The organism is Priestia sp. GS2 (genome assembly GCF_036409025.1).
Classification (GTDB): domain Bacteria; phylum Bacillota; class Bacilli; order Bacillales; family Bacillaceae_H; genus Priestia; species Priestia aryabhattai_A.
Genome location: NZ_JAZGJX010000001.1, coordinates 12,501 through 70,171, shown reverse-complemented (window position 1 = coordinate 70,171; position 57,671 = coordinate 12,501). Strand labels below are relative to the sequence as shown.

The window sequence follows — 57,671 nt, the reverse complement described above, 5'->3', positions numbered from 1 at the left end:
AAATTAGCGTTGCAGGCTTGTCTCCAACAAATGAGCCATCACAAAAGCAGCTACAGTCTATTATTAAAGAAGCAAATGAGCATAACATTAAGTACTTTATTTTCGATCAAAACTTAGAGCCTAAAGTATCTAAGCTTGTTCAAAAAGAAGTAGGTGCAGAAGCTCTTACCCTTCACAACCTGGAGTCTGCTACAAAAGATGATGTAGCGAACAAAGAAGATTACTTCTCAATTATGGATAAAAACATTGAAACGCTAAAAAAAGCTCTAAACTAACTACAAACAAAAATAACTAGCCAACTGGCTAGTTATTTTTGTTTCATATTATATTTTTGCATGAAGCGCTCTGCACGTCCACCTTTATCAGCAAATTTCTGTCTGCCCGTATAAAAAGGGTGCGTATCAGAACTTACCTCTACTTTAATCAATGGGTATGTTTGACCATCTTCCCATTCAACAGTCTCTGACGTATTCATCGTAGAACCTGATAGAAACTTAAATCCGCTATTGGTATCCATAAACACTACTTTTCTGTATTCTGGATGAATATTTGGTTTCATATTATAATCCTCTCCTTTAATGAGATATATATCTATTATATCGTAATGATTCTTATTTTCAAGTATTCTGTTTCGAAAATTTATTAATGAATAAATCGTGGTAAAAAGTGGACAATAAGGCTTATCAATACTTGATTGGAAAGGTTGTATTTCAATGGAACATTTAGTAACTGCTCGTTCGATGTTTGGTATGACCATGGGAGTTCATATTATTTTTGCCACGCTAGGCGTAGGAATTCCCTTAATGATTTTATTAGCAGAACTTCTCTATCAGCGCACGAAAGACAAAGATTATGAGCTAATGGCAAAGCGTTGGACAAAAGGTGCCGCGATTTTATTAGGCGTTGCTATCCCAACTGGAACCATCGCTGGAGTACAGTTAGCTTTATTGTGGCCTGGTTTTATGGAGGTTGTAGGGAAAGTTATGTCATTACCTTTTCAAATTGAAATCTATGCATTTTTTATTGAAGCACTATTTTTGTCTATCTATGTGTATGCAGCTGATCGAATTTCGCGAACAATGCGAATTGTAAGCCTTATCCTTGTAGCCATTGGAGCTGTGGCGTCAGCTGTGTTAATTACAAACGTCCACGCTTTTGAAGGAACTCCGGCTGGATTTCGTATTGTAAATGGTGAAATTACAGATGTTGACCCATGGGGAGCTTTCTTTAACCCAAGCTTTATTACAACAGCTGGACATGTTGCTGTTTCTGCTTATGCAACTGGGGCATTTGTCATTGCATCCATCGCTGCATTTAAAATGCTTCGCTCTCGAAAAGAGCCTCGGCTTTATCGCTTCCATCAAAAAGCTTTAATGATGGGACTAATTGTTGGAGGTATATTTTCATTTTTAACAGCGCTAAACGGGCATGAATCTGCGCAGCTTCTTTATGAATATCAGCCAGAAAAGCTCGCAGGAGCAGAAGGTTTATTTGAAACAACTGACTACGCACCGCTTACTATCGGTGGATTTACAGATCGCGAAACTCAAACGGTCAAATGGGGCATTGAGATTCCATGGGCACTAAGCTTTTTAGCAGATGATCGCTTTGATACGGTTGTTGCAGGCCTCAATGATTTTCCAGAAGAATATTGGCCTCCTCTTTTCATCCATACTCTTTTTAACGGTATGGTAGGAATCGGCTCGCTGCTTATTTTACTATCTATTCTAGGAATTGCTTGGTATAAGTTTATGAAAAAACGTGGTTTTCCAAAGTGGTTAATGTGGGCATTCGTTATTTCTGGTCCTTTGGCTATTCTATCAGTAGAATTCGGGTGGATTTTTGCATGTACAGGTCGACAGCCTTGGGTGATTTATCGAATTATGAAGACTTCTGAATCCGTTACTACCTCTGCTAATTTAGAATTTTTATTTGCTCTATTTTTAATTGTATACGCTATACTCGTTGTTGCTGTTTCACTTGTTCTTATTTATTACTTCAAGCGTAATCCCTTGGAAAAAGAGCTTGCAGATATGAACTAAAAGGATGTGGAATTGATATGGGTGATTCACTACTTGCCATCACAGTCATTTGGGGATTTATTTTTATTTATGCTGTTATGGGAACAATGGACTTTGGAGCGGGATTCTGGTCAATGATTTATATTAATCGTGAAAAAACAAATGCTACAAATATCGCTAACCGCTACCTCTCTCCAACTTGGGAAGTAACTAATGTATTCATCGTTGCAATTGTAGTTGGTTTATTTAGCTTCTTTCCTGGCGCTACGTTTACGCTTGGAACGGTTCTATTAATTCCGGGAAGTATTATTCTATTGCTTTTGGCACTTAGAAGTGGTTTCCTTGTATTTTCACATTATACCAAGGGCGCTCGTCATCAAAAGGCTCTTGTTTATATTTCTGGCATATCAGGCGTATTGATTCCAGCATTTTTAATTGCTGTTTTACCAATTAGCCAAGGCGGTTACATCGATACCATTGATGGAGTTGAAAAACTAAACTTAATCAAAGTATTTACTAGTCCAAACGTATATGCTTTTATCGGGTTTGCTGTCAGCTCTTCGTTATTTCTATCATCTTTACTTTTAGCTGATTACTCCAAGTCGTCAGATGAAATGGAAGCATATGAAGTATATAGAAGAGATGCACTTATCACAGGTCCCATTTCACTTGTTATGGCTATTCTCATTATGGTGACACTGCGTATGGAAGCTACCTGGCTTTATAATAATATGATGGAATACAGGCCTATTTTATTTGTTTCATTGTTTTTATTTTTAGTCGCTGGAGGCGCGCTTTTACTTCCATCCTCAAAGGGAAAAGGAATGCCAAGATTAGCGGTTGTTGCAATCGTTCTTCAATATTTTTTAGCAAGCTATGTATATGGAAGAGGTCATTTACCATATGTTATTTATCCAAATGTAACAATTGAAACTGGATTTACTCATCCTGATGCTTTTCGCTCGTTATTTATAACATATATCGTAGGATTTGCTATTTTATTCCCCGGATTCTATTATTTCTGGCGCTTGTTTATGAAAGACAATCGAAAGTATGTTGGAAAGAAGCCATATTAAAAAAGAAGTAAAGAACGGTTCACCTGTTCTTTACTTCTTTTTTATCTCTTTAACAATACTGCACGCATAAGCTTTACACTTTTCTACATCTTCTCCATATGGAGCAAGCTCTACTTTTAACCCCGCCGTCATTAACGAGCCACCTTGACTCTGCACTTTCTCTTCCAATAAATCTACGGCTCCGCAAAAGATATCATAGGACATATCACCTGAACCGAATACCGCTACCTTCTTTTGAGAAAAATCAATATCATCCATTTCGTCATAGAAATCTAAAAACTCATCAGGTAACTCACCATCTCCCCATGTATATGATCCTAAAATGATATGATCAAAATTTCTTATATCTTCTGGTGTTAAGTCAAATACTTCGAGACGATGTACAGCTAACTTCTCTTCTATTAATACTTCTTCAATCACATCTGCTATTGCTTCTGTGTTGCCAGACATACTTGCATAGGCTAATAATACTTCTTTCACTTTTAAAAAAACCTACCTTTTTATATCAACATTGTTAATTTCTCAGCTTGAATATCTGAACCTGTACTGCATTCGAATCGAAGTGGACAGTTTCTACACTCTTCTATTGAAGCAGTTTTTTGAAAGAACTTTGGTTCTTCCAGTATATCTTTCATCATTTTTAACTTTCTAATTGATTGCGAATAATCTTCAGGTTCAATATGAACAGTTTCTCTCCGCCCTGTTAGCAGCGAATAAAAATGAATAGCTTTTGGTACTCTATTGAATGCATGCTTTGTAAAAACAACGATAAAAGCTGTCATCATTTCTTTTACTTCTAATTGATCATCAAGTAGAAACTTTGTGACTTCATAAGAGGAGCCTGACCAATACGCAGCATCAATCAGCAAGGATATATTTGTTTCTAACTCCGGAACGTATACCCCATATTTCTCATAAACAAATAATGGAGTATCATCTTGCCACTCACTCATAAGAAAAGCTAATAAGTAGTCACTGACAGATGCTAACACTTCATAATAATGAATTTGTGATTGAAAAAGGTCCGGTGAAAGCTTAGACCAGTACTTTTCAATCAATTTTAAAATTAGATAGGAAGACCTTTCATAAGGAGCTTTCAGATAATATTCTTTGACAACCTTATGAACGGTTACCCCTACGAAATCTCGCCAATCAGCCAATTGTTGTTTACGATCTCTTAGCTGTCTCTGATAAAATTTATAAGGACATTGAATAAATTCTTCAATATGATGACTGGCCAAGGTTTTAATTTGAACTTTTAACTGCATTCTGTCACCACGCTTTATACACTCACATGTTGTTTTCTTCTTATGATACTTGTTCAATCACTTTGCGAATCGCGCTCCATGAATGCTTAACAAAATAAATTGGCTTTTGCTGTTTCTTCGCTTTCTCTTTAATCACCTTCGCCATGTTGTGGTTAATAAAATCTGTAATCACAAGTACAAAACCAATATGATCTGGGATTTCTCGCTTCACCATATTACTCTTTCTTCCATCAAGATGAATAATTTCGTTAAATCCTTCGCCTGCTAACCGATCTGTAATATGCTTTAAACGATCTCCTCCAACAACCATAACTGATGACATTTCTTTCTCCTCCTGTACGATAAAATTAGGTTTATTTAAAATCTTAACGATGATTTAATCTTGTTTGCTATATACATAGAATAATTGAGAATGATTCTCTTTGTCAATTGTTAATTGATAAAAATTCTCAATTAATTTTCCAATCTCTCGATTATAACAATAATGAAAATTGACCATACTACATATATCACGCGTATAAAGGAGGGGATTACATGTCACAAAACATTCTTTGTGAAGTGAATAACTGTCATTATTGGAAGCAAGGCAACCACTGTGGAGCAGACGAAATTTACGTAGTCAGCCATGCTGGTAAAAAGGCTTCTAATAGCCGTGAAACAGACTGTAAAACATTTAAACCTGAAGATATTTAAATTGGTTATCCTAAGACAAACTTTGTTCTCTTACTAATTAATAAAAAAAGGACAACCACGTGGGTTGTCCTTTTTCATATCAACGAAAGTGAAGGTAATATATGAATACAAATCAACTTGTTCATTTTTTTAAAACGGAAGCTGTTAAAGCCAATAAACAAACGTTCCCTATTTATGTGCAATCATTTGCTCATTTATGGCAACATGAATGTGGAACACTGGAAAACATTCCACCTGAAATTGATCTACTTATTACCACTCGTGCTCTTGAGCTAGGTCTTGTTTCGACACAGGTAGCTGACTAAAACTGGTTTAGAATTTTAGTCAGCTGTTTTATTTTACAAATCATCAAACCCATTTACATCTGATGCTTTTGTATATTGTCTTGATTTTTGTTCAAAGAAGTCTGTCTTACCAAGGTCAACTTCCTGATACGCAACAATCCAACGTAGTGGATTCTCAATTGGTGCATCAGGAAACGCTACGCGCCCAAAGCCCATTTGATTACAGCGTTTATTCGCCATATACTCGATGTATTGACGAATATCTTTCATCGTAATTCCATCAAACTTCTCACCGATGACTGACTCAGCCCATTCAATTTCAAGCTGAGCAGCTTGTCTAAATGTTGAAGTAACAAACTCTTCAAGCTCAGCCGTACGCTGTTCAGGATTTTCATTTAAGACTTCTTTAAAGATTTTTTCAAATAATCCTACATGAAGCTGCTCATCACGGTTAATATAGTTAATCATTGTAGATGTGGCAACCATTTTTTGATTACGTGCTAAGTTGTAGAAAAATGCAAAGCCACTATAGAAAAACAGGCCTTCTAAAATAACATCATATACAATGGACTTTAAAAAGTTTTCAACCGTTGCATCTTCGGCAAATGCTTTATAACCATTTGTTACAAAGTCATTGCGTGCACGAAGTTTTTCATCCGTACGCCAATATTCAAATACTTCATCTTGCTTAGCTTTTGGCACTAAGCTCGATAATACATATGAATAAGAGTGATTATGAACAACTTCCTGCTGAGCTAAAATAATCATCAGCGCATTGATTGAAGAATCTGTAACATAATCAGCCACTTTACTCGCATAATCTGACTGAATGCTGTCTAATAAAGCCAACAGACCAATAATCTTTAAAAAGCTCTCCTGCTCATCCGCTGTAAGCTGCGGAAACTGCTTGATGTCCTGTCCCATATTAATTTCAAACGGCGTCCAGAAATTAGCTAACATGCGTTTATACTTTGGAAACGCCCACGAAAATCGGACATCATCCCAATTTAAAATGTTTGAGGTTTCACCATTAATAATCCCCGTTGAGCGGTTCGGGGCATTTTCATTCATAATCTCACGTTTCTTTAGACTGTTCGTCAACAAAATCGGCTCCTTTCTTAGCTATGGCAGCTTTCACACTCATCAATTACTTCGCTAGACGTAGAGCGAACATAATACGTTGTTTTTAACTTTTCTTTCCATGCAGTCATGTGCAAATCTAGTAAGTCTTTTGCACGAATATCATTTTGAACATAAATGTTAAACGAGATAGATTGGTCAATATGACGCTGACGCTTTGCGTTTTGCTTAATGCTCCAATGTTGGTCAATTAAATAAACAGACTTATAATACCAATTGGTTTCCGGTGACAAATCCGGAGCTGTAACCGGAATTTTATAGTTTTTCTTCTCTTCTGAATAGAACTTACGGAAGATCGGGTCAATACTCGCAGTAGATCCAGCAATAATAGAAGTAGATGAATTTGGAGCCACAGCCATTAAATATCCGTTTCGAATTCCTTTTTCTTTTACAAGCGCCTGTAGGTCATTCCACTGACTACTGTTGTAACCACGTGTTGTAAAATAAGCTCCTGTTTCCCAATCAGACCCTTCAAATAGAGGGTACGCTCCTTTTTCTTCTGCAAGCTCCATGCTTGATTGAATCGTTAGGTAAGCAATTTTTTCATACAGCTCATCGCAATATTGAACCGCTTCTTCTGTTTCCCAAGCAATCTTTTGTAGAGCTAATAGATGGTTCCACCCAAACGTACCCAAGCCGATAGCACGATAGCGCTGGTTTGTTAGTTTTGCCTGTAAAACTGGTAGATTATTCAGTTCAATTACGTTATCTAACATGCGAACTTGAATAGGTACAAGGCGTTCAAGCACATTTTCCGTTACTGCACGCGCTAAGTTAATAGACGATAAATTACAAACTACAAAGTCACCTGGTTGTTTTGTAATAACAATTTTTCCGTCTTCGGTAACTTCTTCAACTACTGTTGTCATGCTTTGATTTTGCGTAATTTCTGTACATAAATTACTGCAATAAATCATGCCTTCATGACGGTTTTGGTTAGCGCGGTTTACTGTATCACGATAGAACATATATGGTGTTCCTGTTTCTAATTGTGAAATCATAATTCGTTTAAAAATTTCAATCGCAGGCACTTTTTCTCTTGATAGAGCTTCATTTTCAATGCATTCACGATAACGATTTCTAAAGGAGCCGCTGCCTTCTTCTTCATCATAGAAGTCTTCTAGTGAATACCCCATTACCGTACGAACTTCATGCGGATCGAACAAATACCAGTCTTCACGTTTTTCAACGGCTTCCATAAATAAATCAGGCAGGCAAACGCCAGTAAATAAGTCATGTGTACGCTGACGCTCGTCTCCATTGTTTAAACGTGCATCTAAGAAAGAAAAAATATCCTTGTGCCACACGTCTAAATATACAGCAATCGCCCCTTGGCGTTGGCCTAGTTGATCAACACTAACAGCTGTGTTATTAAGCTGTTTCATCCAAGGAATTGTTCCTGATGATACACCTTTAAACCCTTTTATATCGCTGCCTCGGCTACGGATATGACCCAGATACACGCCAATCCCACCACCGTTTTTACTCAATGTTGCTAAGTCCGTATTGCTATCATAGATACCTCGTAAACTATCATCGACCGTATCAATGAAACAGCTTGATAGCTGTCCATAGCTTTTCCCTGCGTTTGCTAATGTCGGTGTTGCTACTGTCATATAAAGATTAGAAAGTGCCCAGTATGACTCTTTTACCAACGCTAAGCGATTTTCTTTCTTTTCATTTGCCATCAGCGTCATAGCAATAATTAAAAAGCGTTCCTGTGGTAGCTCATATACACGCTTATCATGTGATGTTGCTAAGTATCGGTCAGCTAATGTTAACAGACCAATATACGTAAATAAGCTATCTTTTGTATAATCAATGGCTAAGCCTAGCTCATTGATTTCCTCCACAGAGTATGTATCCAGAAGCTGTTTATTATAAATCCCGATGTCTGTAAGTTCTTTAATTAGTTGGTAAAATAATCCATATCTTTCACCTTGATCATATTTTCTATTAACTGCAGCTTTGCGATATAGCTCTTGTAAGTAGATATGAGCTGCTACATATGTCCAATCCGGCTCATCCATAGAAATTCGCTCAAGTGCTGCTAAAATAAACACGTTTGCTATTTTTTCATCCGTCATATTCTCTTTCGCAGCAACTGTTTCCACTACCTTTTCCTCATACCCTGAAAAATCAAGTTGTGGAAATTTTTCACCAAGTAATTTCATATCATAATTTACTTTTTCAAGTTTATTTAAATCTGTTGTATTAATCATAAGAATAAGTTCCTCCTTTTTCTCCAGCATAAAAAAATCGCTCACCTGACGCAGTGAGCGAATAGAACGAAGATAAAAGAAGACGAAATGTCTTTTCTCAATCCTCGCTCTATCCTCTCACCTCCCGAAGAAGATAAAACGTCATAAAAAAGGCAGGTCTCCTGACTTATGCTTCGCTTTACTCTAAGGCCTTCCCATGATTGTTATTCACAGTGGCTATTCCTTATTTCATCAGCATTCACAGTTGCGGGGACAGTTTTGGATTTGCACCAAATTCCCTTTTAAGTCTTTTATCAGACACCTTTTTTACTGGAAAACACAAAATATAGTATATGAAGTTTTAATTAAAAACAAGATGTTGTGTTATAAACACATTATAAGGGACAACTTACAGAACTACAATATTTTTTTCAAAATAAATTTCCGCTCATTTTCCCTTCCCTTACTTGACATACCCTTCTACGCCTTTATTTAATAAGGTTTCTTGCATACATATAAAAAAGAAATTTTTAAAAGTTTTGTTATGTATTAGCAACTAGCTATTATAAACAGCTTCATTTTTCATCAAACTATTCCATCATAACATGTTTTTTCGGATTGGTTATACTATTTGATTTGTGAAATTTAATCAAACTTTTTTTCACCTGATAGATAGCTTTTATATAAACGATAAGAAAGCAGGCTCTTCAGAAGAAATCCCAATAAAAAAATCCACTTTTAAAGTGGATTTATATCACTCATATATTTTTTGATAGGTGGAAACTTTATTTAAAAACACTCTATCAATCTGATAGCCAATACCAGGTTCTTTTGGCACATGAATTAACCCGTTATTTACTTCTACTTCTGGGAGAATGACATCCTTGTTCCAATAACGTGCAGAAGCTGAAATATCCCCAGGGATGGTGAAGTGTTCTAATGAAGCAAGTGCAATATTATGAGCTCTTGATATACCGGATTCAAGCATTCCTCCGACCCATAGTCGCACATTACTTTTCTGGCACAAATCATGAATCCGCTTTGCTTCTGTTAAACCACCTACTCGTCCAACTTTTACGTTAATAACTTGACAACTTCCTAACTCAATTGCTTTTCTAGCATCATCGTAAGACACAATACTTTCATCTAAACAAATGGGTGTACGCAGATGCTTTTGCAAATGGCGGTGATCAATAATATCACTAGAATTTAAAGGCTGTTCAATCATCATGAGATCAAACTCGTCTAGCTTTTGAAGCAACTTCAAATCATCTAAGGAGTAAGCAGAGTTTGCATCTACCATCAGTGGAAGTTTGGGATAATGCTTTCTAATTTGCTTAATAAGATCGTAATCCGTTCCGGGCTTAATCTTCACTTTAAAACGTTTATATCCAGCTTTCAAATGTTGATCTATTCTATGAATCATTCGATGAATATTATCCAGCCCAACTACTACGCCTGCTTCTACAGCTTCTTTTGTGCCCCCAAGAGCTTGAGATAGCGACTGATTGTTCTTCTTAGCAAATAAATCCCAAACCGCGCAATCTACCGCTGCTTTACTCATATGGTTTCGCTTAATAGGATTAAATAGTTCCTGCAAATCTAAAGGCGTGCTTAATCGCTTACCAATTAAAGCAGGGAGCAAAAAATCATTGAGCATATGAAAGCACGTTTTAATAGTTTCTTCTGTATACCAAGGGGTCGAAAATGCTACCACTTCTCCCCACCCTACTTCACCATTTATATCTTCTACTTCTAAAAGCAGTAGCTCTCGATTTGTCACAGTTCCATAACTAGTTGAAAACGGTGATAACAGGTTCAATTCAATAGCATGAATAGTTGCTTTATGAATCTGAATCATAGCTGGTGCCCCTGTTCTATAAGTTTAGGTAATTTTCGTCTAACAATTTTATTGGACGCTGTCCTTGGCAGTTCATCTACAATAAAATAATACTTTGGTATTTTATAATTAGCTAACATTGCCTGACAATGTATATGCAACTCTTCTTTTTTTATTGGCGATGTGACTACTAAAAAAGCTGCTGGAACTTGTCCCCACTGTTTATCAGGCACTCCTGTAACACCGACTTCCACAATAAGTGGATGCTTTAATAAAGTGCTCTCAATTTCCGCTGGATAGATGTTTTCTCCACCTGAAATAATTAAATCTGATCTTCTATCTAGTACGTATAAAAACCCATCTTCATCAAGCTTACCAATATCTCCTGTATATAACCAACCATCTTTTATCGCTTTGGCTGTTTCTTCTGGCTTATTGAGGTACCCAGGCGTTACGTTAGGGCCTTTCACAACGATTTCACCTTCTAGACCATTCGTTACTTCTTTACCGCTAGCATTTACAATTTTAAGCTGGCAAGGCATCAGGGGCTTTCCTGCAGATCCAAGTTTTTGGATGCTGTCTTCTGGAGCTAACGTTACACACTGAGAAGAAGTTTCTGTCATCCCATATGTTTGGTAAACAGGAATTCCTTTCTCCATACAGTCATCCAAGAGACCTCTTGGCACAGGACCTCCTCCTGTTAACATGCAACGAAATGATTCCGGATATTTTCTTTCACCTAGCTCCTTTAACATCTGGGTTAGCATTGATGTTACGACCGACATAATGGTTACACCTTTTGTTTCGATAGCAGCGTTTGCTTCTATAGCTTCAAACCTTGAGTGTAGTACAATTCTCATGCCGTAAATAACACTTCTCATTAAAATAGAAAAGCCGCTAATGTGAAATAAAGGCACCGCAACGAGCCAGCAGTCATTTGCCTGGAGTCCAAGATTTAGTGATGATCCAGTAGCACTCCACCAATGATTCCCATAAGACTGCATAACTCCTTTTGGATTACCTGTCGTACCTGACGTATACATAATTGTATATGTATCGTTTAAGTCATACTGAGATTGAAGCACAATTTCTTGTTCATATCGCTGGGTAAGTTCTTGCAGTTGAATTAGTTCTGTTCCTGAAATTAGTATAGTTTCTTCATAACTCTCATCGACAACAAGAAAACTTGCTTTTGCATCACTACATTGATATTGAATCTCTTGCTGCTTTAAGCGCGTATTGAGTAATAGAGCTTTTGCTCCTATGTAAGCTAAAGCATGAATCAATTCAATATACTCTATTCGATTTCTCATATAGATAGCAACTGTATGCCCTTTTTTTATACCATAGCTCGCTAATTGAAAAGCTCGCTTCACTACTCGTTTATGCAGCTGAAAAAATGTAATTGATTCCGATTCTAAGTCAATGGCAATTCGGTTAGGTGTGACTTTTGCTCGTTGACTTAACCAATTAGGTAAAAAATTCATGCTTCTATTCTCCTTTCCATAGAAAAAACAGCTTGATGAGTGTCATCAAGCTGTTTTGAGCATTATGGGAAACGTGGGAACTGTTTGAAGTCTGGGTTACGCTTTTCTTTGAATGCGTCACGACCCTCTTTTGCTTCATCAGTTGTGTAATATAAAAGCGTAGCGTCTCCAGCAAATTGCTGTATACCAGCTAATCCATCTGTATCAGCATTAAATGCAGCTTTTAAGAAACGTAGAGCTGTTGGGCTCTTTTCTAACATTTCTTCACACCACTTAATTGTTTCTGCTTCTAACTCTTCTAATGGTACAACAGTGTTAACAAGTCCCATTTCAAGTGCTTCTTGTGCGTTGTATTGACGGCATAGATACCAAATTTCACGCGCTTTTTTATGACCAACAATACGCGCTAAATAGCCTGAACCATAGCCAGCATCAAAGCTTCCAACTTTTGGACCTGTTTGGCCAAAAATTGCATTATCCGCTGCAATTGTTAAGTCACATACGATATGTAAAACGTGACCTCCACCAATTGCGTATCCTGAAACCATCGCAACAACTGGCTTTGGAATAACGCGAATTAAACGCTGTAAGTCTAATACGTTTAAGCGAGGAATTTCGTCTTCACCTACATAACCACCATGTCCGCGTACTTTTTGGTCTCCACCAGAACAAAATGCTTTGTCTCCAGCACCTGCTAGTACAATTACACCAACGCTTGAATCATCACGCGCATATGCAAAAGCATCAATTAATTCCATTACCGTTTTTGGACGGAAAGCATTTCTTACTTCTGGACGGTTAATTGTAATTTTTGCAATTCCATTATATGTTTCATACAAAATATCTTCATAATTACGTTGAGATACCCATTCAACTGTCATCTTTCTTCCTCCTCATGTTCTGATAAAAACTCACTTACTATTTTACCAAAAATTCTTGGTTGTTCCACATGAATTGCATGGCCGGCATTTAAAACAACTTTATGCCTACAAAATTTGAGCTGATTAGACATCTTTTTTGCAATTTCACAAAATTTCCGATCCTGCTCACCTGTGATTAAAAGGACTGGAAAAAGCAAATCATTTAACCTTTCCCAATAAGATTCTTGCACTCCTGTTCCCATACCTAATAGGCTATTTCCCAAACCACGTTCTGATTGAGCTAACCTTTCTTGTCGAACTAGCGCTTGATCCTGTACAGACATTCGTTTTTGAGTTTCAAACATAGGAATGTTTTCCCAATAATCAACAAACTTAACAATACCTTGGTTCTTAATAAACACAGCTAATTTTTCATCTGCAGCTTGCCTTGCAATTTTTTCTGCCTCTGTCTTTAGACCAGGTGACCCACTTTCCATAATAAGTGCTTTTACTCGCTCCGGAAAGTGACAGGATAACGCCAGTGCTAGACGTGCTCCCATTGAATAACCCAGGACAACGGCTTTTTCAATATGGAGTTGGTCAAACAACCCTACAATGACGTTCATCATCTGTTCCATTGTATATAGAGAAACTGTTTTCGGAGAATCCGTTTTCCCGTGACCAATAATGTCGATTGTAATAACCTGATAATAACGTGCCCAAGACTTTGCAAATGTACTCCAAGTTTGAGAAGAGCCTGTAAAACCATGCAATAATAACAGAGGCATTCCCTTCCCTTGCACTTCAACATGGTACGAAACACCTTCATATTTATAATGCATCTCTTATTCCTCAAACTTAGACAAATTTATTACCTGTGAAACGTTATTCCAGATTTCACGGTGCATTTCGACATTTTCTGTACGAACTGTTGGTACCTCAACAATATGCAGTCCGCCCTCTTTAAACGAAGCTTTTAGTGCATCATGAAATTCACCTGCTGTATAAGCTCTACTAAATGTACCAGCATATAAATTTGCAGCATGCTCAAACTGCAAGCCTGTTGGTGTACCGAATAAAAACTCAAAATGCTTCTCTTCTTTTGACTGAGGTAGGAATGAAAAAATCCCTCCACCATCATTGTTAATGAGCACGACTGTTAAATTGAGATTATGCATTTTAGCAGCAAGCAAGCCGTTTAAATCATGATAAAAAGATAAGTCACCAATTAAAAGTACAGTATGCTCATATTCAGTGCTAACGCCTAAAGCTGATGAAACTACACCATCAATACCATTGGCACCTCGATTTGCAAATAAGTGAAGCTTTTTATCTGTTGCAAAGAAAAACGAATCTACATCTCTTATCGGCATTGAGTTACCGATAAACAAAGCCGAATTAGCTGGTAAAAGCTTTGACAGTTCCTCTACAATGCTACCTTCAAACCACTTATCTTGTAAGCTGGCTTTTAATGAATCCTTAACTTGCTTATTTAATTCAATCCACTTTTCGCTCCATGAATTAGAAGATTTTTTACTCCCTATATACTTAGGTAATTCACGAGCAAATAGTCCTTCGTTGCACTGAATCATATGTGTGGAGCGAAGAGTAGGATCTCGCCATCCGTTGCTTTCATCTACTACAAAAACAGCTTTTAGTTCATAAGCTTTTAAAAATAAAGTTAACCCCTTTGATACAGGCATGGCACCAAAACGAATGACAACTTCTGGCTTCAATAGTGGTTGAATTCCTTCTTTTTTCAAAAATGAATCATAAGTATCGATGATAAGATCTTTATCGTGATTACCACTTCTCATCTGGGAGAGTGGATCTGCAATAATTGGAAATTGAAGATAATCTGATAACTCTACAATAGCCTGTTTATCCTCACTATTTAGCTGGTCTCCACATATGATTAAACCTTTTGTTTCGTCTTTTATGAACTGACCAATATGCTCAAAAGCTTGGCTAGAAAGCATTGATTTTCCTTCATCAAACGATACATAAGAGTTTTCACGTTCATGTAAGCTCCATAAATTTTCCAAAGAAAGATTTGGAACAATTGGCTCACGAAGCGGCATGTTAATGTGAACAGGTCCTTTTGGACCACTAGCTGACAGGCTGACAGCTCTTCCAGCCAAAGTTCGAATGTAACGAATTGGCTCTTCTGTTGCTTTTGGTAAAGCAGTATCTACAAACCACTTCGCGTAGTGACTAAACAAGTATTGTTGATTAATTGCTTGTGGAGCCCCTACCTCACGCAGTTCATGTGGACGATCTGCAGTAATAACAAGTAGAGGAACCCTTGAATAATATGCTTCAACAACCGCCGGAAAATAGTTCGCAGCAGCTGTTCCAGACGTACAAACAAGCGCAACAGGCTGATTTTTTGCTTTTGCCATACCTAAAGCAAAAAAACCAGCCGAGCGCTCATCAATATTTAAATGAACTTTTATCTTCTCATGCTCAGACATTAACATAGCAATTGGTGTTGAACGAGAGCCGGGGCTTACCACAACGTGATTCACACCTAATTTGGCTAATTCGTCTACAAAAGCTGCTACATAAGCAGTTAGCTGATTAGTATGGTCCACTTGCTATACCCCCTAAAGCTGATAGCATTGGATTAAATTTAATCGTTGTTTCTTCATATTCACTCTCAGGAGTCGAATCCGCTACAATTCCACAACCTGCAAACAGCATCGCCTGTTGTCGTTCAATTACACCTGAACGAATTCCAACAATAAACTCTCCGTTACCATTAATATCAACCCAACCAATTGGAGCTGCATACCATCCTCGGTCGAATGGTTCTAACTTTCGAATAATGGACAAAGATTCATTTTGTGGATATCCTCCTAAAGCAGGTGTTGGGTGGAGCTCTTTTAACAGCGAAAACAATGTTACATCTTTCTTCGTTTTGCCTCGAACAGGTGTATAGAGATGTTGAATATGCTTCGTTTTATACAGTGTTGGTTGCATAGGTATTTCTACTTCCATACAATAGGCTTCCATTGCTTCTTTTATCATATGAACAACCACATCATGTTCAATTAAATTTTTTTGATCATTTAAAAGCTCATTACCTAAAAGCTCATCTTCTTTTCTTGTTTTTCCTCGCTTAATAGAACCCGCTAAGCAAGTCGAAAAAACATAGTCTCCCTCTTTTTGCACCAAACGCTCTGGAGACGCCCCAACAAAATGTTGATTTTCATTCTCAAAAATGAAGGTATAGCTTGTAGGTTGTTCTCTCAACAAACGCTGAATAACGTACTCTGTCGAAATTGCTTCGGTAAATGTTGCTTTTAACTGTCGAGCTAGTACCACTTTCTCAATTTTTCCTTGTTGGATTAACGAAGTAGCATTTTGAACATTTTTTTTAAACCTTTGTACATTAATTTCTTCTTTTGTTAATAGTAAAGGCGATGAATAGCTACTACCGTCATATTCTTGGTTCCCTAACAATCCTTCAAGCTCTTCAATACGATTAAGATGAGCTTGTATATTGTCTTCACCACTTACTTTAATGTTTATACTTAGATATCCATTCCCTTCCGTCTCTGTATAAAGAACAGAGGGAATTACAAATTTACTATTGGAAAAATCGTTCCAATGGTTGTCCTTTTTTTGATAAGGATCAAATGAGAATCCTCCAAAAAGCAGAGGACCTGTACCATTTGGAAACTCTACGTCATTTGTATACAAAATATCTCTTTTAAAGCGCTTCCATTGTTTTTCTGTATCAAAAAAACGCTCAGACCCTTCTTTGGAAGACAGCGTATAAGCTCTTCCTAACCCAACGAACGTATACTGCTGGTTCGGATCTCTCCAAAAGAAACGTTCTTTACAAAACTGTCTATAGCCGTTTGCATAAAAAATAAGGGGGTCAATAGGTCTTACTTTTTTGACTACGCTGACAAGTTTTGTGTTACTTTCATTTTTGGCACATTCAATTGCCTCTGATAAATGATCATGTATTAACTGTTCAGTTATTGCAATCACACTACGTCCCCCCGTTTATAATGTCGTAAGTCTTTAACCAATTTATTATAAACTTTCGCTGTAAAAAAATCTAGTTTGACAACTGAATTCCCTTGATAAGATTGTATCATATCTCAACAAAAGTTACCGATTTTGTGCTCTTTGTTTCCAAGTTACATTATATAACTTAAAAAAATATTTACTTTCCTTCAGCAATGAAAGTATTTATCGACTAGTTTTTCCATAACTAAGGGAAGAAGTCGTTACACATTTCATCATAAATACCAATCATTTCACATGTGAAACACGATAGAACTTAATTTTTTTAAATCATTTAACACATAATAATGTGGAATTGAGTAATTCAAGGGAAAAGGGAGAGAAGTCTTATGATTTCCAATAAGCAACTAAATCAATTAAGGGAAGCATTATTAACTGAACAAGAAAGCCTAATGCATCAGTTAAAAGACAATAATGATTTTGGGTTAAGATCCCAAAGTTTACATGATTCAACCGGAGAATTATCAAGTTATGATAATCACCCTGGAGATATGGCCAGTGAAATTTACGAACGTGAAAAAGATATTGCATTATATGAACATACACGCGAAGAGCTAAAGGAAATTAAGGCTGCTTTAAATGCTATGGAAAAAAGCTCATATGGAAAATGTAAAACTTGTGGAAAAGATATTAGCTTTGAACGTCTCCAAGCAGTTCCTACCACCTTGTACTGTAAAGAGCATAGTCCGTCGCAAGAAACATCACGACAACGACCCGTCGAAGAATTAAACCTTCGTCATCCATTTGGACAATACGATTTGGATACTTCCGGAGCAACTGAATATGACGCGGAAGATTCTTGGCAAGACGTCGAAAGATATGGAACGTCTGAATCACCATCTGACTTCGAAGGAGATATCTCTTCTTATAACGACACATACATTGAACATGATGAAAACGTTGGATATGTAGAAGACTATGAGAACTTCGTAGGTACTGATTTATATGGAAAAGAAATTGTTGTATACCCGTCCAAACAGCATGAAGAATATGAGCAGACCTTAGATGAAGAAGGTATTATGACAACTTTTGGTGACCTACCATCTCATGAAAAAGAGCATTATACAGAATACCAGGAGTAGCGTAATACGGCTGTTATTCTGTATAAAAATATATGTATAAAGAAATTCCGATAATTTCTTTAGTGATAATAGATAAAAAAGGAGCCTAGAGGCTCCTTTTTTAATATGACAATATTTGTTTTGATGAATTAATTTCCCAAATCTCTTTTGCATACTCTGATATTGTGCGATCGCTAGAGAAATAACCTGATTGAGCAATATTTAACGCGCTCATTTCAAACCATTTCTCTTTGTCACAGTATGCTTGATTTACTTTTTCTTGTGCTTGAACATAGGAAGCGAAGTCTCTCAGTACGTAGTACTCATCATTTTGCATTAACAACGAATCGTAAATTGGTTCAAATAAATCGTAAGTATTCTTAAAAAAGCCGTTTATAAGCTGCTCTAACACTTTTTTTATTCGCTGATCATGATGATAATAATCAAATGAGCGATACCCACCGTTTTGTTGATAGTGTAAAACTTCCTCAGATGATAAACCAAAGATAAACATATTGTTTTCTCCAACAGCTTCCGCAATCTCTACGTTTGCTCCATCCATTGTTCCAATAGTTAAAGCACCGTTCATCATGAATTTCATATTCCCAGTGCCTGATGCTTCTTTACTGGCAGTTGAGATTTGTTCGCTAACATCGGCTGCTGTAAAAACATCTTCAGCCAAAGAAACGCGGTAGTTTTCAAGGAAAACAACTTTTAAAAACGGCGATGTGATTGGATCACTGTTTACTACATCAGCCACTGAGTTAATTAACTTAATAACCTTCTTAGCATAGTAATATCCTGGCGAAGCCTTTGCTCCAAAGATAAAAGTTCTAGGTATAATTTTAAAGTTAGAGTCTTCTTTTAAACGATTGTATAGATACATAATATGAAGTACATTTAGCAACTGTCGCTTATAAGCATGTAACCTTTTCACTTGCACATCAAAGATTGACTCTGGATTTATTTCAATACCAGTTTGCTTTTTGATAACTTCGCTTAAAATATCTTTCCGCTGTTGCTTTACTTGTTTTAATTGGTCTTTAAAATTGTTATCTTGAGCATAAGGCTCCAACTGTTTTAATGCGTAAGGATTTTTCACCCAGTCATCACCGATAGTTTCATTGAGAAGCATTGATAATTCTGGATTCGCCTTTAACAGCCATCGTCTATGAGTAATACCGTTTGTTTTATTAATAAACTTCTGTGGATAGAAATCAAAGAAGTTTTTCATTTCTCGCTTTTTTAAAATGTCGGTGTGTATTTTTGCCACGCCGTTTACTTTATGACTTCCTACAATCGCTAAATGAGCCATCTTCACCATATCATGCGCGATAATGGCCATATCCTCAATTCTTTTCCATTGGTAAGGATATTTTTTCCACAACTCTTCACAAAAGCGCTGATTAATTTCTTCCACAATCATATAAATACGAGGGAGAAGCGGTTTAAACAAGTGAATTGGCCATTTTTCTAAAGCTTCAGATAACGTCGTATGGTTGGTGTATGAAATGGTCTGTGTAGTAATATGCCACGCATCATCCCAACTAAGATTTTCCTCATCCAAGAGAATGCGCATCAATTCTGGAATAGCTAATACAGGATGGGTGTCATTGATATGAATCGCTACCTTTTCATGTAGATTGGCAAGCGTCCCGTACACAATACGATGGGAACGAATAATACTTTGCAAACTAGCGGATACGAGAAAATATTGCTGCTTCAATCTTAAAATTTTACCATCTTCATGGGTGTCATCTGGATACAAAAATTCGGATACTGCTTCTGTTTCTCTCTTATACTGCATTACGTCTTTATGTACTGGAAATGAAGCAGGTTCTGCGTTCCAAAGTCGAAGCGTATTCACCGTAGTCGTATCATAGCCTACTACCGGAATGTCATACGGCACAGCTAAAATAGACTCTCCATTAATATGTCGAAATGCTAGTTTGCCATTATCATTGTAATATTCAACTTCTCCCCAGAAGTTTACTTCAATAGATTGATCAACTTTTCTCACTTCCCAAGAGTTACCGTGACGAAGCCACTGTTCAGGCAATTCTACTTGAAAACCATCCACAATTTTCTGATCGAATAACCCATGTTTATATCGAATTCCACATCCATGCCCTGGTAAATTTAAAGAAGCTAAAGAATCTAAAAAACAAGCAGCTAAACGGCCTAACCCACCATTTCCTAACCCAGCATCTGCCTCAATTTCCTCAATCTCTTCTAGTGAAATATTTAAATCTTTTAACCCTTCTTCAACTACTTCTTTTATTCCAAGGTTAAGTAAATTTTGTCCTAATAGCCTGCCTAATAAAAATTCAATCGAGAGATAATACACTTGTTTTGAATGATTTGACCTCTGAGCCTCATTAGTAGCAATCCAATCACTACTAATATACTCTCTGACCATATTTCCTAACGTATGGTATTGATCTTGTACCGTCGATTCTTTGAAGCTTTTCCCATAAGTCATTTCTAACTTTTTTAAAAATACTTTTTGAAAGCTTTCTTTATTAGAGAACAAGCTTATCACCCTTTCAAGATGAAATAGATGTTAAGTTCGCATATAGTTGATTATATTTAAATGCCGACTGCGCCCAGCTATAATCTTGACTCATAGCATCTCGCATTAATTTCTCCCATACGTCCTTATCATTGTAAAAGGAAATTGCCCTTTCAATTGTGTAAAGCATATCGTGAGCGTTATAATTTGCAAAAGTAAATCCATTTCCTTCGTGAGTAGACTCATTATACGAAAGGACCGTATCATTTAGCCCACCTGTTTCCCTGACGATTGGGATTGCACCGTAGCGCAACGCAATCAATTGACCTAATCCGCATGGCTCAAACTTTGAAGGCATTAAAAATAAATCTGATCCCGCATACACTTTATGGGCTAGGGCTTCATTGAAACCAATGATTGCTTTTACCTGATTGGGATACTGAGATTCCATGTCTTTGAAAAATGATTCAAATTCTTCTTCACCTGTCCCGAGTATAACAACTTGCGCACCTAAACGAGTTATTTCATGAAAAACATGCTTTACAAGATCTAACCCTTTTTGTTTTGTTAACCGCGTTACCATTGATACAAGTGGGACATTATTTTTCACATCTAATCCAAGGTATGCTTGTAAATCTTCTTTATTCTTATTCTTACCTGCTAAATCTTGTGCTGAATAGTTAAATGCAATTAACTCATCCACTTCTGGATTATAAGCCTGATCATCAATACCATTTACAATCCCTATCAAATCCTGGTCTCTTTGTCTTAGCAATCCATCTAACTTTTCACCATAATAAGGCATTTGAATTTCATTTCGATAAGTTGGGCTCACTGTTGTAATTTTATCCGCAGAGACAAGACCGCCTTTCATAAAATTTAAATTGCCATAAAACTCTAATTGATTAGACGTAAAGTGATAATCATTTAAGTTTAGTAGCTCATATAAATTTTGCTTTGGAAAGACCCCCTGAAACTGTAGGTTATGAATAGTGAATACCGTTTCAATATGGTCATACATATTATATTGCGCTCTTAATAAAAAAGGAATCATGGCTGTATGCCAGTCATGACAATGAATGATATCCGGCTCATTTACTAAAGTTGGAATAGCTTCTAGTACTGCTTTAGAGAAAAAGGCAAAGCGTTCTGCATCATCATAATGACCGTACAGACTATCTCTTTTAAAATAGTATTCATTATCAATAAAAATGTACTGAGTACCATTCATTTCTAGCGTATAAATCCCACAATATTGTCTTCTCCATCCAACTTGTACATAGATGACTTTTTCTAAAGTCATCTGCTCACTGTACTGTTCAGGAATTAAGCTATACTTGGGCATAATTACAGATACGTTGGTGCCCAGCTGCTTCAATTCCTTAGGCAAAGCACCAGCTACATCCGCTAATCCTCCTGTTTTAATAAACGGTACACATTCTGACACTGCAAATAATACATTCACGAATTCATCAACGCTCCTTGAACTGTTCCTTTTGCTAATACTCTTGGTAGATTAGGTTCACCATTCAACTCTTCATGACTACCTATTTTTACATCTTTATCTAAAACAACATAGTTTAATACGCTATTTTCAAGAATAGCTCCTTTTTGCATCACAATACTATTTTTAACAACTGCGCCTTTTCCTATCTTTACACCTCGGAAAATAATACTGTTTTCAACATGCCCTTCAATAACACATCCGTTAGCAATCATTGAATTTTTCACTACAGCTGTTTTTGCATAGCGCGTTGGAGGTTCATCTTTTGTTTTTGTATAAACTGGACGAGTTCTTAGAAATAGCTGCTTCCACGTGTCTGGAGATAAAATATCCATACTAGCTTTATAATATGCTTCTAGCGAATCCACTTGAGAAAGGTATCCATTATGCTCATACGTAATCACTTTGGATGACTCTGAAAGATAGTGCACAAGCTCTGTAATCGTATCAAAATCTTGGGTTTCATTTTGTAGGATATCGAGTAACGTTTTTTTATTAATAATGTATATGTTTAGAGGAGTATTACCACTCACTACTGACGTTACAACTGCACCTTGAGCTACATGACGCTTTAATACTTGACTGAAATCAATGGTACAAATGGTATAGCTATTTGCAATAATAACGTAATCTTGTTTACTTCGAAGGAAATAATCAATATGATAGCGGAATTGAGCAATTAGCGATGGGTCTTCTAATTTTAAATCGTTTTTTACAGGTGGAAAGATGAATAGTCCATCTCTTTTTCGGTCTAGATCCCACTCTTTTCCTGAACCAATATGATCAGTAAGAGCACGATAGCGGTCCTTTGGAAATATAGCCACGCTTTGGACGCCAGAATTCACCATATTCGACAGCATAAAATCAATTAAGCGGTAGCGTCCTGCAAATGGAACAGCCGCAATTGAACGATAAAAAGTTAATGGTTGTAAAGAGCTCATAGTTGTGCAAGCATCAATAATGCCTAGCATTTGATTATTCAATGTAGTTCATCCTCTCTGTTAATTAAATGCATTATGAAATTGATTCTAAAAGTTCATTAGTCACTAAAATGACTTCTTCTTTTCCCTGTGTTGGCTTAATAATAGTTCCATCTGGAATGATTACATCTGACGGAATAATAGCATTTTCAATATATACGTTTACTCCCACTTTAGCCGATGGCATCACAACGCTTCGTTTGACCTCTGAACCGCTGCCAATTTGTACTCCTGGAAACAACACAGAGCGTTCAATACTACCTTCAACAACGCAGCCCTCATTTACTAACGATTCCACTACGCATGCTGTTGGAGCAATATACTGAGGAGGTTGACTAGGATTTACTGAATATACTTTCCATGAAGAATCAAATAAATTGAGCTCATCACTTTCGTCTAATAAGTCCATATTCGCTTCCCACAAGCTTTTAACTGTACCAACATCTTTCCAATACCCTGTAAATGGATATGCTATTAAGCGCTTCTTCTCTTCTAACAATAGAGGAATGACATCTTTCCCAAAGTCATGACTAGAATAAGGATTACGTGCATCCATTTCTAGATATTCTTTAAGAATATTCCATTTAAAAATATAAATACCCATAGAAGCTAGATTATTCTTTGGATGCTGTGGCTTTTCATCGAATTCCTCAACTTCTAAAGCTTCGTTTGTATTTAAGATTCCAAATCTACTTGCTTCATCCCAAGGAACTTCAATCACTGAGATAGATACATCTGCCTCTTTTTCAATATGGTAATCTAGCATACTTTCATAATTCATTTTGTAAATATGGTCTCCGGATAAAATTAACACATACTCAGGTTCATACTGACATAGGTAGTTTAAGTTTTCATAAATTGCACTAGCAGTTCCTTTGTACCACTTTACCCCTGATGACTCTGAATAAGGAGGTAATACCGTAACGCCTCCGTCTCTCCTATCCAAGTCCCAAGCGCTTCCAATACCAATATAAGAATGTAAAAGTAAAGGCTGGTACTGTGTTAAGATTCCAACTGTTTCAATCCCAGAGTTGGAGCAATTGCTTAATGCAAAATCAATAATTCGATATTTTCCACCAAATGGGACAGCTGGCTTTGCTAAATTTTTTGTAAGTGAACTTAATCGACTACCTTTTCCTCCTGCCAATAACATCGCTACGCACTTCTTTTTTAACATTTTTTTTTCTCTCCCCCCGTTTTTTCTTTGTTCTCATGATGCTAATCCCAAAGGGTGGTACATCCATTTCAATATGAAACGGTAGACCGTGAAACCCTTCCTCAACTACTTTTAAAGGTTTTGAGTTAACAACTCCAGAACCTCCAAAATCAACATGATCACTATTGATGACCTCAACATATTCTGTGTTTAGAGGAACACCTACTTTATATGCATGATATGGAACATCTGAGAAGTTACATACCACTACAAGCTTATCCTGACTATTTGTTGATGTTCGAATAAACGAAAAGATTTTTTGATCTCGATTATTCACATCAATCCAAGAGAAACCTTCTTCTTTATGATCTAATTCATAAAGTGGCTTACTTCTTTTATAAATTTTAAGTAACTCTTTAAAATAACTATTTAAATTTTGGTGCATGTCAAAGTCATATAGCTGCCAATCTAAATCACTTGCGTCTTTCCACTCATCGAATTGACCAAATTCTCCACCCATAAATAGTAGTTTCTTGCCCGGATGAGCAATAAAATAGCCGTATAATAATCGCAGCTGAGCAAATTTTCGCCAATAGTCTCCAGGCATTTTATTTAACATTGATTTTTTCCCATGAACGACTTCATCATGAGAGAATGGTAAAATGAAATTTTCATTAAAGGCATACATTAAAGAGAAAGTCATCTTTTCATGAAGGTTCGCTCTTTGATGAGTGTCTGCTTCCATATAGGTTAAGACATCGTTCATCCAGCCCATATTCCATTTGTAATTAAAACCTAGCCCACCATCATATGTAGGAGCTGTAACTAGTGGCCAATCTGTTGAATCTTCAGCCATCATTAAAATAGTTGAATCATAGGCAAAAACCGCTTCATTGAGCTTTCTTAAGAATTGAACAGCATATTGATTTTCAACCAATTCATGCGAATTCGGCCAATACAACATATTGGCAACAGCATCGACCCTAAAGCCATCAACGTGAAAATACTCTAGCCAAAACAATGCATTCGATATTAAGAAACTTTGCACTTCTGGCTTACCTAAATCAAAATTAGCCGTGCCCCATGTATAGTTTTCACGGTCTAATTCGTTCTTGTATTCATACGTGGGTGAACCATCAAACATATATAACCCATGCGCATCTTTACAAAAATGGCCGGGAACCCAATCTAAAAGAACGCCTATGCTGCTTTGATGACATTGATCAATAAAATACATTAAGTCGTGTGGTGAACCGTATCGACTTGTTGCAGAAAAATAGCCAGTCCCTTGGTATCCCCACGATTTATCGAGCGGATGCTCAACGAGCGGTAATAGTTCGATATGGGTAAAACCTTGTTCTAGTACATAAGGAATTAATTCTTCAGCTAGTTCACGGTACGTATATAGTTCACCATCTTCGTGAATCTTCCACGAACCCGCGTGTAGCTCATAAATGCACATAGGCTTTTCATAAACAGCGTGTTGCTTCTTTTTACGCTTCCAATACTGATCACCCCACTTGTATCCTTCTAAAGAATAAATTTTAGAAGCAGTGTTAGGCCTTACTTCGCTATGAAAAGCATATGGATCCGCTTTTAATATTTTGGTTCCATTATGAGTTGTAATTTCGTATTTATAAATCATATTCTCTTCAAGATTTGGAATAAATATTGTCCATATCCCTTGAGAGTTTAATCTCTCTAACGGATGATTTAAACCGTCCCATTCATTAAAATCACCCACAATGCTTACCGCAGAAGCATTAGGAGCCCAAACAGAAAATCGTACTCCCTCTATGCCGTTTAGTGTTAACTTATGTGCCCCAAAGAGCTTATAACTATGAAACAAATTTCCTTCATGATAAAGATGGATGTCAAAATCAGTAGGTTGAACAATCGAATTCAAAAATACCCCTCCTTGATAACAATTAACCTAGTAAATAAACTCCTCTTTTTTATTTCCATTATTTACTATACCCTCTTTTCTAACGACTAACCTAGTAAATAAACCTTTCTTCTTTCATTTCTATTATCTAATTTACATTCCATAAAGCATCTATTTTTTCCTTCTTTTCTGAATATTTTTATGAAAATAAAAAAACCATCTATTTACTAGATGATTTTCAAACAAATAAAAAAGGTTTGCATAAATGCAAACCTTCTCAGATATGACCCGTACGGGATTCGAACCCGTGTTACCGCCGTGAAAGGGCGGTGTCTTAACCACTTGACCAACGGGCCAGTATTAAAATCGACTGGCGGAGAAGGAGGGATTTGAACCCTCGCGCCGCTTACGCGACCTACACCCTTAGCAGGGGCGCCTCTTCAGCCTCTTGAGTACTTCCCCAATATAATGGCTCCACAGGTAGGACTCGAACCTACGACCGATCGGTTAACAGCCGATTGCTCTACCACTGAGCTACTGTGGAATAATAAATGGTGGGCCTAAGTGGACTCGAACCACCGACCTCACGCTTATCAGGCGTGCGCTCTAACCAGCTGAGCTATAGGCCCATTATGGAGCGGGTGATGAGAATCGAACTCACGACATCAGCTTGGAAGGCTGAGGTTTTACCATTAAACTACACCCGCTTAATTATATGGGGCGACTGATGGGAATCGAACCCACGAATGTCGGAACCACAATCCGATGCGTTAACCACTTCGCCACAATCGCCATATAGATGGTGGCTCGGGACGGAATCGAACCGCCGACACAAGGATTTTCAGTCCTTTGCTCTACCAACTGAGCTACCGAGCCTTTTTATAATGGCGGTCCCGACGGGAATCGAACCCGCGATCTCCTGCGTGACAGGCAGGCATGTTAACCGCTACACCACGGGACCATTTGGTTGCGGGGACAGGATTGAACCTGCGACCTTCGGGTTATGAGCCGACGAGCTACCAGACTGCTCCACCCCGCGATAATTTGATAATAATATAATGGCGGAGGAAGAGGGATTCGAACCCCCGCGGGCTTTAACACCCCTGTCGGTTTTCAAGACCGATCCCTTCAGCCGGACTTAAAAAATTCCTCCGTATATTATATATGGTAGCGGCGGAGAGGGGATCGAACCCCCGACCTCACGGGTATGAACCGTACGCTTTTAGCCAGCTGAGCTACACCGCCATATTATCAGAAATGTATTTGAAGTTGGTGGAGCCTAGCGGGATCGAACCGCTGACCTCCTGCGTGCAAGGCAGGCGCTCTCCCAGCTGAGCTAAGGCCCCATAAATGGTCGGGAAGACAGGATTGAACCTGCGACCCCTTGGTCCCAAACCAAGTGCTCTACCAAGCTGAGCTACTTCCCGTTTATGGCGCGCCCGAGAGGAGTCGAACCCCTAACCTTTTGATCCGTAGTCAAACGCTCTATCCAATTGAGCTACGGGCGCTTATTAAAATGGTGCCGAGGGCCGGCGACTTGAACCGGCACGGTAGTCACCTACCGCAGGATTTTAAGTCCTGTGTGTCTGCCAATTCCACCACCCCGGCAGGACTTATTTGTGGAGCGGAAGACGAGGTTCGAACTCGCGACCCCCACCTTGGCAAGGTGGTGTTCTACCACTGAACTACTTCCGCGCATTATGAAATTAAATGGTGCGGGTGAAGGGACTTGAACCCCCACGTCGTAAAGACACTAGATCCTAAGTCTAGCGCGTCTGCCAATTCCGCCACACCCTCGCATGTGTGTGTATTTAAAATGGTGAGCCATGAAGGACTCGAACCTTCGACCCTCTGATTAAAAGTCAGATGCTCTACCAACTGAGCTAATGGCTCGAAAGTGGTGCCGGCAAGAGGACTTGAACCCCCAACCTACTGATTACAAGTCAGTTGCTCTACCAGTTGAGCTACACCGGCAACATATTCATGGTGGAGGATGACGGGATCGAACCGCCGACCCCCTGCTTGTAAGGCAGGTGCTCTCCCAGCTGAGCTAATCCTCCATTATATAACAGCCTGGCAACGTCCTACTCTCACAGGGACAAAGTCCCAACTACCATCGGCGCTAGAGAACTTAACTTCCGTGTTCGGCATGGGAACGGGTGTGACCTCTCTGCTATCGCCACCAGACATATTATATTATACAACATTTTCGAAATAAATCAAGACTTTTTTTTATTTTTATTCTTTCAAAACTAGATAACAATTTGCTGAGTACTTTTTTACTGTCTCAACTACGGCTCCAACGCCTTTCACAATTGAACAGTCGCCTTCGCTTTTCTAATTTGGTTAAGTCCTCCTCGATTTAGTATCAGTCAGCTACACACGTCACCGTGCTTCCACCTCTGACCTATCAACCTGATCATCTTTCAGGGATCTTACTAGCTTGCGCTATGGGAAATCTCATCTTGAGGGGGGCTTCATGCTTAGATGCTTTCAGCACTTATCCCGTCCACACATAGCTACCCAGCGATGCCTTGGCAAGACAACTGGTACACCAGCGGTGTGTCCATCCCGGTCCTCTCGTACTAAGGACAGCTCCTCTCAAATTTCCTACGCCCACGACGGATAGGACCGAACTGTCTCACGACGTTCTGAACCCAGCTCGCGTACCGCTTTAATGGGCGAACAGCCCAACCCTTGGGACCGACTACAGCCCCAGGATGCGATGAGCCGACATCGAGGTGCCAAACCTCCCCGTCGATGTGGACTCTTGGGGGAGATAAGCCTGTTATCCCCGGGGTAGCTTTTATCCGTTGAGCGATGGCCCTTCCATGCGGAACCACCGGATCACTAAGCCCGACTTTCGTCCCTGCTCGACTTGTAGGTCTCGCAGTCAAGCTCCCTTGTGCCTTTACACTCTACGAATGATTTCCAACCATTCTGAGGGAACCTTTGGGCGCCTCCGTTACTCTTTAGGAGGCGACCGCCCCAGTCAAACTGCCACCTGACACTGTCTCCCAGCCCGATCAGGGCTGCGGGTTAGAATTTCAATACAACCAGGGTCGGTATCCCACCGACACCTCCACCGAAGCTAGCGCTCCGGCTTCTCAGGCTCCTGCCTATCCTGTACAAGCTGTACCAAAATTCAATATCAGGCTACAGTAAAGCTCCACGGGGTCTTTCCGTCCTGTCGCGGGTAACCTGCATCTTCACAGGTACTATAATTTCACCGAGTCTCTCGTTGAGACAGTGCCCAGATCGTTACGCCTTTCGTGCGGGTCAGAACTTACCCGACAAGGAATTTCGCTACCTTAGGACCGTTATAGTTACGGCCACCGTTTACTGGGGCTTCGATTCAGAGCTTCTCCCAAAGGATAACCCCTCCTCTTAACCTTCCAGCACCGGGCAGGCGTCAGCCCCTATACTCGCCTTGCGGCTTCGCAGAGACCTGTGTTTTTGCTAAACAGTCGCCTGGGCCTATTCACTGCGGCTCTCTCGGGCTATACACCCTACCAGAGCACCCCTTCTCCCGAAGTTACGGGGTCATTTTGCCGAGTTCCTTAACGAGAGTTCTCTCGATCACCTTAGGATTCTCTCCTCGCCTACCTGTGTCGGTTTGCGGTACGGGCACCTCCCGCCTCGCTAGAGGCTTTTCTTGGCAGTGTGGAATCAGGAACTTCGGTACTATATTTCCCTCGTCATCACAGCTCAGCCTTATGATGAGCGGATTTGCCTACTCATCAGCCTAACTGCTTGAACGCGCATATCCAGCAGCGCGCTTACCCTATCCTCCTGCGTCCCCATTACTCAAACGGCGGGGAGGTGGTACAGGAATATCAACCTGTTGGCCATCGCCTACCGCTTTTCAGCCTCGGCTTAGGTCCCGACTAACCCTGAGCGGACGAGCCTTCCTCAGGAAACCTTAGGCATTCGGTGGACAAGATTCTCACTTGTCTTTCGCTACTCATACCGGCATTCTCACTTCTAAGCGCTCCACCAGTCCTTACGGTCTAGCTTCGCAGCACTTAGAACGCTCTCCTACCACTGACATCAAAGATGTCAATCCACAGCTTCGGTGATACGTTTAGCCCCGGTACATTTTCGGCGCAGAGTCACTCGACCAGTGAGCTATTACGCACTCTTTAAATGGTGGCTGCTTCTAAGCCAACATCCTGGTTGTCTAAGCAACTCCACATCCTTTTCCACTTAACGTATACTTGGGGACCTTAGCTGGTGGTCTGGGCTGTTTCCCTTTTGACTACGGATCTTATCACTCGCAGTCTGACTCCCACGGATAAGTCTTTGGCATTCGGAGTTTGACTGAATTCGGTAACCCGTTGGGGGCCCCTAGTCCAATCAGTGCTCTACCTCCAAGACTCTCACTACGTGAGGCTAGCCCTAAAGCTATTCGGAGAGAACCAGCTATCTCCAGGTTCGATTGGAATTTCTCCGCTACCCACACCTCATCCCCGCACTTTTCAACGTGCGTGGGTTCGGCCTCCATTCAGTGTTACCTGAACTTCACCCTGGACATGGGTAGATCACCTGGTTTCGGGTCTACAACCACATACTAAACGCCCTATTCAGACTCGCTTTCGCTACGGCTCCGTCTCTTCAACTTAACCTTGCATGGGATCGTAACTCGCCGGTTCATTCTACAAAAGGCACGCCATCACCCATTAACGGGCTCTGACTACTTGTAGGCACACGGTTTCAGGATCTCTTTCACTCCCCTTCCGGGGTGCTTTTCACCTTTCCCTCACGGTACTGGTTCACTATCGGTCACTAGGGAGTATTTAGCCTTGGGAGATGGTCCTCCCAGCTTCCGACGGAATTTCACGTGTTCCGCCGTACTCAGGATCCACTCAAGAGGGAACGAAGGTTTCAACTACAGGGTTGTTACCCTTCTTTGACGGGCCTTTCCAGACCTCTTCATTTACCTCGTTCCTTTGTAACTCCGTATAGAGTGTCCTACAACCCCAAGAGGCAAGCCTCTTGGTTTGGGCTATTCCGTTTCGCTCGCCGCTACTCAGGAAATCGCATTTGCTTTCTCTTCCTCCGGGTACTTAGTTTTCAGTTCCCGGGTCTGCCTTCAATATCCTATGTATTCAGATAAAGATACTGCTCCATTACGAACAGTGGGTTTCCCCATTCGGAAATCTCCGGATCAAAGCTTACTTACAGCTCCCCGAAGCATATCGGTGTTAGTCCCGTCCTTCATCGGCTCCTAGTGCCAAGGCATTCACCGTGCGCCCTTTCTAACTTAACCATTAGCGAATAAAAAATATGCAACTTGCACTGCGTTATTTATTGGTTTTATTAAGAAAAGTTTCACTTTTCCTCAGCTATTACTGTTATCTAGTTTTCAAAGAACAATCGCACTCAAAAAAGTTAAAGTTCTCTCTTCTTCTTATTAGATACGAAACAAAGTGATGTACTTTCCATTAATGAGAGATTGAACTCTCAAAACTGAACAAAGTTCAAAATTCTCCATAAAAAGAAGGAGGTGATCCAGCCGCACCTTCCGATACGGCTACCTTGTTACGACTTCACCCCAATCATCTGTCCCACCTTAGGCGGCTGGCTCCAAAAGGTTACCCCACCGACTTCGGGTGTTACAAACTCTCGTGGTGTGACGGGCGGTGTGTACAAGGCCCGGGAACGTATTCACCGCGGCATGCTGATCCGCGATTACTAGCGATTCCAGCTTCATGTAGGCGAGTTGCAGCCTACAATCCGAACTGAGAACGGTTTTATGAGATTAGCTCCACCTCGCGGTCTTGCAGCTCTTTGTACCGTCCATTGTAGCACGTGTGTAGCCCAGGTCATAAGGGGCATGATGATTTGACGTCATCCCCACCTTCCTCCGGTTTGTCACCGGCAGTCACCTTAGAGTGCCCAACTTAATGATGGCAACTAAGATCAAGGGTTGCGCTCGTTGCGGGACTTAACCCAACATCTCACGACACGAGCTGACGACAACCATGCACCACCTGTCACTCTGCTCCCGAAGGAGAAGCCCTATCTCTAGGGTTTTCAGAGGATGTCAAGACCTGGTAAGGTTCTTCGCGTTGCTTCGAATTAAACCACATGCTCCACCGCTTGTGCGGGCCCCCGTCAATTCCTTTGAGTTTCAGCCTTGCGGCCGTACTCCCCAGGCGGAGTGCTTAATGCGTTAACTTCAGCACTAAAGGGCGGAAACCCTCTAACACTTAGCACTCATCGTTTACGGCGTGGACTACCAGGGTATCTATCCTGTTTTGCTCCCCACGCTTTCGCGCCTCAGTGTCAGTTACAGACCAGAAAGTCGCCTTCGCCACTGGTGTTCCTCCATATCTCTACGCATTTCACCGCTACACATGGAATTCCACTTTCCTCTTCTGCACTCAAGTCTCCCAGTTTCCAATGACCCTCCACGGTTGAGCCGTGGGCTTTCACATCAGACTTAGAAACCACCTGCGCGCGCTTTACGCCCAATAATTCCGGATAACGCTTGCCACCTACGTATTACCGCGGCTGCTGGCACGTAGTTAGCCGTGGCTTTCTGGTTAGGCACCGTCAAGGTGCCAGCTTATTCAACTAGCACTTGTTCTTCCCTAACAACAGAGTTTTACGACCCGAAAGCCTTCATCACTCACGCGGCGTTGCTCCGTCAGACTTTCGTCCATTGCGGAAGATTCCCTACTGCTGCCTCCCGTAGGAGTCTGGGCCGCGTCTCAGTCCCAGTGTGGCCGATGACCCTCTCAGGTCGGCTACGCATCGTTGCCTTGGTGAGCCGTTACCTCACCAACTAGCTAATGCGACGCGGGTCCATCCATAAGTGACAGCCGAAGCCGCCTTTCAATTTCGAACCATGCAGTTCAAAATGTTATCCGGTATTAGCCCCGGTTTCCCGGAGTTATCCCAGTCTTATGGGCAGGTTACCCACGTGTTACTCACCCGTCCGCCGCTAACTTCATAAGAGCAAGCTCTTAATCCATTCGCTCGACTTGCATGTATTAGGCACGCCGCCAGCGTTCATCCTGAGCCAGTATCAACTCTCCAATAAAGTTAGTTTGTCTAGCATCTAAAATAAAAATTGACGTTTCACGTTGTTTGTTTCGTTCAGTTTTCAAAGAACTACTTGGTCGCTCATTTGCGACTTCCTTATGTTAACATCTTCATTTTCAATGTCAACTAAGTTTTTTATTTCTTTTGTCGTTTTCTGCGTTTCCGTCATCAGCGACTTGTTAATATATTACACCTCTAAAGTATAATCGTCAATACACCTTTTAAAAAACTTTATATTTTATAGATTTCATTTACGTATTTCTTCTATAAGTTATATACAAGCATCCCACAGAACAATCTATAGGGTGCTCTTCTACCATAAAAACTATTGTTCTTCGACGGCACCGAACAACTTCCATCAGTACAAGAAAGATTCTTTTTGGATTCTGAAGAAAGTTCTTGCAACTTAGGTGCAGGATTCTCTTCTTCCACACTTGCTGAAGTGCACCAAACAAAAGTTTCAAGTGGTTGTGCACCTGAAATAGCATACTTTTGATTAATAATAAAATAAGGCACTCCCGAAATTTGATATTGCTGAGCAATCGCTTCATCAATTCTAACATCATTTGCATACGCATTTTTATCATTAATAACATTTAAAGCTTCTTGCTTATCTAAACCTGAAGCTTCAGCGATAGTAGCAAGTGTATCCACATCGCTTAAATTTTTCGATTCAGTGAAATATGCAAAAAGTAGATTTTTCTGTAATCTCTTTTCTTTCCCTTGATTCTTTGCAAACTTCGCAAGACGATGCGCATCAAAAGTATTAGTCGGCTTCATCTCATCAAAATTAAAACTTAAACCCATACTAGCTGCATGATTTCCTAACTGTACGTTATTACGCTTAGCTTCTTCAATACTAATTCCATACTTTGATGCAAGTACTTCATTAATACTTGTTCCAGAATAATTGGAGCATTTTGGTCTAATTCAAAACTTTTAAACTCAACTTCAACCATCCTTCTTATATGGAAATTGCTCTAAAGCCATCTCTAATCTGCGTTTCCCAATATAGCAAAATGGGCATACAAAATCCGACCATGTTCAATTTTCATAAAAACACCTCATTAACATTTAGTTTTCAATCATTGTAGCACTGAGATTAAGGAATCAAAAGTTTTTGCTCTATCTCCTTCATATAGTACATACAAAAACACACTTATAGCAGAATACCTAATTAACAAAAAAACGATAATCAAAAGGATTAACTATTATCCCTCCGATTATCGTCTATATAAATGCAACAATTTTAATTATGCCGGAATATACTTCCCTACGAACTTCCATACAGTATTCCAATATTTATTCGAATCTACTTCTCCGCTTCTCCATGTCCAGCACCTGGAACAATTAATTTCTCTTTTTCTACTTTTGCAGCATTATATACTTCATCTAACATTTCAAAAGGAACGAATGTATCAGCATCCCCATGAATGAATAACATAGGTGTTTTACTTTTTCGCTACTTGTTTTACAGCTGAAGCCTCTTCTAAATCGTAACCAGCTCTTAATTTAGTAACCGTATTTGCCGCATTCATAACAGGAAACTTCGGTAAATGGAATAAATCTTTAGTTGATAAGTAAATTCATCAATAACAGTTGAAATATCCACAATCTTCAATAATAACTTTAACATTAGAAGGTAAATCTTCTTGAAGTCATCATTTAGTTGCAACCATCGAAACACCAATAATTTCAGCATTAAAATTTCTTTAAGATTTGTTGAATCCAAATCAAAACATCTTTACCTATATGCCAGCCCATACCTTCTGACATAATCTCCTTCACTATTTCCATGTCCACGAAGGTCTGGTGCTATGACATTATAATTGTTCCTATAGAAATTACGAACATATTTCGTCATTTCTGATGCTCTAAATTGTAATCCATGAACTACAATTGCCCATTTATGACTAGATGGTTCATTCATATATTCATAACCTTTTAAATTTAATTTATCGAAAGAACGTATAGTTAATGTGTTAGGTTTATACTTCAATACTAAGTTTGCATTCTTTTCTTCATTTGCAGCCACTTTTACTTTCCCAACTGCATTTACCGTTTCTACTTAAATGAGGATTATCTTGCAAAAATTCCTTTTCTTGTTTCGCATTTAACGCATAGTTATAAAAATAATTTCCAACTAACATATACACGATTTCCTAGTCAGGACTAAGACTACTATAGTAATTATACTTATCTTTTCATATTATCTCCTTTTCTAACTTAAATTTCTTATATTAAAGTACATCAAAAACAACTGTACTATTTTAACACACTGATGAATCCTATTTTAAGAAATAAAATATAAAAAATTAAATTACATATAAAAAATCACGAAAGAAATTGAATAAAACTTATATAGCTACGTACTATTTTTGAAAAGCGAGATTTTCAAAATATTTAGCTTTGAAAAAAAGTTATAAAACACAAAAAAGACGAGTCATTCTGACTCGTCTTAAAGTTTGCTTGGCGACGTCCTCTCTCACAGGGACAAGGTCCCAACTACCATGGCGCTAGAGAGCTTAACTTCCGTGTTCGGTATGGGAACGGGTGTGACCTCTCTGCCATCATCACCAAACTATGAAGGCATATTCCTTCAAAACTAGATAACATTTGCTACATATTATATGGTTAAGTCCTCGATTCTATTAGTATTCGTCAGCTCCACATGTCACCATGCTTCCACCTCGAACCTATCAACCTGATCATCTTTCAGGATCTTACTAGCTTACGCTATGGGAAATCTCATCTTGAGGGGGGCTTCATGCTTAGATGCTTTCAGCACTTATCCCTTCCGCACATAGCTACCCAGCTATGCCCTTGGCAGAACAACTGGTACACCAGCGGTGCGTCCATCCCGGTCCTCTCGTACTAAGGACAGCTCCTCTCAAATTTCCTACGCCCACGACGGATAGGGACCGAACTGTCTCACGACGTTCTGAACCCAGCTCGCGTACCGCTTTAATGGGCGAACATAGCCCAACCCTTGGGACCGACTACAGCCCCAGGATGCGATGAGCCGACATCGAGGTGCCAAACCTCCCCGTCGATGTGGACTCTTGGGGGAGATAAGCCTGTTATCCCCGGGGTAGCTTTTATCCGTTGAGCGATGGCCCTTCCATGCGGAACCACCGGATCACTAAGCCCGACTTTCGTCCCTGCTCGACTTGTAGGTCTCGCAGTCAAGCTCCCTTATGCCTTTGCACTCTACGAATGATTTCCAACCATTCTGAGGGAACCTTTGGGCGCCTCCGTTACACTTTAGGAGGCGACCGCCCCAGTCAAACTGCCCACCTGACACTGTCTCCCGGGTCGATAAGACCCGTAGGTTAGAATTTCAATACAGTCAGGGCGGTATCCCACCAGCGCCTCCACCGAAGCTAGCGCTCCGGTTTCAATGGCTCCCGCCTATCCTGTACAAACTGTACCAAAATTCAATATCAGGCTACAGTAAAGCTCCACGGGGTCTTTCCGTCCTGTCGCGGGTAACCTGCATCTTCACAGGTACTATAATTTCACCGAGTCTCTGGTTGAGACAGTGCCCAAATCGTTACACCTTTCGTGCGGGTCGGAACTTACCCGACAAGGAATTTCGCTACCTTAGGACCGTTATAGTTACGGCCGCCGTTTACTGGGGCTTCAGTTCAGAGCTTCGCTTACGCTAACCCCTCTCCTTAACCTTCCAGCACCGGGCAGGTGTCACCCCCTATACTTCGCCTTACGGCTTCGCAGAGAGCTGTGTTTTTGCTAAACAGTCGCTTGGGCCTATTCACTGCGGCTTTCCGTTAAGAAAGCACCCCTTCTCCCGAAGTTACGGGGTCATTTTGCCGAGTTCCTTAACCAGAGTTCTCTCGCACACCTTAGGATTCTCTCCTCGCCTACCTGTGTCGGTTTGCGGTACAGGCACCTTTTATCTCGCTAGAAGCTTTTCTTGGCAGCGGGGAATCAAAGACTTCGCTCCATAAGGAGCTTCCCCATCACAGCTCAGCCTTTACGATAAGCGGATTTGCCTACTTATCAGCCTAACTGCTTGGACGTGCACAACCAATCGCACGCTTCTTCTATCCTTCTGCGTCCCTCCATTGCTCAAACGATAAAGAGGTGGTACAGGAATATCAACCTGTTGTCCATCGCCTACGCCTGTCGGCCTCGGCTTAGGTCCTGACTAACCCTGAGCGGACGAGCCTTCCTCAGGAAACCTTAGGCATTCGGTGGACGGGATTCTCACCCGTCTTTCGCTACTCATACCGGCATTCTCACTTCTAAGCACTCCACCAGTCCTTCCGGTCTGACTTCACTGTCCTTAGAACGCTCCCTACCACTGATACCATTGGTATCAATCCGCAGCTTCGGTGGTGTATTTAGCCCCGGTACATTTTCGGCGCAGAGTCACTCGACTAGTGAGCTATTACGCACTCTTTAAATGGTGGCTGCTTCTAAGCCAACATCCTAGTTGTCTAAGCAACTCCACATCCTTTTCCACTTAATACACACTTTGGGACCTTAGCTGGCGGTCTGGGCTGTTTCCCTTTTGACTACCTACTTATCACTCGCAGTCTGACTCCTAAGGATAAGTCATTGGCATTCGGAGTTTGACTGAATTCGGTAATCCGATGAGGACCCCTAGTCCAATCAGTGCTCTACCTCCAAGACTCTTACACTTAAGGCTAGCCCTAAAGCTATTTCGGGGAGAACCAGCTATCTCCAGGTTCATTGGAATTTCTCCGCTACCCACACCTCATCCCCGCACTTTTCAACGTGCGTGGGTTCGGGCCTCCATTCAGTGTTACCTGAACTTCACCCTGGACATGGGTAGATCACCTGGTTTCGGGTCTACGACCACGTACTAAACGCCCTATTCAGACTCGCTTTCGCTGCGGCTCCGCCTCTTCAGCTTAACCTCGCACGGATCGTAACTCGCCGGTTCATTCTACAAAAGGCACGCCATCACCCGTTAACGGGCTCTGACTATTTGTAGGCACACGGTTTCAGGATCTCTTTCACTCCCCTTCCGGGGGCTGCTTTTCACCTTTCCCTCACGGTACTGGTTCACTATCGATCACTAGGAGTATTTAGCCTTGGGAGATGGTCCTCCCAGATTCCGACGGAATTTCACGTGTTCCGCCGTACTCAGGATACATTCAAGAGAGAACGAAGTTTCGACTACGGGGTTGTTACCCTCTACGACGGACCTTTCCAGGTCGCTTCGTCTACCTCGTTCCTTTGTAACTCCGTATAGAATGTCCTACAACCCCAAGAGGCAAGCCTCTTGGTTTGGGCTATGTTCCGTTTCGCTCGCCGCTACTCAGGAAATCGCATTTGCTTTCTCTTCCTCCAGGTACTTAGATGTTTCAGTTCCCTGGGTCTGTCTTCCTTACCCTATGTATTCAGATAAGGATACCATACCATTACGTATGGTGGGTTTCCCCATTCGGAAATCTTCGGATCAAAAGCTTACTTACAGCTCCCCGAAGCATATCGGCGTTAGTCCCGTCCTTCATCGACTCCTAGTGTCAAGGCATCCACCGTGCCCGCCCTTTCTAACTTAACCAAACTAAAAATTAAAAAATATGAGCTACACTGTTATCTAGTTTTCAAAGAACATACATTTATATATGAGAGATAGTTCTCTCAAAACTGAACAAAACGAAACACGGAAACTTATATTGATGAACAGCGTTCATCAATTCTCCATAGAAAGGAGGTGATCCAGCCGCACCTTCCGATACGGCTACCTTGTTACGACTTCACCCCAATCATCTGTCCCACCTTAGGCGGCTGGCTCCAAAAAGGTTACCCCACCGACTTCGGGTGTTACAAACTCTCGTGGTGTGACGGGCGGTGTGTACAAGGCCCGGGAACGTATTCACCGCGGCATGCTCATCCGCGATTACTAGCGATTCCAGCTTCATGTAGGCGAGTTGCAGCCTACAATCCGAACTGAGAACGGTTTTATGAGATTAGCTCCACCTCGCGGTCTTGCAGCTCTTTGTACCGTCCATTGTAGCACGTGTGTAGCCCAGGTCATAAGGGGCATATGATGATTTGACGTCATCCCCACCTTCCTCCGGTTTGTCACCGGCAGTCACCTTAGAGTGCCCAACTTAATGATGGCAACTAAGATCAAGGGTTGCGCTCGTTGCGGGACTTAACCCAACATCTCACGACACGAGCTGACGACAACCATGCACCACCTGTCACTCTGCTCCCGAAGGAGAAGCCCTATCTCTAGGGTTTTCAGAGGATGTCAAGACCTGGTAAGGTTCTTCGCGTTGCTTCGAATTAAACCACATGCTCCACCGCTTGTGCGGGCCCCCGTCAATTCCTTTGAGTTTCAGCCTTGCGGCCGTACTCCCCAGGCGGAGTGCTTAATGCGTTAACTTCAGCACTAAAGGGCGGAAACCCTCTAACACTTAGCACTCATCGTTTACGGCGTGGACTACCAGGGTATCTAATCCTGTTTGCTCCCCACGCTTTCGCGCCTCAGTGTCAGTTACAGACCAGAAAGTCGCCTTCGCCACTGGTGTTCCTCCATATCTCTACGCATTTCACCGCTACACATGGAATTCCACTTTCCTCTTCTGCACTCAAGTCTCCCAGTTTCCAATGACCCTCCACGGTTGAGCCGTGGGCTTTCACATCAGACTTAGAAACCACCTGCGCGCGCTTTACGCCCAATAATTCCGGATAACGCTTGCCACCTACGTATTACCGCGGCTGCTGGCACGTAGTTAGCCGTGGCTTTCTGGTTAGGTACCGTCAAGGTGCCAGCTTATTCAACTAGCACTTGTTCTTCCCTAACAACAGAGTTTTACGACCCGAAAGCCTTCATCACTCACGCGGCGTTGCTCCGTCAGACTTTCGTCCATTGCGGAAGATTCCCTACTGCTGCCTCCGTAGGAGTCTGGGCCGTGTCTCAGTCCCAGTGTGGCCGATCACCCTCTCAGGTCGGCTACGCATCGTTGCCTTGGTGAGCCGTTACCTCACCAACTAGCTAATGCGACGCGGGTCCATCCATAAGTGACAGCCGAAGCCGCCTTTCAATTTTCTCCATGCAGTTCAAAATGTTTATCCGGTATTAGCCCCGGTTTCCCGGAGTTATCCCAGTCTTATGGGCAGGTTACCCACGTGTTACTCACCCGTCCGCCGCTAACTTCATAAGAGCAAGCTCTTAATCCATTCGCTCGACTTGCATGTATTAGGCACGCCGCCAGCGTTCATCCTGAGCCAGGATCAAACTCTCCAATAAAGTTAGTTTGTCTAGCATCTAAAATAAAAATTAACGTTGACGTTTGTCGCTTTGTTCAGTTTTCAAAGAACTCTCGTCGCATCAAAGCGACCTTCTTATCTTACCACCAGGAGAAGTGCTTGTCAACACTTTTTTTAATGAAGTTCATTACCTCTTGGCGACGTATATTAATATAACATGTCATATTTAATAAAGCAATACTTTTTTAATAAAAAAATGAAAGAATTGTTTTATTTAACAATTCTTTCATTTGGAGATTGTTATTTCTTATAATACGAACTGATTAATTATAAACAACCCTATAATCCCAGGAACTCCTAGTACACCAGATACTATTGCTGTTGGTGCATTTATCGGGATATGAATATCAAACTGCGCACCAAAGATATTAATAAAAAATAGTAACAGAACTCCTATTATTAACTTAATAGTTAAATTCCCCATTATACGCAACATCTTTTCCACACCACCTTTTACAAGTAAAAGTACGATTAAGCTTACTAAAGCTGGAACAACAATAAGAGGTTGAGTTAACATTTTTATCCCCTTCTTTATAAATAAAATAATATTACTTATATGTATGTCCTACTTTTTAAAACAATCCATTTTTATTAAAGAAAAAAGATGCCTTAAATTAAGACATCTTTCGAATGGATATATTTCTATGTTTTGCTTCTTTTAACAAAAAGAGATATTTAGCTTTCGCTAACTTCATATCTACTAAAACTGCATCTGAAGGATCTACACTTCTTTCAACAATAACCTCTTTTTTATTCCATTTATCTTTTAATTCATTAAACGTTTTAAGAAAAGATTCATCATATTCTTTTCTTAACCAACCTTTTCGTTTAAAAAACATGGCATAGCTCCTTACTTATACGTCTCTACGACCTTCTAAAGCTTTCGATAAAGTTACTTCATCAGCATACTCTAAATCTCCACCTACTGGTAAACCATGTGCAATTCTAGTAATTCTTATACCAGTTGGTTTTAACAGCCTAGAAATGTACATTGCTGTTGCTTCACCTTCAATATTAGGATTTGTTGCTAAAATCACTTCTTGAATCTCATCGTTTTGAAGCCTTTTCAACAATTCAGGAACTTTAATATCTTCTGGACCAATACCTTCCATTGGAGAAATCGCACCATGAAGGACATGATAAAGTCCCGTATATTCCTTCATCTTCTCCATAGCAATAACATCTTTAGGATCTTGAACGACACATACAACCGTACGATCTCTCCTTTGATCCTGACAGATATAACATGGGTCTTGGTCTGTGATGTGACCACAGGTTGAACAATACGTTAAGTTACGCTTTGCATTCACAAGTGCTTTGGCAAAATCAAGCACTGTGTCCTCTTTCATATTTAAAACAAAGAAGGCAAGCCTAACAGCTGTTTTGGGCCCAATACCCGGGAGTTTCATGAAACTATCTATTAGTTTTGAAATTGGTTCTGGATAATGCACGTAGCAACCACCTTAATTAAAGTCCTGGGATGTTTAAACCTTTAGTGAATTGTCCCATTGTGTTATTTGTTAACTCGTCCATTTGCTTTAACGCATCATTCGTTGCTGCCAACACTAAATCTTGAAGCATTTCAATATCTTCTGGATCTACTACTTCTTCTTTAATTTTCACATCAATAATTTCTTTTTGACCATTTACAATTACTGTAACCATTCCACCGCCAGCTGTGCCTTCAATTGTTTTTTCAGCTAGTTCTTCTTGTGCCTTTTGCATATCTTTCTGCATTTTTTGCATTTGTTTCATCATTTTTTGCATGTTACCCATTCCGCCACGCATCATAATTATAATTCCTCCTAGTTTTAGTCATGTATTTCAATAAGTTCTTCTCCGAACAGCTTTTTAGCTTCGGATATTAAAGGATCTTCTTCTTCTTTTTGCGCACCATCATTACCTTGCTGCTCTTGAAGAAAATCTCCTCTTACTTTATCCCATTCATTATCTGGGATTGCAACCATTTCACGTTTGCTCCCACTTAAAGTATATAGGATATTTTCTAAATTATCACGTACATTGTTGTTATTTTCAGCTGCCATTTTGCAATGGATTTCATACTTAAATTTTAAGATAAAAGACTTTGTAGATGAAGCAACAGGTTCACTATTAGACAACAAGGCAGCATGTGATGCTTTATTTTGCTGACGCAATGTTTCTAAAACCTCTCCCCACAGACGCTTAATTTCTTCTAGCTCCTGACGAGACGCTTGTTTTAGAACTTCATGCACTTTTCCTATCGGAACTTTATATTGACTGCGCACTTGCCTTTTTACTTTTTGATCACTTATTTCTTGCTGACTTTGCTGTACTTGAACACCGTTTTCTTTTAGATGAGTAACTTGTGCTTCAAGCATTTTAACTTTTTGAAGCAATTCCCCCTCTTCACCCTCTGCTGTTTTTTTCTTACTAGCAGATTGAGCAAGTTTCACTAATGCTACCTCTAGTAACACTCGTGGGTGATTTGTCCACTTCATCTCTTGTTGCGTTTGATTAAGATGGTGAATAATTGAATAAATATCTTCAGCTGGTAGTTGTACAGCTAGTTTTTTAAACTCTTCACTCACTACGGCCTTTTCCATTAAATGTTCCATTTCAGGCGACGATTGATAAAGTAAAACATCTCTGTAATAAAAAATTAAGTCTTCTAAGAAACGAACTGGATCTTTACCGTTTTGAATGAGTTGCTCAACTGCCTGTAACGCTGATACAAGATTTTTCTCTGCAATTGAACGAACAATTTGCAGCATAAATGTATGCGAAACAGCTCCTGTAATAGATAACACATCATCCAAAGTAACTTCGTTTTCACTATATGAGATTGCCTGATCTAACAAGCTTAACGCATCTCTCATTCCACCTTCCGATGCCTTAGCAACCTCATATAAAGCTTCATCCGCTACGTTTACATCCTCAGATATCAAAACTTCTTTCATTCGATAAACAATATCATCAGGTGAGATTCGTTTAAAATCAAAACGTTGACATCTTGAAATGATAGTCAGTGGAATTTTATGCGGTTCTGTTGTTGCCAAAATAAATATTACGTGAGGAGGTGGTTCTTCTAATGTTTTTAACAACGCATTAAACGCACCTATTGAAAGCATATGAACTTCATCTATAATATAAACTTTGTAACGAACGGCACTTGGTGCATATTTGACTTTATCTCTAATATCTCGAATTTCATCTACTCCGTTATTTGAAGCAGCATCAATTTCAATAACATCTGATATGGAACCATCTGTAATTCCTCTACACGTAGTACACTCATTACAAGGTTCGGATACGGGTGCATGTTCACAGTTAACCGCTTTAGCTAAGATTTTTGCTGCAGTCGTTTTCCCTGTGCCCCTCGGTCCTGAAAATAGATATGCATGCGAAAATTTTTCAAGAACGAGTGCATTCTGTAAAGTCTTAATAATATGTCGCTGACCAACAACATCTTGAAAACTTTGAGGGCGGTACACACGATATAAAGCCTGATACGCCACTGCATCTTCTCCTTTTTGTTATATAAATTTGATATTATTATAACGTACTATAACTATTTTTCCAAAACATCGTTTACCTTATTTTATCTAATAAAATATACGCTAAATAAAAAAACCTACTCTATCAGAGTAGGTTACTTTTATATGTATTTAACTGCCGTGCACCTTCCTTCGATTAGCCTCCCCAAGCGTTACTTAAGCAGTTAGCTCGGTTCAGGCGACCCTATGGCACATGAGAGATTCTGCTTACTGCTGCTTCCTTCCGGACCTGACAGGGTTCACAGATTCCCATTGCATAGGACCCAAACGTCAACACCACTTACTTAAGGCAGACCTCAAGGAGAACTAACCTCAGGAAAGGAGTTCGGCCTCGCTAGAGCGGATTGCGAGTACAGGGCACCGCTACCTCCCCGCTTAGCACGGCAAAGTTGAAACCTTTGTTTGAGCACCATGTTGATGCTTATACAAGTATAATTCTTTTTAGGACAAAATGCAACCTTTACGAAATGTAATTTATTGTAATTTTTTCTTTGCTTGTTTTTTTCGATTTCGCAAATCTTTAAAAAATGCACTTAGCATTTCTGCACATTCCTTTTCAAGAACTCCCCCTCGAATTTCTGATTGATGATTGAACTTTTCATAATCTAATAAATTCATCAAAGTTCCCGCGCAACCCCCTTTAGGGTCAAACGCCCCAAACACCACTCTTTTTACACGAGATAACATAATAGCCCCCGCACACATCGGACAAGGTTCTAATGTAACATATAATGTCGTATCTTCTAATCGCCACGTATTTAACTTTTGACAAGCCTCATCTATCGCTAATAGTTCTGCGTGAGCTATAGATCGTTGTGTACTCTCTCTTAAATTGTGTCCTTTTGCAATAACATGTCCATCCTTATCTACAATAACCGCTCCTATAGGAACTTCCATAATCCCACAAGCTTTTCTTGCTTCATCTATAGCTAAGCGCATATATTTCTCATCTTCAAGCATGGTTTAAACTCCTTACATATTATATTTGTTATGAGCAACACTACTTATTAGGTTAAAAATCAATAAGGAGATTGTATATGAATGATTCTAAAATTGCATTAGTTATTATTGATATGATTAATGATTTTCAATTTAAAAATGGAAAAACTCTTGCTAAAAAAGCTGAAACTCTTGCTCAAAATATCTCTTCATTAAAAGCAGAGTGTTTAATGAAGAAGATTCCTGTTATCTATATAAACGATCACTATAAATTATGGCAGGCTAACTTAAATACAATCCTTGAATACTGCGTGAATCCAATAAGTTCCCCTATATTGCAGTATATACAACCCCATGCTACAGATTATTTTTTAATCAAACCAAAACACTCTATCTTTTATGGAACAGCTTTAACCATTTTACTACAACAGCTAAATGTCGATACATTGATTTTAACAGGACTAGCGGGAAATATATGCGTACTCTTTTCAGCAAATGATGCATATATGAGAGAATACAATCTGATTATTCCTAAAGATTGTATTGCATCAAATTCTGACGAAGATAATAAATTCGCTATTGAAATGATGAAAAATGTACTTAAAGCTACAATTTGTGAACATAGTGATTTAATTACATAAGCATTTGCTCACTCTTTTTTTCATAGACTGAATAAACATTCTTTTTTGGGGGCGTTTATTACTATGGATATATATATTGTGAAGTCTGGAGATAGCATTTACAGTATTGCTCAACAGTTTCAAATTGAAGCTTCAAGAATTAGCTTAGCAAATGAATTACCTGACCCTAATCGGCTAGTGGTTGGCCAGGCATTGGTTATTCCTATTAACGAAAGTTATTATACTGTTAGACAAGGCGATACATTATGGAAGATAGGCCGAACCCTAGGAGTTAGTTATCAATCGATTGCAAAAGCTAACAACCTTTCAATCACTTCTCCTCTAACACCGGGAACACAATTGCTAATTCCAGCTCCTCCAAAGACAGAGGCTGAGTTTTTAGGATATGTTGAAACAAGCAACCGTACAATTAGTAGCGAAACAGAAGCATTGATTAAGAAAAATGCTAAATATCTCACATATTTAGGACCAGCTAACTTCGAAGTACAGCGAGATGGTTCTATCAAAGAACCTCCATTAAAATACTTTGGAACCATTGCACAAGAAAACGATGCAATTTTTTTAATGGTTCTTGCTAATATTGAAGAAGGTGGATTTAGTGCTGAGGTAGGAGAAGCAGTCTTGAATAACACAGATGTTCAAGATAAATTACTTAATAATATTATTCGTATTGCTACTGAGAAAAACTTTAAAGATATCCATTTTGATTTTGAGTTCTTGCGTCCAGAAGATAAAAATGCTTATATTACATTTTTAGAAAAAGCAAAGAAACGACTTCAAGCTGAAGGGTTATTAATGTCTGTAGCATTAGCCCCTAAAACAAGTAGTGATCAAAAAGGAAAGTGGTATGAAGCGCATGATTATAAAAGGATTGGAGAGATAGCAAATTTTGTTGTCCCTATGACATACGAATGGGGATACAGCGGAGGTCCTCCAATGGCCGTTTCTCCAATTGGACCTGTACGAGATGTGCTAGAATATGCCATTTCAGAAATACCAAGCAAAAAAATTATAATGGGTCAAAACTTATACGGTTACGATTGGACACTTCCATTCAAACCAGGTGGTGAATATGCAAAGGCAATTAGTGCTCAAAGAGCAATTGAAATTGCGTATCAGTATAATGCAAGCATCCAGTACGATAAAAAAGCTCAGGCTCCTTTCTTCCGTTACTCTGATTCAGCTCAAAAAACGCATGAGGTATGGTTTGAGGATGCACGGTCAATCCAAGCAAAATTCGATTTATTAAAAGAATTAAACTTAAGGGGCATGGCTTATTGGAAGTTGGGATTACCTTTCCCCCAAAACTGGCTACTTCTTGATGATAACTTTAAAGTAATTAAAAGAATACCTGAATAGTTTTGAAGAGGATAACTCCTAAGGCAGAGGATTATCCTCTTTTTTATGTTTCCTTCCGTTTTTTACAACTGGTTTTCTTTTTGTTTTTATCCATTCTCTCCTCTTATTGTGATACAATGTTTTTTGTCAATTTTCGAGAACATGTATAGATAAAGGAGGAAGAGTCCATGGGGGAAACACCTTTTATTACTGTTGAGGGCCCTATAGGTGTTGGGAAAACCTCCCTAGCTAAGGCTATTGCAGACGCATTTCAATTTCAACTTTTGAAAGAAATTGTTGATGAAAATCCATTCCTTGGGAAATTCTATGAGGATATTGAAGAGTGGAGCTTTCAAACTGAAATGTTTTTTCTATGCAATCGTTATAAACAGCTAGAGGATATTCAAAAGCATTTTCTACATCAACATCAGCCTGTCGTTGCTGACTATCATATTATGAAAAACATGATTTTTGCTCAACAAACTTTAAAGGATAGCCAGTATATAAAGTATGTACAAATCTACGATATACTGACACATGATATGCCGAAGCCCAATATTGTTATTTACCTAAACGCTAGCTTACCTACATTACTAGAGCGCATTAAAATGCGTGGAAGAGAAATTGAAAAAAACATTGATCCTTCTTATCTAGCTCAACTAAGCTCCGATTATGAGGAATCTATTAAAGTCTTTAAAGAAAATAATCCAGAAGTAACTGTTTTACACTATAGTGGTGATAAACTAGACTTTGTTAAAAACAAAGAACATCTAGAGTATATTATCTCTGATATTAAAAGCAGCTTATTAAAAAGGAGTTCTACAATATGAATTTAAGAACGAAATACAACATTCCAAACGATGCTGTATTAACTATTGCTGGAACAGTAGGCGTTGGAAAATCTACGATGACACAAGCTCTTGCAGATGCGCTGAACTTTCGCACTTCTTACGAGAAAGTTGATACCAATCCATATTTAGATAAATTTTACGCTGACTTTGAGAGATGGAGCTTTCATCTTCAGGTTTATTTCCTAGCGGAGAGGTTTAAAGAACAGAAGAGAATTTTTGAATATGGTGGAGGCTTTATACAAGACCGTTCAATTTACGAAGATACTGGTATTTTCGCTAAAATGCACTTTGAAAAAGGCACAATGTCTAAAGTGGATTATGAAACATATACAAGTTTGTTTGATGCAATGGTTATGACACCCTATTTCCCACACCCTGATTTATTAATTTATTTAGAAGGTAGTTTTGAAGATATCGTTGATCGTATCCAAGAACGAGGAAGACCGATGGAACAGCAAACACCCTTAGATTATTGGAAAGAAATGCATAAGCGTTATGAGGATTGGATTAATAACTTTACTGCTTGTCCTATTTTACGGTTGGATATTAATGATTACGATATTTTAAAGGATCCAACATCTGTTGAGCCCATCGTTGAAAAAATCTCTAAGTTTTTACATCACAATGAAAAATTAAAAAGAAGACATTCATAATTTATTCCCATTTTTCTTCGTGAAAAATGGGAATAAAAAAACGCCACTTCGAAAAGTGACGTTTTACAATCTCCAATTTATCGCGCAATGTTTAAATAACATTATAAGTCAAATATGGCGGAGGAAGAGGGATTCGAACCCCCGCGGGCTTTAACACCCCTGTCGGTTTTCAAGACCGATCCCTTCAGCCGGACTTGGGTATTCCTCCGTATCGACATTTATAAATTTATCATATATATAAATAAGAGTCAAGCTATTTTCTAAAAAAAATTGATTCACAACAGAAAGTTGTGAATCAACTAAGATTACCCGCTAATAACCTCTTTGTTCCCCATGTAAGGGCGTAATACTTTTGGAATAATAACAGAACCGTCTTCCTGCTGATAGTTCTCTAAAATAGCAGCCACTGTACGTCCAATCGCTAATCCAGATCCATTTAACGTGTGTACATATTCTGGTTTTCCTTTTGCCTCACGACGGAAGCGAATATTGGCTCTTCGTGCTTGGAAACTTTCAAAGTTTGAACAAGAAGAAATTTCACGATATGACTCATAGCTTGGAATCCATACTTCAATATCGTATTTTTTAGCTGCTGTGAATCCTAAATCTCCGGTACACATGCTTAAAACACGGTATGGCAGTTCTAGTAACTGTAGTACTTTTTCAGCATGTCCTGTAAGGTTTTCAAGCTCAGCATAAGATTCTTCTGGTTTTACAAAACGAACTAGCTCTACTTTATTAAACTGATGCTGACGAATTAATCCACGTGTATCTCTACCAGCTGAACCAGCTTCTGATCTAAAGCATGCACTGTATGCGGTATAAGCCAATGGCAATTGATCTCCATTAATAATTTCATCACGGTGTAGATTAGTTACTGGAACTTCAGCTGTTGGGATTAGAAAATAATCTTCCTCTTTAATTTTGAACGCATCTTCTTCAAACTTAGGAAGTTGACCTGTTCCAGTCATACTTGTACGATTAACCATATATGGAGGAAGAATTTCTTCATATCCATGCTCATCCATGTGTAAGTCCATCATAAAGTTAATTAAAGCACGCTCCAAACGAGCCCCTAAGCCTTTATAAAACACAAAACGACTTCCTGTTACCTTTGCTGCACGTTCAAAGTCTAAAATATTTAAATCTGTTCCTAAGTCCCAGTGTGGTTTCGGTTCAAAATTAAATTGGCGAACTTCTCCCCACTTTCTAATTTCTACATTTTCATCTTCCGTTTCTCCAACAGGCACACTTTCATGTGGAATATTAGGGATTGAAAGCAATAGTTGCTCTAATTCTGCTTCTACAGTACGAAGACGTTCATCTAAATCTTTAATTTTTTCCCCAACTTGACGCATTTCTAGAATCATATTATCTGCGTTTTGCTTTTCACGCTTTAATTGAGCAATCTGCTGAGAAACTTCATTACGCTTACTTTTTAATTCTTCAGTTTGAACTAACAGTTGTCTGCGCTCTACATCTAACTCCTCAAAGCGCCCAAGATCTGATAAATCTTCTCCACGGAATTTTAACTTTTCTTTTACTTCTTCAAGGTTAGCTCGCAAAATCTTTACATCTAACATAAATGTACCTCCTTATTTGTATAAAATGGGCAAAATAAAAACTCCCATCCCTATAAAAGGGACGAGAGTTTAGCCCGCGTTGCCACCCTAGTTGAAAGTCCATAAAGGAACCTTCCTCTTCAGTCAGATAACGGAATGCACCGAAGCTATCTACTCACTACTTCAATAGCTTGCTCCAGGATGGATTCGTAAAGGTCAAACATCGATTCTCACCGGCCATCGACTCTCTAGAGTTTAACTTCTCTACTACTATTTCCTATCAACGCTTTATACTTTTATCATTGTAATTAATAATCATAATGTACTACAAGTCTATACAAGATGCAATTGGTTTATACAGGTTTTTTCAGGGACTCTCTCACCATGTTAATAAAATAACCCGTCATACGATGGTCATCAGTTAATTCCGGATGGAATGAGCAACCTAAGAATTGTCCTTGCTTAGCAGCTACAATACGATCATCATGAACAGATAAAATTTCTACATTGTCACCAACTTCTACGATATGAGGCGCACGAATAAATACTCCAATGAAATCATCTGCAACTTCTTTAATTGCTAGCTTTGCCTCAAAACTTTCACGTTGGCGACCAAAAGAATTTCGAGCCACTTTAATATTCATGACACCTAAATGAGGCTCATCATAGTCTACAATTTCACCCGCTAGTAAAATCAGCCCAGCACAAGTACCAAAGATTGGTTTGCCACTTTTAGCAAATTGGCGCAGTGGATCCATGAAATTATATTTATCAATTAAACGTCTCATTGCAGTACTTTCTCCACCTGGTAAAATGAGCCCGTCTACTTCTTCTAGCTGTTCAACTTTTTTAATAATAATCGCTTCAGCTCCTGTTGCTTCCACTGAATGCGCATGCTCTCTAAATGCACCTTGTAGTCCTAAAACTCCAACCTTTACCATGCTGTAAAACTCCCTTACTGTTACCAGCCACGCTCTTGCATGCGATTTTCTGGCAATAATGTTGAGATTTCAATACCTTTCATTGCATTACCTAATCCTTTAGAAAGATTTGCAATTAATGCATAATCTTGATAATGTGTTGTTGCTTCTACAATTGAACGAGCAAATTTTTCTGGATTATCAGACTTGAAGATACCAGATCCTACAAATACTCCATCTGCTCCTAATTGCATCATTAACGCTGCATCGGCTGGAGTCGCAACACCACCTGCAGCAAAGTTAACAACTGGAAGACGACCTTCACGCTTGATTTGTAGTAATAACTCATAAGGTGCACCTAGTAATTTTGCTTCCGTCATTAACTCAGCTTCGTCCATTCCTACTACTTTACGTACTTGTGCGTTCACTTGACGCATATGACGTACAGCTTCTACGATGTTCCCTGTTCCTGGCTCACCTTTTGTACGAAGCATAGCAGCGCCTTCTGCAATACGACGTGCAGCTTCACCTAAATCGCGGCAACCACAAACAAATGGTACCGTAAACGTATTTTTATTTAAATGAAATTCTTCATCTGCTGGTGTTAATACTTCACTTTCATCAATATAGTCTACGCCCATTGCTTCTAAAACACGCGCTTCTACAATGTGACCGATACGTGCTTTAGCCATTACCGGAATTGAAACAGCATTCATAACTTCTTCAACAATTGTCGGATCTGCCATACGAGATACGCCGCCTGCAGCACGAATGTCTGCTGGTACACGTTCTAATGCCATAACTGCAACTGCTCCTGCTGCCTCTGCAATTTTTGCTTGTTCAGCATTAACAACGTCCATAATTACGCCGCCTTTTTGCATTTCCGCCATTCCGCGTTTTACTCTGTCAGTACCTGTAATGTTACTCATGTTTGTCTTCCCCCAGTATAGTTGTATTACACATAATCAATAAAATTATGTATACAAAATTCAAAACTTATTGTCTATTTTACCTTATTTTCTGAAAAAATCCTATCAAAATTATGCAGTTTAAAAAACTTGTTTAAAAAAAGGGAGATACTAAATACCAGAAAAACCTTGGCTTAGTATCTCCCTTTATAAATGGTTTATGAATTAAAACCAGCTCTTAATATTATTGGCTGCATCAGACCATACACCTACAAAGAAATCTCCTACACTTCGCAGAGCCAAAATGAACCAATTAGCCTTTTCGATTGTAGTATCTGCAACGACGGGCACTTTATTTGTTCCGTCATTTACTGCATAACCTAAATCATCAAGGTTCTTATTCTTGGCACTAACGTAACCTACAACTTGACCCTCTTTAATTGGTGCAACGATTCGATCTTTCTCATCTACAACTTTAGGGTTAACATCAAATTGAAGAGAGATTTTACCTTCTTCACCTTTTTTTGTAAGAACATTTACTGATTCTTTTGTTACAACTTTTAGCTCTTTATTTTTCCCTTTTACTACTGGAAGCGACTCGTGATTCTTAACAACCTTGCCTTCTGGAGTTACTTGTTTTAGCTCATAATTATCAAATGCATAATCTAAAAGCTTTTTTGTTTCAGTGAAACGTGCTCCTTCAAAAGACTTACCGTTATTTTTAGCATTCATGACCACCGTAATGTAACGAACACCATTTCGTTCAGCTGTTCCTGTAAAGCAATAGCCTGCAAAATCCGTATGCCCTGTTTTAAGACCATCTAAACCTTCATATCCGTATGTAGGGAAAGATGGAAGCATTTTATTCCAGTTATCCATTGTCGTTTCACCTTGTTGACCTGGTCGGAATATTTTTTCAGGTGTCTTCGCCGTTTCTAATACTTCTGGATAATCATGAAGAATGTGAAAAGCTAGTGCTGATACTGCACGAGCTGATAGTAAATTCTCATCATCAGCTTTTGTACCTTTTGGATGTTGACCCTTTAATAATGAGTTAGAAAGACCTGTTGAGTTAACAAATTTAGCTTCACCTAAGTTTAACTCTTCTGCTTTTTTATTCATTAATTTAATAAATTCAGCTTCAGACCCTGCTAAAGCTTCAGCTAGAGCAATACTCGCTCCGTTGGCTGAATAAATAGCCATTGCTTCATACAATTCTTTAATTGTATACTTTTCTGTTGTTAATAATGGAACATTTGACAATGAGTAATCTTGTGAGATATCTGCAGCATATTTGCTAACCCCTACTTGATCATCCCAAGAAAGCTTTTCTTCGTGAATAGCTTCTAAAATCAAATACTCAGTCATCATTTTTGTCATACTAGCAATACCTAGTACAGCACCTGAATTCTTTTCATACAAAATTTGGCCTGTATCTGCTTCAATCAAAATAGCAGCATCTGCTTCAACATTTGGGAATTTTGAAGCTGCAGACGCATTTGGAGTGATTAAAGAACTAGCCATTAAGAAAACAGCAACTAATGCAAAGAGCTGTTTTATCAATTTTTTCTTCACTACCAATACCCTCCAGACATAAATCACATAGAGGTTATTTTATCATACAAAAATTAAAAAAAATAGATAAAGAAGTACCGTTAAAACAATCTTTAGTATAAAAAAGCATCTCTCTAAATTAGAGAGATGCTTTTCCACTTAGCTAAGTGAATAGTTTGGAGATTCTTTTGTAATTTGAACGTCATGTGGGTGACTTTCTCTTAAGCCAGCTCCTGTCATACGGATAAACTGTGCCTCTTCACGTAATGCTTGTAAATTAGCTGATCCGCAATATCCCATTCCAGCTCTTAATCCTCCAACTAGCTGATATAAAGTGTCAGCGACAGGCCCCTTATAAGGTAAGCGTCCTTCAATACCTTCTGGAACAAACTTTTTATTATCTTCTTGGAAATAACGATCTTTACTTCCCTTTTCCATAGCCCCAACTGAACCCATACCACGGTATACTTTAAAGCGTCTTCCTTGGAAGATTTCTGTTTCACCAGGACTTTCAGTAGTACCGGCTAATAAACTTCCTAACATAACAGTATGTCCACCAGCAGCTAGTGCTTTTGCGATATCTCCAGAGTACTTAATTCCTCCATCTGCAATTACTGGTACACCATGTTTTCTTGCTTCAGTCGCGCAATCATATATAGCCGTGATTTGTGGAACACCTACTCCAGCTACAACACGAGTTGTACAAATTGATCCAGGTCCTATTCCTACTTTTACTACGTCTACACCAGCTTCAATTAGTGCTCTTGTTCCTTCAGCAGTTGCGACGTTTCCTGCAATAATATTTAACTCTGGATACGTTTCACGAATTGAACGTACAGTATTTAAAACGCCTAGTGAGTGACCATGTGCCGTATCAATTACAATAACATCCACACCAGCTTTTACTAACTTCTCAATTCGGACCATCGAATCAGCTGTCACACCAACTGCTGCACCTACTAATAAACGTCCTTGTTTGTCCTTTGCAGCATTTGGAAATTCAATGACCTTTTCGATGTCTTTGATTGTAATTAACCCTTTTAATACACCGTTGTCATCTACAAGTGGTAATTTTTCAATTTTGTATTGCTGTAAAATCTTTTCGGCTTCCTCGAGTGTTGTTCCCACTGGAGCTGTAACTAACTCTTCTTTTGTCATTACATCAGAGATAAGCATTGAGTAATCTTGAATAAAACGCAAATCACGATTTGTCAGAATACCAACTAATTTTTGCTCATCTTCGTTATTCACAATTGGTACACCAGAGATACGATATTTTCCCATTAAATGTTCTGCAGCGAATACTTGGTTTTCTGGTGTCAGGAAGAATGGATCTGTAATAACTCCACTTTCAGAGCGCTTTACTTTATCAACTTGTTCCGCCTGTTGTTCGATGGACATATTTTTATGAATAATTCCTAAACCACCTTGACGAGCCATAGCAATTGCCATCTCTGCTTCAGTTACTGTATCCATACCTGCACTAATAAATGGTACATTTAGCTTTAGCGTTTTTGTTAATTCTACACTCATATCAACATCTTTTGGCAACACTTCAGATTTAGCTGGCACTAACAAAACATCATCAAATGTTAAACCTTCTTTTGAAAATTTACTTTCCCACATTATAGAATCCTCCTCAAAGCGACAGAATATTATTAGTAGATTAACAATTGGTTATGTAGCTGTCAATAACCATACTATATATCAGATAATTCTAATAATAAAAGAGGTGATTTTTTGAGCTTTACTTATGATGTTTGGAAACCCTATCATTTATTTTTCTCAGCCCCTTTTACACAAAAGTATTTATATAATCAGTACAAGTCTTCAAGCATCGCGGATGCTGAACAGCGTAGTTTTAAAAATTGTTATCCATTTATTTATTATCTGGAACATAGCAAAAATTATTATCAAACGGCATTAAAATCTCATACGTCCATGCAGCCAGTATTACTTTTTTATGGTTTATCTCAATTATTAAAAGCGTGTTTATTAATTAAAAATCCAGTTTATCCAGAAAATACAGCAGTTTTAGCACATGGAGTATCAACGCGAAAGAGAAAAAAACAAAGTTATGACTTTCTTGATGATGAGGTAAAAATTCAAAAAAATGGGTTGTTTTCTGAGGTTGGTAAGGAACTGTTTCACATGAAACAATTAGAGGGTCAAAAGTACACGATGACTGAGCTATTAGGACATATTGATGAAATGTATTCATTATTTAATTCATTGAATCCTTCAAGGGTTTCTAAAAAATTATTAATAGGAAATGTAAATAACCAAGAGTTAATTTTCCCTAACGAGATCAAAGAATCATATCATATGGACAATACACGACTACACCCCTATTTACAAGATCGTTTTAAAATAGAAATGAGTATACAAGAAATAAATCCTACTCTTAGAGTTTCTTTTTCAGACTTACACACAAATCTCTATCAATGTTCTCCACTACTTTTTAATTTGGAGACAAGCGAGTTGTACCTGACAACGTCACGTGAACAATGTGTATACTTTCCTGAAATCCTGAGCCATTACCTAATTCTATATAATCTTAGTATGATTTCTCGCTATGAAACAGAGTGGTGGTATGAGTTATTACACACTTATTCATCAAAAGATTATCCATATGTTATGCACTTCTTAGAAATAACAAGTATAAAAGCACCTTATTTATTATTTAATTATTTACATTCGCAAATAAAAAAAGACTAGCTAAAATTAGCTAGTCTTTTAAATGTGCCTGGCAACGTCCTACTCTCACAGGGACAAAGTCCCAACTACCATCGGCGCTAGAGAACTTAACTTCCGTGTTCGGCATGGGAACGGGTGTGACCTCTCTGCTATCGCCACCAGACATGAATTGAGATTATTCTCTCAAAACTAGATAACATATTTGCTGAGTACTTCGTGTACTATCATTTGGTTAAGTCCTCGATCGATTAGTATCAGTCAGCTACACACGTCACCGTGCTTCCACCTCTGACCTATCAACCTGATCATCTTTCAGGGATCTTACTAGCTTGCGCTATGGGAAATCTCATCTTGAGGGGGGCTTCATGCTTAGATGCTTTCAGCACTTATCCCGTCCACACATAGCTACCCAGCGATGCCTTTGGCAAGACAACTGGTACACCAGCGGTGTGTCCATCCCGGTCCTCTCGTACTAAGGACAGCTCCTCTCAAATTTCCTACGCCCACGACGGATAGGGACCGAACTGTCTCACGACGTTCTGAACCCAGCTCGCGTACCGCTTTAATGGGCGAACAGCCCAACCCTTGGGACCGACTACAGCCCCAGGATGCGATGAGCCGACATCGAGGTGCCAAACCTCCCCGTCGATGTGGACTCTTGGGGGAGATAAGCCTGTTATCCCCGGGGTAGCTTTTATCCGTTGAGCGATGGCCCTTCCATGCGGAACCACCGGATCACTAAGCCCGACTTTCGTCCCTGCTCGACTTGTAGGTCTCGCAGTCAAGCTCCCTTGTGCCTTTACACTCTACGAATGATTTCCAACCATTCTGAGGGAACCTTTGGGCGCCTCCGTTACTCTTTAGGAGGCGACCGCCCCAGTCAAACTGCCCACCTGACACTGTCTCCCAGCCCGATTAGGGCTGTGGGTTAGAATTTCAATACAACCAGGGTAGTATCCCACCGACGCCTCCACCGAAGCTAGCGCTCCGGCTTCTCAGGCTCCTACCTATCCTGTACAAGCTGTACCAAAATTCAATATCAGGCTACAGTAAAGCTCCACGGGGTCTTTCCGTCCTGTCGCGGGTAACCTGCATCTTCACAGGTACTATAATTTCACCGAGTCTCTCGTTGAGACAGTGCCCAGATCGTTACGCCTTTCGTGCGGGTCGGAACTTACCCGACAAGGAATTTCGCTACCTTAGGACCGTTATAGTTACGGCCGCCGTTTACTGGGGCTTCGATTCAGAGCTTCTCCCAAAGGATAACCCCTCCTCTTAACCTTCCAGCACCGGGCAGGCGTCAGCCCCTATACTTCGCCTTGCGGCTTCGCAGAGACCTGTGTTTTTGCTAAACAGTCGCCTGGGCCTATTCACTGCGGCTCTCTCGGGCTATACACCCTACCAGAGCACCCCTTCTCCCGAAGTTACGGGGTCATTTTGCCGAGTTCCTTAACGAGAGTTCTCTCGATCACCTTAGGATTCTCTCCTCGCCTACCTGTGTCGGTTTGCGGTACGGGCACCTCCCGCCTCGCTAGAGGCTTTTCTTGGCAGTGTGGAATCAGGAACTTCGGTACTATATTTCCCTCGTCATCACAGCTCAGCCTTATGATGAGCGGATTTGCCTACTCATCAGCCTAACTGCTTGAACGCGCATATCCAGCAGCGCGCTTACCCTATCCTCCTGCGTCCCCCCATTACTCAAACGGCGGGGAGGTGGTACAGGAATATCAACCTGTTGGCC

The 57,671-nt window shown here is 39.6% G+C and carries 39 protein-coding genes, 21 tRNA genes, 8 rRNA genes, 1 other RNA gene, 2 pseudogenes, 1 riboswitch and 1 other annotated feature (2 of these 73 cut by a window edge); of the genes and pseudogenes, 11 read left to right on the top strand and 60 right to left on the bottom strand.

Annotation, left to right across the window (positions count from 1 at the left end; translation table 11 throughout):
- Positions 1–275, top strand: partial view of a metal ABC transporter substrate-binding protein gene (locus V2145_RS00400; protein ID WP_330987244.1) — the end only. 718 nt of this gene lie to the left of the window's left edge; 275 of the gene's 993 nt are visible here — the last part of the coding sequence; its start codon lies off the left edge, out of view; it ends in the stop codon at positions 273–275.
- Positions 276–307: 32 nt separating this feature from the next.
- Here the strand turns inward: V2145_RS00400 and V2145_RS00395 are convergent, their stop codons facing one another.
- Positions 308–559: a type B 50S ribosomal protein L31 gene (locus V2145_RS00395; protein WP_094911966.1), complete on the bottom strand. Its 252-nt coding sequence runs from the start codon at positions 557–559 to the stop codon at positions 308–310.
- A 154-nt stretch (positions 560–713) separates the two neighbouring features.
- Here V2145_RS00395 and V2145_RS00390 point away from each other — a divergent pair, with 154 nt between their 5' ends.
- Together V2145_RS00390 and V2145_RS00385 are read left to right on the top strand one after the other, a co-directional pair.
- Positions 714–2,042 carry a cytochrome ubiquinol oxidase subunit I gene (locus tag V2145_RS00390; protein ID WP_061784914.1) on the top strand — a complete coding sequence of 443 codons (1,329 nt, stop codon included), beginning with the start codon at positions 714–716 and terminating at the stop codon, positions 2,040–2,042.
- 17 nt (positions 2,043–2,059) lie between these two features.
- The gene (locus V2145_RS00385) at positions 2,060–3,097 is read left to right on the top strand and encodes a cytochrome d ubiquinol oxidase subunit II (protein ID WP_094911967.1); all 1,038 of its coding nucleotides are present in this window, start codon (positions 2,060–2,062) and stop codon (positions 3,095–3,097) included.
- Positions 3,098–3,127: 30 nt separating this feature from the next.
- Here the strand turns inward: V2145_RS00385 and V2145_RS00380 are convergent, their stop codons facing one another.
- Genes V2145_RS00380 through V2145_RS00370 form a run of 3 tightly spaced genes read right to left on the bottom strand, consistent with a single transcriptional unit; the run spans position 3,128 to position 4,687 of the window.
- Positions 3,128–3,577 carry a flavodoxin gene (locus tag V2145_RS00380; RefSeq protein WP_094911968.1) on the bottom strand — a complete coding sequence of 150 codons (450 nt, stop codon included), beginning with the start codon at positions 3,575–3,577 and terminating at the stop codon, positions 3,128–3,130.
- 20 nt (positions 3,578–3,597) lie between these two features.
- Complete coding sequence (locus V2145_RS00375; RefSeq protein WP_094911969.1) at positions 3,598–4,365, bottom strand: PD-(D/E)XK nuclease family protein; 768 nt, start codon at positions 4,363–4,365, stop codon at positions 3,598–3,600.
- Positions 4,366–4,405: 40 nt separating this feature from the next.
- Positions 4,406–4,687, bottom strand: coding sequence for a DUF2325 domain-containing protein (locus tag V2145_RS00370; protein WP_094911970.1), 282 nt, complete (start codon positions 4,685–4,687; stop codon positions 4,406–4,408).
- A 212-nt stretch (positions 4,688–4,899) separates the two neighbouring features.
- Here V2145_RS00370 and V2145_RS00365 point away from each other — a divergent pair, with 212 nt between their 5' ends.
- Both V2145_RS00365 and V2145_RS00360 read left to right on the top strand, forming a co-directional pair.
- On the top strand, positions 4,900–5,058 hold the full coding sequence (locus tag V2145_RS00365) for a DUF1540 domain-containing protein (protein ID WP_094911971.1): 159 nt from the start codon (positions 4,900–4,902) through the stop codon (positions 5,056–5,058).
- A gap of 101 nt (positions 5,059–5,159) precedes the next feature.
- Positions 5,160–5,363 (top strand): hypothetical protein, encoded by a 204-nt coding sequence (locus tag V2145_RS00360; protein WP_094911972.1) that lies wholly within the window; start codon positions 5,160–5,162, stop codon positions 5,361–5,363.
- A gap of 33 nt (positions 5,364–5,396) precedes the next feature.
- On the opposite strand, the gene V2145_RS00355 is transcribed toward V2145_RS00360, so the two are convergent.
- The 8 genes from V2145_RS00355 to V2145_RS00320 form a co-directional block, all read right to left on the bottom strand.
- A complete protein-coding gene (locus tag V2145_RS00355) occupies positions 5,397–6,443 on the bottom strand; it encodes a ribonucleotide-diphosphate reductase subunit beta (protein WP_094911973.1) in 1,047 nt (348 codons plus the stop codon).
- Between the two features lie 17 nt (positions 6,444–6,460).
- Positions 6,461–8,656, bottom strand: a complete 2,196-nt coding sequence (locus V2145_RS00350; RefSeq protein WP_442956794.1) for a ribonucleoside-diphosphate reductase subunit alpha — start codon at positions 8,654–8,656, stop codon at positions 6,461–6,463.
- 182 nt (positions 8,657–8,838) lie between these two features.
- Positions 8,839–9,024, bottom strand: a riboswitch (cobalamin riboswitch).
- Between the two features lie 413 nt (positions 9,025–9,437).
- Positions 9,438–10,544, bottom strand: a complete 1,107-nt coding sequence (menC, locus tag V2145_RS00345) for an o-succinylbenzoate synthase (protein ID WP_131888439.1) — start codon at positions 10,542–10,544, stop codon at positions 9,438–9,440.
- The gene (locus V2145_RS00340; RefSeq protein ID WP_330987242.1) at positions 10,541–12,010 is read right to left on the bottom strand and encodes an o-succinylbenzoate--CoA ligase; all 1,470 of its coding nucleotides are present in this window, start codon (positions 12,008–12,010) and stop codon (positions 10,541–10,543) included. Before V2145_RS00340 ends, menC begins: the two co-directional genes overlap by 4 nt.
- Positions 12,011–12,072: 62 nt before the next feature.
- A complete protein-coding gene (gene menB, locus V2145_RS00335) occupies positions 12,073–12,891 on the bottom strand; it encodes a 1,4-dihydroxy-2-naphthoyl-CoA synthase (RefSeq protein WP_094911977.1) in 819 nt (272 codons plus the stop codon).
- Complete coding sequence (menH, locus tag V2145_RS00330) at positions 12,888–13,712, bottom strand: 2-succinyl-6-hydroxy-2,4-cyclohexadiene-1-carboxylate synthase (RefSeq protein WP_311856304.1); 825 nt, start codon at positions 13,710–13,712, stop codon at positions 12,888–12,890. The genes menB and menH overlap by 4 nt, the downstream gene beginning before the upstream one ends.
- A 3-nt stretch (positions 13,713–13,715) precedes the next feature.
- Entirely contained in the window at positions 13,716–15,464 is a 1,749-nt protein-coding gene (menD, locus tag V2145_RS00325) for a 2-succinyl-5-enolpyruvyl-6-hydroxy-3-cyclohexene-1-carboxylic-acid synthase (protein ID WP_330987241.1), read from the bottom strand.
- Entirely contained in the window at positions 15,451–16,872 is a 1,422-nt protein-coding gene (locus tag V2145_RS00320) for an isochorismate synthase (protein ID WP_094911980.1), read from the bottom strand. Before V2145_RS00320 ends, menD begins: the two co-directional genes overlap by 14 nt.
- A 368-nt stretch (positions 16,873–17,240) precedes the next feature.
- Here V2145_RS00320 and V2145_RS00315 point away from each other — a divergent pair, with 368 nt between their 5' ends.
- A complete protein-coding gene (locus tag V2145_RS00315) occupies positions 17,241–17,993 on the top strand; it encodes a TraR/DksA C4-type zinc finger protein (protein WP_131888443.1) in 753 nt (250 codons plus the stop codon).
- A 100-nt stretch (positions 17,994–18,093) separates the two neighbouring features.
- On the opposite strand, the gene V2145_RS00310 is transcribed toward V2145_RS00315, so the two are convergent.
- The 40 genes and pseudogenes from V2145_RS00310 to tadA form a co-directional block, all read right to left on the bottom strand.
- Positions 18,094–20,505: a glycogen/starch/alpha-glucan phosphorylase gene (locus V2145_RS00310; protein WP_131888444.1), complete on the bottom strand. Its 2,412-nt coding sequence runs from the start codon at positions 20,503–20,505 to the stop codon at positions 18,094–18,096.
- Between the two features lie 13 nt (positions 20,506–20,518).
- Entirely contained in the window at positions 20,519–21,949 is a 1,431-nt protein-coding gene (glgA, locus tag V2145_RS00305; protein ID WP_131888445.1) for a glycogen synthase GlgA, read from the bottom strand.
- Entirely contained in the window at positions 21,946–22,971 is a 1,026-nt protein-coding gene (locus V2145_RS00300) for a sugar phosphate nucleotidyltransferase (protein ID WP_094911984.1), read from the bottom strand. Before V2145_RS00300 ends, glgA begins: the two co-directional genes overlap by 4 nt.
- A gap of 31 nt (positions 22,972–23,002) precedes the next feature.
- A complete protein-coding gene (locus tag V2145_RS00295) occupies positions 23,003–24,145 on the bottom strand; it encodes a glucose-1-phosphate adenylyltransferase (protein ID WP_094911985.1) in 1,143 nt (380 codons plus the stop codon).
- Positions 24,096–26,030: a 1,4-alpha-glucan branching enzyme gene (glgB, locus tag V2145_RS00290; RefSeq protein ID WP_131888446.1), complete on the bottom strand. Its 1,935-nt coding sequence runs from the start codon at positions 26,028–26,030 to the stop codon at positions 24,096–24,098. The genes V2145_RS00295 and glgB overlap by 50 nt, the downstream gene beginning before the upstream one ends.
- A gap of 263 nt (positions 26,031–26,293) precedes the next feature.
- Positions 26,294–26,365: transfer RNA gene (locus tag V2145_RS00285), tRNA-Glu, on the bottom strand.
- 15 nt (positions 26,366–26,380) lie between these two features.
- Positions 26,381–26,471: transfer RNA gene (locus V2145_RS00280), tRNA-Ser, on the bottom strand.
- A 7-nt stretch (positions 26,472–26,478) separates the two neighbouring features.
- Positions 26,479–26,553: transfer RNA gene (locus V2145_RS00275), tRNA-Asn, on the bottom strand.
- Between the two features lie 8 nt (positions 26,554–26,561).
- Positions 26,562–26,638 (bottom strand) — tRNA-Ile (locus V2145_RS00270).
- Positions 26,639–26,642: 4 nt separating this feature from the next.
- Positions 26,643–26,716 (bottom strand) — tRNA-Gly (locus V2145_RS00265).
- Between the two features lie 9 nt (positions 26,717–26,725).
- Positions 26,726–26,801 (bottom strand) — tRNA-His (locus tag V2145_RS00260).
- A gap of 8 nt (positions 26,802–26,809) precedes the next feature.
- A tRNA-Phe gene (locus V2145_RS00255) sits at positions 26,810–26,885 on the bottom strand.
- 9 nt (positions 26,886–26,894) lie between these two features.
- Positions 26,895–26,970: transfer RNA gene (locus V2145_RS00250), tRNA-Asp, on the bottom strand.
- A 3-nt stretch (positions 26,971–26,973) separates the two neighbouring features.
- Positions 26,974–27,048: transfer RNA gene (locus V2145_RS00245), tRNA-Met, on the bottom strand.
- Between the two features lie 20 nt (positions 27,049–27,068).
- A tRNA-Ser gene (locus V2145_RS00240) sits at positions 27,069–27,162 on the bottom strand.
- Between the two features lie 12 nt (positions 27,163–27,174).
- Positions 27,175–27,254, bottom strand: a tRNA-Met gene (locus tag V2145_RS00235).
- Positions 27,255–27,279: 25 nt separating this feature from the next.
- Positions 27,280–27,355: transfer RNA gene (locus V2145_RS00230), tRNA-Ala, on the bottom strand.
- A gap of 5 nt (positions 27,356–27,360) precedes the next feature.
- Positions 27,361–27,436, bottom strand: a tRNA-Pro gene (locus tag V2145_RS00225).
- Positions 27,437–27,440: 4 nt separating this feature from the next.
- Positions 27,441–27,517: transfer RNA gene (locus V2145_RS00220), tRNA-Arg, on the bottom strand.
- A gap of 9 nt (positions 27,518–27,526) precedes the next feature.
- Positions 27,527–27,617, bottom strand: a tRNA-Leu gene (locus tag V2145_RS00215).
- 12 nt (positions 27,618–27,629) lie between these two features.
- Positions 27,630–27,704, bottom strand: a tRNA-Gly gene (locus V2145_RS00210).
- 16 nt (positions 27,705–27,720) lie between these two features.
- Positions 27,721–27,808 (bottom strand) — tRNA-Leu (locus tag V2145_RS00205).
- An 18-nt stretch (positions 27,809–27,826) separates the two neighbouring features.
- Positions 27,827–27,902, bottom strand: a tRNA-Lys gene (locus V2145_RS00200).
- A gap of 5 nt (positions 27,903–27,907) precedes the next feature.
- Positions 27,908–27,983: transfer RNA gene (locus tag V2145_RS00195), tRNA-Thr, on the bottom strand.
- A 10-nt stretch (positions 27,984–27,993) separates the two neighbouring features.
- A tRNA-Val gene (locus V2145_RS00190) sits at positions 27,994–28,069 on the bottom strand.
- Positions 28,070–28,080: 11 nt separating this feature from the next.
- A 5S ribosomal RNA gene (gene rrf / locus V2145_RS00185) occupies positions 28,081–28,196 on the bottom strand.
- A 155-nt stretch (positions 28,197–28,351) separates the two neighbouring features.
- Positions 28,352–31,278, bottom strand: a 23S ribosomal RNA gene (locus V2145_RS00180).
- Between the two features lie 230 nt (positions 31,279–31,508).
- Positions 31,509–33,057, bottom strand: a 16S ribosomal RNA gene (locus V2145_RS00175).
- The 16S, 23S and 5S rRNA genes sit together here with 20 tRNA genes alongside, the layout of an rRNA operon.
- A gap of 266 nt (positions 33,058–33,323) precedes the next feature.
- A pseudogene (locus tag V2145_RS00170) lies at positions 33,324–34,049 on the bottom strand (DsbA family oxidoreductase).
- Positions 34,050–34,312: 263 nt separating this feature from the next.
- A pseudogene (locus V2145_RS00165) lies at positions 34,313–35,259 on the bottom strand (alpha/beta hydrolase).
- Between the two features lie 267 nt (positions 35,260–35,526).
- A 5S ribosomal RNA gene (gene rrf / locus V2145_RS00160) occupies positions 35,527–35,640 on the bottom strand.
- Between the two features lie 49 nt (positions 35,641–35,689).
- A 23S ribosomal RNA gene (locus V2145_RS00155) occupies positions 35,690–38,613 on the bottom strand.
- Between the two features lie 146 nt (positions 38,614–38,759).
- Positions 38,760–40,311 (bottom strand): 16S ribosomal RNA (locus tag V2145_RS00150).
- 267 nt (positions 40,312–40,578) lie between these two features.
- Positions 40,579–40,848: a pro-sigmaK processing inhibitor BofA family protein gene (locus tag V2145_RS00145; RefSeq protein WP_094913357.1), complete on the bottom strand. Its 270-nt coding sequence runs from the start codon at positions 40,846–40,848 to the stop codon at positions 40,579–40,581.
- Between the two features lie 97 nt (positions 40,849–40,945).
- On the bottom strand, positions 40,946–41,170 hold the full coding sequence (locus V2145_RS00140) for a YaaL family protein (RefSeq protein WP_094913356.1): 225 nt from the start codon (positions 41,168–41,170) through the stop codon (positions 40,946–40,948).
- Positions 41,171–41,185: 15 nt separating this feature from the next.
- On the bottom strand, positions 41,186–41,782 hold the full coding sequence (gene recR / locus V2145_RS00135) for a recombination mediator RecR (protein ID WP_025908034.1): 597 nt from the start codon (positions 41,780–41,782) through the stop codon (positions 41,186–41,188).
- A 16-nt stretch (positions 41,783–41,798) separates the two neighbouring features.
- Positions 41,799–42,119: a YbaB/EbfC family nucleoid-associated protein gene (locus V2145_RS00130; protein ID WP_165932607.1), complete on the bottom strand. Its 321-nt coding sequence runs from the start codon at positions 42,117–42,119 to the stop codon at positions 41,799–41,801.
- Positions 42,120–42,142: 23 nt separating this feature from the next.
- Positions 42,143–43,828 (bottom strand): DNA polymerase III subunit gamma/tau, encoded by a 1,686-nt coding sequence (gene dnaX / locus V2145_RS00125; RefSeq protein WP_311856000.1) that lies wholly within the window; start codon positions 43,826–43,828, stop codon positions 42,143–42,145.
- A gap of 157 nt (positions 43,829–43,985) precedes the next feature.
- Positions 43,986–44,251: signal recognition particle sRNA large type (ffs, locus tag V2145_RS00120), an RNA gene on the bottom strand.
- Positions 44,252–44,341: 90 nt separating this feature from the next.
- On the bottom strand, positions 44,342–44,827 hold the full coding sequence (tadA, locus tag V2145_RS00115) for a tRNA adenosine(34) deaminase TadA (RefSeq protein ID WP_311856001.1): 486 nt from the start codon (positions 44,825–44,827) through the stop codon (positions 44,342–44,344).
- A gap of 77 nt (positions 44,828–44,904) precedes the next feature.
- Between tadA and V2145_RS00110 the strand changes: the two genes are divergently transcribed.
- The 4 genes from V2145_RS00110 (at position 44,905) to V2145_RS00095 (ending at position 48,289) form a co-directional block, all read left to right on the top strand.
- The gene (locus V2145_RS00110; protein WP_311856003.1) at positions 44,905–45,447 is read left to right on the top strand and encodes an isochorismatase family cysteine hydrolase; all 543 of its coding nucleotides are present in this window, start codon (positions 44,905–44,907) and stop codon (positions 45,445–45,447) included.
- 63 nt (positions 45,448–45,510) lie between these two features.
- Positions 45,511–46,806: a glycoside hydrolase family 18 protein gene (locus tag V2145_RS00105; protein ID WP_330987240.1), complete on the top strand. Its 1,296-nt coding sequence runs from the start codon at positions 45,511–45,513 to the stop codon at positions 46,804–46,806.
- 167 nt (positions 46,807–46,973) lie between these two features.
- Positions 46,974–47,615, top strand: a complete 642-nt coding sequence (locus V2145_RS00100; RefSeq protein ID WP_094913350.1) for a deoxynucleoside kinase — start codon at positions 46,974–46,976, stop codon at positions 47,613–47,615.
- Positions 47,612–48,289, top strand: coding sequence for a deoxynucleoside kinase (locus tag V2145_RS00095; protein WP_094913349.1), 678 nt, complete (start codon positions 47,612–47,614; stop codon positions 48,287–48,289). Before V2145_RS00100 ends, V2145_RS00095 begins: the two co-directional genes overlap by 4 nt.
- A 115-nt stretch (positions 48,290–48,404) precedes the next feature.
- On the opposite strand, the gene V2145_RS00090 is transcribed toward V2145_RS00095, so the two are convergent.
- The 6 genes from V2145_RS00090 to guaB form a co-directional block, all read right to left on the bottom strand.
- Positions 48,405–48,497: transfer RNA gene (locus V2145_RS00090), tRNA-Ser, on the bottom strand.
- 97 nt (positions 48,498–48,594) lie between these two features.
- Positions 48,595–49,872: a serine--tRNA ligase gene (serS, locus tag V2145_RS00085; RefSeq protein ID WP_210611455.1), complete on the bottom strand. Its 1,278-nt coding sequence runs from the start codon at positions 49,870–49,872 to the stop codon at positions 48,595–48,597.
- 54 nt (positions 49,873–49,926) lie between these two features.
- Positions 49,927–50,144, bottom strand: a binding site (T-box leader).
- A 60-nt stretch (positions 50,145–50,204) separates the two neighbouring features.
- The gene (gene pdxT / locus V2145_RS00080; RefSeq protein WP_094913347.1) at positions 50,205–50,792 is read right to left on the bottom strand and encodes a pyridoxal 5'-phosphate synthase glutaminase subunit PdxT; all 588 of its coding nucleotides are present in this window, start codon (positions 50,790–50,792) and stop codon (positions 50,205–50,207) included.
- A 20-nt stretch (positions 50,793–50,812) separates the two neighbouring features.
- Positions 50,813–51,700, bottom strand: a complete 888-nt coding sequence (pdxS, locus tag V2145_RS00075) for a pyridoxal 5'-phosphate synthase lyase subunit PdxS (protein WP_094913346.1) — start codon at positions 51,698–51,700, stop codon at positions 50,813–50,815.
- A gap of 204 nt (positions 51,701–51,904) precedes the next feature.
- Positions 51,905–53,254 carry a serine hydrolase gene (locus tag V2145_RS00070; protein ID WP_094913345.1) on the bottom strand — a complete coding sequence of 450 codons (1,350 nt, stop codon included), beginning with the start codon at positions 53,252–53,254 and terminating at the stop codon, positions 51,905–51,907.
- A gap of 138 nt (positions 53,255–53,392) precedes the next feature.
- Positions 53,393–54,859: an IMP dehydrogenase gene (gene guaB, locus V2145_RS00065; RefSeq protein ID WP_094913344.1), complete on the bottom strand. Its 1,467-nt coding sequence runs from the start codon at positions 54,857–54,859 to the stop codon at positions 53,393–53,395.
- A 114-nt stretch (positions 54,860–54,973) separates the two neighbouring features.
- Here guaB and V2145_RS00060 point away from each other — a divergent pair, with 114 nt between their 5' ends.
- Complete coding sequence (locus tag V2145_RS00060) at positions 54,974–55,951, top strand: YaaC family protein (RefSeq protein ID WP_094913343.1); 978 nt, start codon at positions 54,974–54,976, stop codon at positions 55,949–55,951.
- A 26-nt stretch (positions 55,952–55,977) separates the two neighbouring features.
- On the opposite strand, the gene rrf (V2145_RS00055) is transcribed toward V2145_RS00060, so the two are convergent.
- Both rrf (V2145_RS00055) and V2145_RS00050 read right to left on the bottom strand, forming a co-directional pair.
- Positions 55,978–56,093, bottom strand: a 5S ribosomal RNA gene (gene rrf, locus V2145_RS00055).
- A gap of 65 nt (positions 56,094–56,158) precedes the next feature.
- A 23S ribosomal RNA gene (locus tag V2145_RS00050) occupies positions 56,159–57,671 on the bottom strand (it continues 1,422 nt past the right edge of the window).

Bases quoted from the DNA above. Each gene is read 5' to 3' on its own strand.
- pdxT (WP_094913347.1), bottom strand. From the start codon at position 50,792: ATGGTAAAGGTTGGAGTTTTAGGACTACAAGGTGCATTTAGAGAGCAT.
- V2145_RS00375 (WP_094911969.1), bottom strand. From the start codon at position 4,365: ATGCAGTTAAAAGTTCAAATTAAAACCTTGGCCAGTCATCATATTGAA.
- V2145_RS00340 (WP_330987242.1), bottom strand. From the start codon at position 12,010: ATGAATTTTTTACCTAATTGGTTAAGTCAACGAGCAAAAGTCACACCT.
- menH (WP_311856304.1), bottom strand. From the start codon at position 13,712: ATGCATTATAAATATGAAGGTGTTTCGTACCATGTTGAAGTGCAAGGG.
- serS (WP_210611455.1), bottom strand. From the start codon at position 49,872: ATGTTAGATGTAAAGATTTTGCGAGCTAACCTTGAAGAAGTAAAAGAA.
- V2145_RS00130 (WP_165932607.1), bottom strand. From the start codon at position 42,119: ATGCGTGGCGGAATGGGTAACATGCAAAAAATGATGAAACAAATGCAA.
- V2145_RS00350 (WP_442956794.1), bottom strand. From the start codon at position 8,656: ATGAAATTACTTGGTGAAAAATTTCCACAACTTGATTTTTCAGGGTAT.
- V2145_RS00095 (WP_094913349.1), top strand. From the start codon at position 47,612: ATGAATTTAAGAACGAAATACAACATTCCAAACGATGCTGTATTAACT.
- V2145_RS00100 (WP_094913350.1), top strand. From the start codon at position 46,974: ATGGGGGAAACACCTTTTATTACTGTTGAGGGCCCTATAGGTGTTGGG.
- V2145_RS00385 (WP_094911967.1), top strand. From the start codon at position 2,060: ATGGGTGATTCACTACTTGCCATCACAGTCATTTGGGGATTTATTTTT.
- pdxS (WP_094913346.1), bottom strand. From the start codon at position 51,700: ATGAGTAACATTACAGGTACTGACAGAGTAAAACGCGGAATGGCGGAA.
- V2145_RS00395 (WP_094911966.1), bottom strand. From the start codon at position 559: ATGAAACCAAATATTCATCCAGAATACAGAAAAGTAGTGTTTATGGAT.
- V2145_RS00360 (WP_094911972.1), top strand. From the start codon at position 5,160: ATGAATACAAATCAACTTGTTCATTTTTTTAAAACGGAAGCTGTTAAA.
- V2145_RS00315 (WP_131888443.1), top strand. From the start codon at position 17,241: ATGATTTCCAATAAGCAACTAAATCAATTAAGGGAAGCATTATTAACT.
- V2145_RS00295 (WP_094911985.1), bottom strand. From the start codon at position 24,145: ATGTTAAAAAAGAAGTGCGTAGCGATGTTATTGGCAGGAGGAAAAGGT.
- V2145_RS00390 (WP_061784914.1), top strand. From the start codon at position 714: ATGGAACATTTAGTAACTGCTCGTTCGATGTTTGGTATGACCATGGGA.
- V2145_RS00145 (WP_094913357.1), bottom strand. From the start codon at position 40,848: ATGTTAACTCAACCTCTTATTGTTGTTCCAGCTTTAGTAAGCTTAATC.
- V2145_RS00140 (WP_094913356.1), bottom strand. From the start codon at position 41,170: ATGTTTTTTAAACGAAAAGGTTGGTTAAGAAAAGAATATGATGAATCT.
- V2145_RS00110 (WP_311856003.1), top strand. From the start codon at position 44,905: ATGAATGATTCTAAAATTGCATTAGTTATTATTGATATGATTAATGAT.
- menB (WP_094911977.1), bottom strand. From the start codon at position 12,891: ATGACAGTTGAATGGGTATCTCAACGTAATTATGAAGATATTTTGTAT.
- V2145_RS00370 (WP_094911970.1), bottom strand. From the start codon at position 4,687: ATGTCATCAGTTATGGTTGTTGGAGGAGATCGTTTAAAGCATATTACA.
- V2145_RS00105 (WP_330987240.1), top strand. From the start codon at position 45,511: ATGGATATATATATTGTGAAGTCTGGAGATAGCATTTACAGTATTGCT.
- tadA (WP_311856001.1), bottom strand. From the start codon at position 44,827: ATGCTTGAAGATGAGAAATATATGCGCTTAGCTATAGATGAAGCAAGA.
- V2145_RS00365 (WP_094911971.1), top strand. From the start codon at position 4,900: ATGTCACAAAACATTCTTTGTGAAGTGAATAACTGTCATTATTGGAAG.
- guaB (WP_094913344.1), bottom strand. From the start codon at position 54,859: ATGTGGGAAAGTAAATTTTCAAAAGAAGGTTTAACATTTGATGATGTT.
- menC (WP_131888439.1), bottom strand. From the start codon at position 10,544: ATGATTCAGATTCATAAAGCAACTATTCATGCTATTGAATTGAACCTG.